44 protein-coding genes and 1 pseudogene (1 of these 45 cut by a window edge) are annotated in these 57,671 nt (G+C 37.6%); 28 read left to right on the forward strand and 17 right to left on the reverse strand.

Annotated features, from left to right (window positions below; all coding sequences use genetic code 11):
* The 7 genes and pseudogenes from F6K18_RS18460 to F6K18_RS18490 form a co-directional block, all read left to right on the forward strand.
* A pseudogene (locus tag F6K18_RS18460) lies at positions 1–213 on the forward strand (pheophorbide a oxygenase); the annotation flags it as partial.
* Positions 214–327: 114 nt separating this feature from the next.
* Positions 328–1,659 carry a Rieske 2Fe-2S domain-containing protein gene (locus tag F6K18_RS18465; protein ID WP_287522737.1) on the forward strand — a complete coding sequence of 444 codons (1,332 nt, stop codon included), beginning with the start codon at positions 328–330 and terminating at the stop codon, positions 1,657–1,659.
* Between the two features lie 600 nt (positions 1,660–2,259).
* Complete coding sequence (locus F6K18_RS18470; protein ID WP_287522738.1) at positions 2,260–4,047, forward strand: carotenoid oxygenase family protein; 1,788 nt, start codon at positions 2,260–2,262, stop codon at positions 4,045–4,047.
* Entirely contained in the window at positions 4,022–4,189 is a 168-nt protein-coding gene (locus tag F6K18_RS18475; RefSeq protein ID WP_287522740.1) for a hypothetical protein, read from the forward strand. The genes F6K18_RS18470 and F6K18_RS18475 overlap by 26 nt, the downstream gene beginning before the upstream one ends.
* Positions 4,190–4,788: 599 nt before the next feature.
* Positions 4,789–5,061 carry a DUF2282 domain-containing protein gene (locus tag F6K18_RS18480; protein WP_287522742.1) on the forward strand — a complete coding sequence of 91 codons (273 nt, stop codon included), beginning with the start codon at positions 4,789–4,791 and terminating at the stop codon, positions 5,059–5,061.
* 799 nt (positions 5,062–5,860) lie between these two features.
* The gene (locus F6K18_RS18485) at positions 5,861–6,787 is read left to right on the forward strand and encodes a DUF692 domain-containing protein (RefSeq protein WP_287522744.1); all 927 of its coding nucleotides are present in this window, start codon (positions 5,861–5,863) and stop codon (positions 6,785–6,787) included.
* A 373-nt stretch (positions 6,788–7,160) separates the two neighbouring features.
* Positions 7,161–7,964, forward strand: coding sequence for a DNA-binding domain-containing protein (locus tag F6K18_RS18490; RefSeq protein ID WP_287522745.1), 804 nt, complete (start codon positions 7,161–7,163; stop codon positions 7,962–7,964).
* A gap of 593 nt (positions 7,965–8,557) precedes the next feature.
* Here F6K18_RS18490 and F6K18_RS18495 read toward each other — a convergent pair.
* A complete protein-coding gene (locus F6K18_RS18495; protein ID WP_124143049.1) occupies positions 8,558–9,412 on the reverse strand; it encodes a M48 family metallopeptidase in 855 nt (284 codons plus the stop codon).
* 998 nt (positions 9,413–10,410) lie between these two features.
* On the opposite strand from F6K18_RS18495, the gene F6K18_RS18500 reads away from it, so the two are divergent.
* The gene (locus tag F6K18_RS18500; protein WP_124143048.1) at positions 10,411–10,938 is read left to right on the forward strand and encodes a DUF4330 domain-containing protein; all 528 of its coding nucleotides are present in this window, start codon (positions 10,411–10,413) and stop codon (positions 10,936–10,938) included.
* A 713-nt stretch (positions 10,939–11,651) separates the two neighbouring features.
* Here the strand turns inward: F6K18_RS18500 and F6K18_RS18505 are convergent.
* Positions 11,652–11,774 (reverse strand): hypothetical protein, encoded by a 123-nt coding sequence (locus tag F6K18_RS18505; protein ID WP_275670358.1) that lies wholly within the window; start codon positions 11,772–11,774, stop codon positions 11,652–11,654.
* A 149-nt stretch (positions 11,775–11,923) separates the two neighbouring features.
* Between F6K18_RS18505 and F6K18_RS18510 the strand changes: the two genes are divergently transcribed.
* The gene (locus tag F6K18_RS18510; protein WP_287522746.1) at positions 11,924–13,795 is read left to right on the forward strand and encodes an AAA-like domain-containing protein; all 1,872 of its coding nucleotides are present in this window, start codon (positions 11,924–11,926) and stop codon (positions 13,793–13,795) included.
* Between the two features lie 284 nt (positions 13,796–14,079).
* On the opposite strand, the gene F6K18_RS18515 is transcribed toward F6K18_RS18510, so the two are convergent.
* Together F6K18_RS18515 and F6K18_RS18520 are read right to left on the reverse strand one after the other, a co-directional pair.
* The gene (locus tag F6K18_RS18515; protein ID WP_287308941.1) at positions 14,080–14,235 is read right to left on the reverse strand and encodes a hypothetical protein; all 156 of its coding nucleotides are present in this window, start codon (positions 14,233–14,235) and stop codon (positions 14,080–14,082) included.
* A 205-nt stretch (positions 14,236–14,440) separates the two neighbouring features.
* Complete coding sequence (locus tag F6K18_RS18520) at positions 14,441–15,040, reverse strand: DUF2059 domain-containing protein (RefSeq protein ID WP_287522747.1); 600 nt, start codon at positions 15,038–15,040, stop codon at positions 14,441–14,443.
* A 430-nt stretch (positions 15,041–15,470) separates the two neighbouring features.
* Between F6K18_RS18520 and F6K18_RS18525 the strand changes: the two genes are divergently transcribed.
* The 4 genes from F6K18_RS18525 to F6K18_RS18540 all read left to right on the forward strand — a co-directional run bounded on the left by F6K18_RS18525 (position 15,471) and on the right by F6K18_RS18540 (position 20,625).
* Positions 15,471–15,647: a hypothetical protein gene (locus F6K18_RS18525; RefSeq protein WP_287522748.1), complete on the forward strand. Its 177-nt coding sequence runs from the start codon at positions 15,471–15,473 to the stop codon at positions 15,645–15,647.
* Positions 15,648–16,118: 471 nt separating this feature from the next.
* Complete coding sequence (locus F6K18_RS18530; RefSeq protein WP_287522750.1) at positions 16,119–19,985, forward strand: AAA-like domain-containing protein; 3,867 nt, start codon at positions 16,119–16,121, stop codon at positions 19,983–19,985.
* A 52-nt stretch (positions 19,986–20,037) separates the two neighbouring features.
* Positions 20,038–20,190, forward strand: coding sequence for a hypothetical protein (locus F6K18_RS18535; protein WP_287522752.1), 153 nt, complete (start codon positions 20,038–20,040; stop codon positions 20,188–20,190).
* Between the two features lie 186 nt (positions 20,191–20,376).
* Positions 20,377–20,625, forward strand: a complete 249-nt coding sequence (locus F6K18_RS18540) for a hypothetical protein (RefSeq protein ID WP_287522753.1) — start codon at positions 20,377–20,379, stop codon at positions 20,623–20,625.
* A 228-nt stretch (positions 20,626–20,853) separates the two neighbouring features.
* On the opposite strand, the gene F6K18_RS18545 is transcribed toward F6K18_RS18540, so the two are convergent.
* The 6 genes from F6K18_RS18545 to F6K18_RS18570 form a co-directional block, all read right to left on the reverse strand.
* Positions 20,854–21,189, reverse strand: a complete 336-nt coding sequence (locus F6K18_RS18545) for a XisI protein (protein WP_124143062.1) — start codon at positions 21,187–21,189, stop codon at positions 20,854–20,856.
* A 160-nt stretch (positions 21,190–21,349) separates the two neighbouring features.
* On the reverse strand, positions 21,350–21,766 hold the full coding sequence (locus tag F6K18_RS18550) for a XisH family protein (protein WP_287522756.1): 417 nt from the start codon (positions 21,764–21,766) through the stop codon (positions 21,350–21,352).
* Positions 21,767–22,501: 735 nt separating this feature from the next.
* On the reverse strand, positions 22,502–22,660 hold the full coding sequence (locus F6K18_RS18555; protein ID WP_287522757.1) for a hypothetical protein: 159 nt from the start codon (positions 22,658–22,660) through the stop codon (positions 22,502–22,504).
* Positions 22,660–23,460, reverse strand: coding sequence for a class I SAM-dependent methyltransferase (locus F6K18_RS18560; protein ID WP_287522758.1), 801 nt, complete (start codon positions 23,458–23,460; stop codon positions 22,660–22,662). The genes F6K18_RS18555 and F6K18_RS18560 overlap by 1 nt, the downstream gene beginning before the upstream one ends.
* A gap of 433 nt (positions 23,461–23,893) precedes the next feature.
* Positions 23,894–25,012, reverse strand: a complete 1,119-nt coding sequence (locus F6K18_RS18565; protein ID WP_287522759.1) for a transposase — start codon at positions 25,010–25,012, stop codon at positions 23,894–23,896.
* A 422-nt stretch (positions 25,013–25,434) separates the two neighbouring features.
* Positions 25,435–27,975: a glycogen/starch/alpha-glucan phosphorylase gene (locus F6K18_RS18570; RefSeq protein WP_287522760.1), complete on the reverse strand. Its 2,541-nt coding sequence runs from the start codon at positions 27,973–27,975 to the stop codon at positions 25,435–25,437.
* Positions 27,976–28,724: 749 nt separating this feature from the next.
* Here F6K18_RS18570 and F6K18_RS18575 point away from each other — a divergent pair.
* The 3 genes from F6K18_RS18575 to F6K18_RS18585 all read left to right on the forward strand — a co-directional run bounded on the left by F6K18_RS18575 (position 28,725) and on the right by F6K18_RS18585 (position 33,025).
* On the forward strand, positions 28,725–30,083 hold the full coding sequence (locus tag F6K18_RS18575) for a cytochrome P450 (RefSeq protein WP_287522761.1): 1,359 nt from the start codon (positions 28,725–28,727) through the stop codon (positions 30,081–30,083).
* Positions 30,084–31,364: 1,281 nt separating this feature from the next.
* Positions 31,365–32,342, forward strand: a complete 978-nt coding sequence (locus F6K18_RS18580) for a metallophosphoesterase (protein ID WP_287522762.1) — start codon at positions 31,365–31,367, stop codon at positions 32,340–32,342.
* A 14-nt stretch (positions 32,343–32,356) separates the two neighbouring features.
* Positions 32,357–33,025 (forward strand): 5'-nucleotidase C-terminal domain-containing protein, encoded by a 669-nt coding sequence (locus tag F6K18_RS18585; protein ID WP_287522764.1) that lies wholly within the window; start codon positions 32,357–32,359, stop codon positions 33,023–33,025.
* 622 nt (positions 33,026–33,647) lie between these two features.
* Here F6K18_RS18585 and F6K18_RS18590 read toward each other — a convergent pair.
* A complete protein-coding gene (locus F6K18_RS18590) occupies positions 33,648–34,109 on the reverse strand; it encodes a universal stress protein (RefSeq protein WP_287522765.1) in 462 nt (153 codons plus the stop codon).
* Positions 34,110–34,408: 299 nt separating this feature from the next.
* Positions 34,409–34,669: a hypothetical protein gene (locus F6K18_RS18595; RefSeq protein WP_287522766.1), complete on the reverse strand. Its 261-nt coding sequence runs from the start codon at positions 34,667–34,669 to the stop codon at positions 34,409–34,411.
* A gap of 700 nt (positions 34,670–35,369) precedes the next feature.
* On the opposite strand from F6K18_RS18595, the gene F6K18_RS18600 reads away from it, so the two are divergent.
* The gene (locus tag F6K18_RS18600; protein WP_353735109.1) at positions 35,370–35,582 is read left to right on the forward strand and encodes an ATP-binding protein; all 213 of its coding nucleotides are present in this window, start codon (positions 35,370–35,372) and stop codon (positions 35,580–35,582) included.
* 186 nt (positions 35,583–35,768) lie between these two features.
* Here F6K18_RS18600 and F6K18_RS18605 read toward each other — a convergent pair whose 3' ends face one another.
* Both F6K18_RS18605 and petH read right to left on the reverse strand, forming a co-directional pair.
* A complete protein-coding gene (locus F6K18_RS18605; protein ID WP_287522767.1) occupies positions 35,769–36,287 on the reverse strand; it encodes a hypothetical protein in 519 nt (172 codons plus the stop codon).
* Between the two features lie 257 nt (positions 36,288–36,544).
* Entirely contained in the window at positions 36,545–37,735 is a 1,191-nt protein-coding gene (petH, locus tag F6K18_RS18610; RefSeq protein WP_287522769.1) for a ferredoxin--NADP reductase, read from the reverse strand.
* 1,509 nt (positions 37,736–39,244) lie between these two features.
* Here petH and F6K18_RS18615 point away from each other — a divergent pair.
* Positions 39,245–40,261: a phosphoribulokinase gene (locus F6K18_RS18615; protein ID WP_124147399.1), complete on the forward strand. Its 1,017-nt coding sequence runs from the start codon at positions 39,245–39,247 to the stop codon at positions 40,259–40,261.
* A 1,049-nt stretch (positions 40,262–41,310) separates the two neighbouring features.
* On the opposite strand, the gene F6K18_RS18620 is transcribed toward F6K18_RS18615, so the two are convergent.
* Positions 41,311–42,813, reverse strand: coding sequence for a CIA30 family protein (locus F6K18_RS18620; RefSeq protein WP_287522771.1), 1,503 nt, complete (start codon positions 42,811–42,813; stop codon positions 41,311–41,313).
* A 903-nt stretch (positions 42,814–43,716) separates the two neighbouring features.
* Here F6K18_RS18620 and F6K18_RS18625 point away from each other — a divergent pair.
* The 6 genes from F6K18_RS18625 to F6K18_RS18650 all read left to right on the forward strand — a co-directional run bounded on the left by F6K18_RS18625 (position 43,717) and on the right by F6K18_RS18650 (position 50,774).
* Complete coding sequence (locus F6K18_RS18625) at positions 43,717–44,568, forward strand: cyclopropane-fatty-acyl-phospholipid synthase family protein (RefSeq protein ID WP_287522773.1); 852 nt, start codon at positions 43,717–43,719, stop codon at positions 44,566–44,568.
* 258 nt (positions 44,569–44,826) lie between these two features.
* Positions 44,827–45,639 carry a class I SAM-dependent methyltransferase gene (locus tag F6K18_RS18630; protein WP_287522774.1) on the forward strand — a complete coding sequence of 271 codons (813 nt, stop codon included), beginning with the start codon at positions 44,827–44,829 and terminating at the stop codon, positions 45,637–45,639.
* 432 nt (positions 45,640–46,071) lie between these two features.
* Positions 46,072–47,412: an aminotransferase class III-fold pyridoxal phosphate-dependent enzyme gene (locus F6K18_RS18635; RefSeq protein WP_287522775.1), complete on the forward strand. Its 1,341-nt coding sequence runs from the start codon at positions 46,072–46,074 to the stop codon at positions 47,410–47,412.
* Positions 47,413–47,814: 402 nt separating this feature from the next.
* The gene (locus tag F6K18_RS18640) at positions 47,815–48,672 is read left to right on the forward strand and encodes an NAD(P)-dependent oxidoreductase (RefSeq protein WP_287522776.1); all 858 of its coding nucleotides are present in this window, start codon (positions 47,815–47,817) and stop codon (positions 48,670–48,672) included.
* A 116-nt stretch (positions 48,673–48,788) separates the two neighbouring features.
* Entirely contained in the window at positions 48,789–49,433 is a 645-nt protein-coding gene (locus tag F6K18_RS18645) for a class I SAM-dependent methyltransferase (RefSeq protein ID WP_287522777.1), read from the forward strand.
* 174 nt (positions 49,434–49,607) lie between these two features.
* The gene (locus tag F6K18_RS18650; RefSeq protein ID WP_287522778.1) at positions 49,608–50,774 is read left to right on the forward strand and encodes a TauD/TfdA family dioxygenase; all 1,167 of its coding nucleotides are present in this window, start codon (positions 49,608–49,610) and stop codon (positions 50,772–50,774) included.
* Here F6K18_RS18650 and F6K18_RS18655 read toward each other — a convergent pair.
* Together F6K18_RS18655 and F6K18_RS18660 are read right to left on the reverse strand one after the other, a co-directional pair.
* Positions 50,758–51,402, reverse strand: a complete 645-nt coding sequence (locus F6K18_RS18655) for an L-threonylcarbamoyladenylate synthase (protein ID WP_287522779.1) — start codon at positions 51,400–51,402, stop codon at positions 50,758–50,760. The two genes, F6K18_RS18650 and F6K18_RS18655, sit on opposite strands and share 17 nt — an antisense overlap.
* A gap of 1,081 nt (positions 51,403–52,483) precedes the next feature.
* Positions 52,484–54,973, reverse strand: coding sequence for an ATP-binding protein (locus F6K18_RS18660; protein WP_287522780.1), 2,490 nt, complete (start codon positions 54,971–54,973; stop codon positions 52,484–52,486).
* Between the two features lie 278 nt (positions 54,974–55,251).
* On the opposite strand from F6K18_RS18660, the gene F6K18_RS18665 reads away from it, so the two are divergent.
* The 4 genes from F6K18_RS18665 to F6K18_RS18680 all read left to right on the forward strand — a co-directional run.
* A complete protein-coding gene (locus F6K18_RS18665; protein WP_275670457.1) occupies positions 55,252–55,383 on the forward strand; it encodes a hypothetical protein in 132 nt (43 codons plus the stop codon).
* A gap of 102 nt (positions 55,384–55,485) precedes the next feature.
* The gene (locus F6K18_RS18670) at positions 55,486–55,881 is read left to right on the forward strand and encodes a hypothetical protein (protein WP_287522781.1); all 396 of its coding nucleotides are present in this window, start codon (positions 55,486–55,488) and stop codon (positions 55,879–55,881) included.
* A gap of 392 nt (positions 55,882–56,273) precedes the next feature.
* Positions 56,274–57,038 carry a class I SAM-dependent methyltransferase gene (locus F6K18_RS18675; RefSeq protein ID WP_287522783.1) on the forward strand — a complete coding sequence of 255 codons (765 nt, stop codon included), beginning with the start codon at positions 56,274–56,276 and terminating at the stop codon, positions 57,036–57,038.
* A gap of 45 nt (positions 57,039–57,083) precedes the next feature.
* A protein-coding gene (locus F6K18_RS18680; RefSeq protein ID WP_287522784.1) for a cysteine synthase family protein crosses the window boundary here: on the forward strand, positions 57,084–57,671 show its 5' portion. It continues 417 nt past the right edge of the window; 588 of the gene's 1,005 nt are visible here — the first part of the coding sequence; the start codon lies at positions 57,084–57,086; the stop codon falls past the right edge of the window.

Here is a 57,671-nt window from a genome sequence, read left to right on the forward strand (position 1 = left end):
GCATTGAAAAATCTACAAAGATTACAAATTTTCCTGATAACTTATTTCATAATTATTGTGTCTGGAGTTGCTATTTTTCCAGATAATTTGCGTATCAAAGTCGGTTTACCTTTAGTAATTACAGCACTTTTGGGAATGGGAATTTATGGTTGGTTGAAATTGTGGTTAATTCCTCAATTTTACTTTGTTGATTATATCCATGCTAAAAAATGAATTGTTGTCAAAAGTATGTAAAAATCTAGATAGAGAAACAAAACTCAATAAAATTCGATGACTACATCGAATTTTTCCAAAACTGTAATTTTTTGAACTATGATAATAAATAAAATGCAAACCGAATTTAACTTTTTTCAGCACTGGTATCCTCTTTCTCCCATTGAAGACCTCGATCCAGAAATACCTGTTCCCGTAACTCTGTTGGGAATACGTTTAGTTATCTGGAAGCCAAGATATTCTGAGAATTACCAGGTATTTTTAGATGTTTGTCCTCACCGTCTAGCACCCTTAAGTGAGGGTCGTGTTGATGATAAAACTGGTAATTTAATGTGTAGTTATCATGGTTGGCAATTTGATGCTCAAGGTATCTGTACTAATATTCCCCAAGCTGAAAATCCTGGAATTATAGCAAAAAATCAACAAAATTTCTGTGTTACTTCATTACCAGTACGCCAGGAAAACGATTTACTCTGGGTTTGGCCTGATGCGAAAACAGCAGAGATAGCTGAAATTACACCCCTACCATTATCACCACAAATAGATGCTCAGAAAGGTTTTGTGTGGTATTCTTATGTCCGCGATCTAGAATATGATTGGGAAATTCTCATAGAAAATGTCATAGATCCAAGTCATGTTCCTTTTGCTCATCACGGAGTACAAGGTGATAGAAACAGAGCAATAGCAAAAGTTATGGAGATTTTACAATCAACAATCAATTTAATTGAAATTTTTATCCCTGGAAGTTTACCTGTAAAAATTACTTTTGAACCACCTTCTCGTTTGGAATATGAAATTAGTTTAGGTAATACTGAAAAGAAACTAGGACTTGTGATTTATGCTTTACCAGTATCTCCTGGTAAATCTAGAGTTATTGCTCAGTTTTCTAGGAACTTTGCTAAAACAATTCATCGACTAACACCACGTTGGTGGGAACACATAAAAATTCGCAACTTGGTTTTTGATGGAGATATGATTTTACTCAATCAGCAGGAATATTTACTGCAACAAAAACAATCAAGTCAAAGTTGGAAAACAGCTTATAAATTACCTACAAATGCAGATCGTTCAGTCATTGAGTTTAGAAATTGGTTTGATAAATATTGTGGTGGTAAATTACCTTGGAGCGAAGTGGGAATTAGTGAGAAAAATAACTCTCTAATAAATAATAATCATGCCTCACTATTGGATCGTTATCAACAACATACTCAGCATTGCAGTAGTTGTCGTCAGGCATTGAAAAATCTACAAAGATTACAAATTTTCCTGATAACTTATTTCATAATTATTGTGTCTGGAGTTGCTATTTTTCCAGATAATTTGCGTATCAAAGTCGGTTTACCTTTAGTAATTACAGCACTTTTGGGAATGGGAATTTATGGTTGGTTGAAATTGTGGTTAATTCCTCAATTTTACTTTGTTGATTATATCCATGCTAAAAAATGAATTGCTTTCAAAAGTATGGAACAATCTGTGGTAACAAGATACAAATACTAACAGGACTTACGCAGGTGAACCCCCCAAACCCAGTTTCTCGTAGACATCTATTGCTCAAAACAACGATTTATCCTAGAAACCGGGTTTCTTTGCGTAATATTAAATCCGGATAATTAATATACCTAAGTCATTGCGACTGGAACGGAGTGGAAGGTTTGCGCAGCATTCCGTAAGGAAAGCAATCTCCGCGCACTCCTGAGATTGCTTCCTGTCGTCGCAATGACGAATGTTCAACCGGATTTTATATAAGTCCTAACTAAATTATATCATGTCCGCACTTTATCGTTTGTGTAAACCAAAGGGTGAATATCTACAGGAAATTTAAGTTTTTTCGGGGTTAATACCCTTAAATAAAGCCTTCATCTCAAATTTATGAATTGCAGAATTGCAGAATTCTAAATTCTTACCCTTTTACAATACCGATGCTACCGGACATGATATTAGATAGTCACTAAATAAGTCCTATCAATCTCTTGCAAAATTACTCATTTTGTGATACAATATGTCCTGAATTAAAATGGTTTCAAATAACTTCCAGAGAGGAAATCTATGAATTCTGTCGCTCTTCCCAACAAGACCCCCTATCAAAACACTAAATCCCTCGATCTCGATCTCAATACTATTGAGGGAACTGTACCTGGGGATATGATGGGACACGCATTTTGGATAGTACCTACACCACAAGGAGGAGATACCCCATGGTTTAATGGCCGTGGACAATTGTATCGCTTAGATTTTAACAGCGATCGCGTCCATATTAAAAGTGCTCCCTTTGAAACTCCTTCTGTGATCTGCGATCGCAAAATTCAAGAAAAATCTCAATGGCAGTTATGGAGAAGGCTATTTCGCTTTCGTAATCGTGGTGGTTTAGCGCGTATGAACCTGTTGCTGGGGGTGCAAAACCAATGCAATACTGCCTTGCAAGCTTTTCGAGACCCAGAGGATGGTTCTTGGCGGATGATGGCTACAATTGATTCCGGTCGTCCGTTTGAGTTTGACATGACGACCTTATCCCCCGTAACCCCGGTAGGATCAAATAGTGAATGGAAAGCAATGGAAATTGATGGCATCCCTGGAGTTGGAGATATCAAGTTTCCCTGGATCTTTCCCATGCACATGAGTGGCGCTCATACTGCCTACGATGAGCATACTGGAGATATTTTCTTAATTAATCCTATTTTTGAAATTCCCCCAGCCGCTGGTTTAATTGAACCTGATACCTATTTGCACGTTTGGGATGGTGCAGGAAAATTTACAACTACTCGAATTATCGATGATAACACGGGGAAACCAGTGGTGATCAAACAGTCTACCCACCAAATTGCCGTGACACGCAATTATGTCGTCATCATCGACACAGCATTTTTAATCGAATATATGCGAATGGTTTTCTCAGGAGTGCGGACGGAACCGCAGTCTGCCTATAACCAGATTTGGTTTGTACCGCGATCGCAATTGGATGGAGGAGCAGCAGTTGCCAAACACGTCGAGATTCCGCGCGAGTGCGTTCACTTCTTTGCCAACTATGAGGATAAGGAAGATTGGGTCACTTTGCATTTAGTTCATGCTTCTGGCCATGATGTCAGCGAGTCGCTTCAGCGATGGGATGTGCGGTGGCCTACTCGACTAGAATTTGTTCCTCCAGAGTTTTATGGCTCCCCTCCCGGCGTTTATGACCAGCAAGGATTTGGTAAATACGTCGTCAACGCTCAAACAGGGGAAATCAAAAGCAGTGAATATCAGTTCTTTGAGGATTTCTGGGGAGTTGCGCTTCCCACCTACAGTGGAATTCAAGGAACGAGTCCAGGGCAATTTGAAAATATTTGGGTTAATTTCTACGGTTATATGAGCGAAATGGTTCCCAGAAGGTTAGTGGAACTGTACGCTAATCATCCATTCCGAAATGTTCCGGTAGAGGATCTACCTTCCTGGAAAGAAGCTGGTATCCTACGGTGGTCTCCTACTGATATGGAAGTAAAAGATTTCTGGGTTGTGCCTCGCGGTACGAGTTTCACGACTCCGATTTATGTTCCTAAGCAGGGTCAGAGCAATGAGTTAGAAGGGTATGTGGTGGCAATGCTGACTGTATCTAGCGGACAGTCAGAATTCTGGATTTGGCAAGCAGGAAATCTAGCAGCAGGTCCGATAGCAAAACTGGGACACCCAGATGTTCAGTGTGGCTTCCCACTACACTCAGCTTGGGTACCAGAAATAGCTCCCCGAAGTTCTACTTATAAAGTGGATCTGCGTTCAGATACTGATATTAACAAGCATAAGCATTTACCTGGTTGGATTCGGGATATTTTTGAAAATGATATCTATCCAGTGTTCGATTAATAATATTTTTGACCAATTTGATAAATGTTTGCTACAAATAGCTAGGATATTTCGTAAGGAATCAACCCACCCCGAACCCAATCCACCCCCGTCCCTCCTGGGAGGGGAGTCAGGAGTCAGGAGTAAGAATGAATGGCTTTAATAACAGTTTTTAGATCGGAATTTATCTTTTTAGCCCAAGAGACATCTCCTATAAAGTATTTTAATTGCCTCTATTATTCGTAACATTCTTTTTTCAAATTGGTATTATGCCCAAATTTTACTTTGTTGATTATATCCATGCTACGAAGTAGAAGCTAGGATAATCGCAAATTATTTAATAGAAATATCTAGAAAAGAGGGAATAGGGAACAGGGATAAATAATTGACAATTTATAGATAATAATTGCTTTGATTTTTAATTTTTGGAGATGTCTATGAGTTCAACTAATATCATCAATTTAATTAACCTAAAAGCCAGGAATGAAAATTTTATTTTATTGAATAGAAAGTAGAGGATAAATAAGAATAAATTATCTAATAATTTATGATAAATTAAGAAAACTTTATCTGATGAGAAATAGGAGTTAAGTAAGTTCTGAACTGGTGTAGGAATGACCCGATATTAGTGCAAAAAAATACTCACTAAACCCTTACCACTTTCTCAGGTGAATCTCAGATTTTTCATAGACTATCTTAATATCGATACTAAATACTTTATAAGTGTAAGGTTGAACTAAATTAATTGGAGAAAATAATATTATGAAAAACATCAACAAAAAATTAGTTGTAGCTAGTGCGATAACTGGTGTCTTAGCTGTTGGTCTTACCACTTTTGGTAATAGTCAGGAAGCTCTTGCAGGCAAAGAAGGTATGGAAAAATGTGCTGGTATTGTTAAAGCTGGCATGAATGATTGTAATGCTAATGGCCATAGCTGTTCAGGTCAGTCAACAGTAAGTGGAGATCCTAACGAGTGGATTTATGTTGCTGAGGGTACTTGCGAGAAAATTGTTGGTGCAACTCTTAAGGAATAGACTTGCTACATATTAACTAAAAAGTTAGGCGTTGCACAGTGGCGAATGATTTGAGATTTTTGATTGAATTTGATTTTGGATTTGATAATTGCTAGAACGATTAATATTAGGTTTTTTTCGTCAAAGTCTAAACCTATTTTTGGCAGTATCATTCCATAATGTGCAACCCCAAAAGTTAAATTATTATTACAAAAATTATTTGTGGTATTTTTTAATAAAGTTATGATTTGAGGTTAATAGAATTGAGAAGAGAAAAATATTTTATATGAAGTATCTCTTTCTTTATTTCTATATTTCATCAAATCAGCTTATAATTAAAAGATGCCATATTTTTTTATGGGTATATCTCAATTTTGAATAAAGCCAAAAATTTATTGCTTTTAGGGAATAGGGAATAGGAAATACTATTTCTCAAAAACTTTTCTACATTTTGTTGAGCAGGGGAGTAGGGGAGTAGGGAAGTGGGGGAGAAAAAAACATAATAATAATGAATATTAAGTTAGCTAAAATTAGTAAAAATAGTGATTCGACTTCTGCTAATTAGTTGATAAATGAAGTATTGCGCAAGTATAGCACTAATGTATGGGAATTGGTATAATAGGTAATAGGAAAAAAGTGTTTTTACAAATATGAGATGCACTCAATTGGGGTTTGTATATGTGGAACGACAACCTTTCATCCTAATCCAATTTTCCAGTTATTCGGTCTTTCCTTCTTCCTTCTTTTTAATTGGAGTTTGTAGATGTGGGGCGACAACTTTTCAGTCAAATCCTTCTTACTTCTTAAATAAAAACAGTTTATGACAATTATGACAACTAAAATAGAGTCTCAAAAACTAGAATTTGATGTTAATCCAAAGTGGCAAAGTAAGGGAGATTTACCCTACATTCAGTCATCATCAATTCAAGGTTCAGGAATTGCTTTACGTTCCCTCCACTATCAATATATTCTGACTCAAAAACCGAAAGTAAATTGGTTTGAAGTTTTATCAGATAACTATTTATGTGCTGGTGGTTTACCACTATTTTATTTAGAAAAAATTCGTCAAAATTATCCTGTCACTTTACATGGAGTAGGAATGTCTTTGGGTTCAACAGACCCATTAAATTTAGATTATTTAACTCGCCTAAAAAATTTAGCAGCAAAAGTTGAACCAGATTTTATTTCTGACCATTTATCTTGGATATCTGTTAGTGGTCACTATCTTAACGATTTAATTCCGCTGGTTTATACAGAAAAGGTGATGGATTTTGTGGCATCGCGTATCCTGCAAGTACAAGAATTTTTAGGTAGGCAAATTTTGATTGAAAATCCTTCTCCATATTTAACTTTTACAGATTCAACTATGTCGGAATGGGAGTTTATTGAGGGATTAGTAAAAAAAGCTGACTGTTACTTACTTCTGGATATAAATAATCTTTATGTTAATGCTATAAATAATGGAATTGACCCTCTAAAATATCTGGATGGTATTCCAGCAAAAAGGGTTAAACAAATTCATTTAGCAGGTTATGAAGAAAAGGAAAATTATCTATTAGATACTCACGGTTATCCCGTACATCCTCCAGTTTGGGAGTTGTATGAAGAAGCTTTAGTAAGGTTTGGCAGTGTACCTACTTTAATCGAATGGGATACAGATATTCCGAGTTTTGAAGTGTTAATGGCAGAAGCAAATAAGGCTGAAAAATTATTACAAAAGGTCAGTTCATTAATGAATAATGGATAATTGATAATTACCTCTCCCTTTTAGGGAGAGGATTGACCCTTAAGGAAAAAATTGATTTTTTTTCCCTTTCAAGGGGAGGCTTTTAACCTGAATTATTTAATTATTTAATTAGAGCTTGCTGATTAAATATAAAAGCATTTACATCTAAAAACTTTAGCTTTTTTTTTGTCTAAAAAAGTGCAAATTTTTCAGCTATTCATGCTCAAAAATTTAGTATTTTAGGCTCATAGTTGGGCAGAAAAATCATTCTTACAATTCTTGCTCCTACCTCCTCGCTCATTCCCATTTCTCCTGTCTCCTGTCTCCTGTCTCCTGTCTCCTACCCCTACTAAAAGACTTTTGAGCGCAAACCCTAATTATTAATTATTTGGTAATGGAACATACTACTCTACAAAATTTATTTCTCCAAGCTGTATGGAAAAAAGACAGTATTAGTATAGAAGAATTAAGCAAACATATTAAGGCACCAAATAATTTAACACCTGCTGAAGCTTTGGCAATTTACAGAGGTAATATTGTTGGGAATTTGAGTAATACATTAATGTCAATTTATCCTGTTTTATGTCAGTTAGTGGGAGAAAAGTTTTTTGAAGCAACTGCATTAAAGTTTATTAATCAGTTTCCTTGTTTATCACCTGATTTAGGAGATTATGGAGAACAGTTTGCAGATTTTCTGGCAGATTTTGAACCAGTAAAACATTTACCATATCTGCCAGATATAGCACGTTTAGAATGGCATTGGCATCGAGTTTTTTGTGGTGAAGATACAAAGGGTTTAGATTTTCAAGCTTTGGGTGAAGTTCCTCAAGAAAAATGGGGAGAGTTGATTTTGTATTTACCGAAAAATAGTGTTTTATTAGAGTCTATTTATCCTATTCATAGGATTTGGCAGGTCAATCAACCCGATCATCAAGGGGATAAAATGGTAAGTTTAGATGAAGGTGGGGTGAAAATATTTTTGTGGCGACAGGGTTATGATATGCGAATTGATTTACCAAACAATGAAGAATGGGAATTACTAAAGATTTTTCAAGAGAATTATCCATTTGAAATTGTTTGCGAAAAAGTCGCTGATATTGAACCTCAAGTTGATGTGGGTTCATTACTTCCATTGTTTGTACAGCGAGGTTGGATTGATAATTTTTGTGTTAAGAAGGAAGAAGGGTTCAACAATTAATTATTAATAATTAATAATTAATAATTAGGGCTTGCTGATTAAATCTCAAAGCATTAACAGGTAAAGGTTGTAGATTTTTTAGGGTTCAAAAAAGTGCCAGCTTTTCAGTTAAAAACGCTCAAAAAGCTAGTATTTTGAGCTGACTATGGTAGAAAAATCAAGGGACAATTCTTACTCCTACCTCCTCTAGATTTCCATTTCTCCTGACTCCTGACTCCTACCTTCTACCCATAAGACTTTTTCAGCAAACCCTAATTATCTCTCCTTTTTGCAAAAATACTTTATAGAACCCCTGAGTGGCATCTCTAAAAATTTAGGCGGTCGCTCCTATTACTTAACTTAAGCATATATCTTTTCGGAGAAAGACATTTCCAATCATCAAAAATCAAATCAATTATTGTAGAGCGTGTCATCAATTCTTCCCCCCTACTCCCTACTCCCTACTCCCTATTTTCTGGAGAGAGCTAAAAGATACGGTTAGGGGTTCTATATTTGCAAACATACTTTTTTCCCATATATTCCCTATTCCCTATTGCCTGTTGCCTGTTGCCTAAAAGTGAAGTTTCAGAACCCAACTTTTCAGTGAATTTTAACTACGGAATTAATTGACTTACAATAACCTGATAACGTCTATCATCCAACCCATCACCATTGTAAGCAAATTCCGGATCAATCATTTGTTTCATTTGCTCGATCCTCGCTGATGTTGCGGGATGAGTGCTAAGAAAAGATGGTGGAGAACCTTTTTTTAGCAATTTTTCCATAAATGTAATTGCACCATACTGAGCATATCCCGCTCTACCTAATGTTTCAATACCTATTGCATCCGCTTCAAATTCTGCCTCCCTACTTTTAGGCCGACGTAATGCTAATTCTACCCCAACTTGGACAGCAACACTATCATCTACACCTGCTGCAGTAGCTAAACCCTGGGCCAATAATGTCTGACGTAACTGTTTTACTGCATGACGACTAGCAATATGGGCAATTTCGTGAGAAACAACACTAGCTAATTCTGCTTCGTTCTCTGCAGCTTTCATTAAACCAGTATTGATATAAACAAAACCTCCCATAGTGGCAAAAGCATTTATACTGTCATCCTCCACTACTTGAAAAGTATAGGGAATGTCTGGACGGGGACTTGCAGCAGCCAATCTTTGGCCAATTCTATTAATATATTCGTTAGCTGCGCGATCGCGATAAATTTTAAGATTTCTCTGTTTTAATAATTGTTGATTAATTTGTTTACCAAGTTCAACTTCTTGGCGGTCAGACAGGTTAGAAATTTGAATCATCTGAATACTCTGGAAAATTAATTCTCCCCAGGGAATAGCTTGACTGGGAGATGCTGTACCTGCACATAAACTAGCAGCGACCATTACAGATATTAATGGGTATGATACTTGACGAAAGGAAGAACGAGTAATTAGAGATAGTTTTTTCAACATGAGCTTTTAGATTAAAAGGTACTAGCTACGCGGAAGTTAAAAGTCAAAAGTTAAAAGTCAAAAGTTAAAAGTCAATCATTTTTGATTTGTCCTAACCTTTCCTTCGACTGCTATTTGTCCTAATTTTTCCTTCAACTGCTATTACAAATAAATTAGTGAATGATATTTGGTTGTTGTTGTCATTCACTACAAAAGTTATTGATAGCTTTTCCGCAAAGCTAAAATTTGATTTTACTACCGAAGATAAGGGAGTTTAGCTAATAAAAAACCTCCTTATCTTCATCCATTTAACTGTAAGCATTCAGCAGTCAGCTAGCCTCTTATCCGAGGAAATGTGGACTTCAGCTAGGCTCCTATGGTCGGAACTGCGTTATCAGCTTTAAAGGATAAAATTGCTTTTTTATCAAAGCTTAATAGTATGAATCTTTAGTTGAGAATGTAGTAGAAAAACGAATGTTTGCTTCATTCATTAAAAAGCTGTTTGCGCAGCATTCCGCAGGAAATGCTTACATTGAACTTATTTTGAAAATAAAATTTTCGTCGAAAAAAATATATAAGTATTACCTAAAATTTACAATTTACCACGTTATTAAAGTCAATTTAATTACAGATATACAAATCTTTATTTATCGTTACGCTGGCAAATTTTAATGATATTTATTGTGTTAAATGTACAATTACAAAACTCTATTATTGGTGCTTGGCTAAACATGATATTAAGTGGTAATATCTTTAAGAAGAGATTTTCTAAATGAAAATTATGTGTATTAGAAATCTGGTAAAAATCCAAAATCAAATCAATTCTCACACATAAATTATCAGTTATTTCCCCTCCTGGGAGGGGGAGGGGCGAGGGGTGGGTTCCCTAATGCCTACAGCAAAGCTGCCTACTCCCTATGCGTGGAGGAGATGTCTATTACCTAACCATCCTGGTTATCGACAAAAGAATGGCAATAAATGATACCCAATATCACTTGTAATTATTAGTTGATGAAATTATGAAAATTCTGGATTCTCAAGGACGATTATTTGGTAAAGTCAGTGTCTTAGATGTGGGCGCTGTGTTAATAATTTTAATGGTATTACTGGGAATATTTATCGTTCCTGGTACTAATAAAACTTCTGTTGCTCAAGTGGGTAATATTATTACTAAACCAATGGAAGTAGATGCTATTGCTTTAGGTTTAAAAGGACGGAACCCTGAAAAATTATTAAGGGAAGGAGAGAAAACTCAATTAATTATTAGAAATCAACCTTATGGAAAAGTTGACCTAAAATCTGTGGAATTTATGACTCGAAAAGTGGCAGTTCCTCAGCCTGATGGCTCAGTCAAAGCTTTGCCAGATCCTAGAGATAAAGAACTTTTTAGTCGGAATCTTTTATTAACTTTGGAAGGTAAAGGTAGAGTGACTGATGATGGTCCTGTATTAGGAAATATTAAGGTAAAAATTGGTATGACAATTGAGTTGGAGGGTGCGGATTATAATTTTAATGCTAGTGTGATTGATGTGCGAGTAAGAGAGTAATTTTCTGATTTTATAGAAGTCTAATAGGGTGTGTTTTGTTCCACAAAATATCTGGCCTGTGCAAAATACACCTTGAAGAAGGAAGAAGGAAGAAGGAAGAAGGAAGAAGGAAGAAAAAATGGATGGGGATAGTCTTCGACACGCCACTCCGTGTCTTATAACCCCAAGCAATTGTTAACACCCTGTAGAGGGTGGGGTATTAAACCAAAAATAAAAAGATAATTTTACAGCGCAATTCATTTTAGGGTGGTGGTGCATAGTAATGGTAAAAGAAGTGTGGGGAGATGGGGGATGGGGAGTGTGAGAAAAATTAAAAAATATATATCCTCACCATTACCATGCAGGACTACCCATTTTAGTAACTACAAAATTCTTTTGAGTTAGGGAGTAGCGGTGCGACCCCGCGTCGGTGACAGACGCATCTGGTAGCGCACCAAGAGAGGGAGTAGGAAAATACTTTGGCCACTGTAGTCTATCTATTTGAAAATCACTACAATTAAAGTCTCGATGGAATGAACAAGCAAGCTAAAAAATAGAATACAGATATTAAGGGGTAATAATAGACAGAAAAGGCATCTAAATTTTCTGGAAAAATGACCAAAACTATGAGTATAAAAGAAGAAAGCGATCGCTTGATTAACAAATTTCTAGGATACCTAAAAAATTTAGAGTAACATTTATCTATAGTAGTCGTTATTACTACTCTTAATTTATCATTTTCTTTGTGGGTTTAATACCCCACCGTCAACGGTCGTGTTCAAAATTACTTGGGGGAGCGAATCTCCATGTAATTTTCCTCCTGTCTCCTGTCTCCTGTCTCCTGTCTCCTTCTTCAAGGAATAGCTATTTGGTTAGCACTTCCCAGGAGAAATAATCAAATATCAATAATCCACCTGATCTCCGAGATAACTAAATGCCTTCCTCCTTCTTACTTCTTCCTTCTTCTTTCTGAAAATAATTAAAGTTTTGATCAAAGTATTTACTTATGTCTAAAAATAATTCTCTTATCGGAAAAATTCTACATCAACGTTATCAAATTATTGAAAAATTAGGCACAGGTGGTGGATTTGGTGAAACTTATATTGCAGAAGATTTAGATATGCCGGAAATTCCCAAACCAAAATGTGTTGTTAAGAGGCTAAAACCGACACAAAAAAGTTTAGAAGTTCAGAGGTTATTTGAGCAAGAAGGTAGGATTTTAAAAAAATTAGGTTGCCATGCTCAAATCCCAACTTTATATGCTTATTTTGAAGATGAAGGAGAATTTTTCCTAGTTCAAGAACTGATAGTTGGTCACGATTTAACTAGAGAAATGAATTCCTATTGGAGTGAATTTAAAATCATCAAATTTTTAACGGATATTCTGGAATTACTGAGTTTTGTTCATCAAAATAATGTAATTCATCGGGATATAAAACCGGCAAATATTATGAGGCGAGAAACTGGTGGGAAATTAGTATTAATTGATTTTGGAGCAGTTAAAGAAGTTAGTACGATAGTAGTTGGTAAGTATGGGGAATTTACTAGCACTATTACCATTGGAACTCGTGGTTATATGCCTGTAGAACAAATACAAGGTAGACCCCAATTTGCTAGCGATATTTATGCTGTTGGAGTAACTGCAATTCAAGCTTTAACAGGAAAACCTCCCCAACTATTTCCCCTAAATAGCTATGGAGAAATAAACTGTAAAAAACTCTTTTACTTTTCCGATGTCAGTGATGAGTTAGTTAATTTTTTAATGAAAATGGTGAATATTCACTTGGATCTACGCTATCTAGACGCTGAAGTTGCTTTGGCAGAATTATCGAATATTACATCAAATTTAATAAGAGTGAAAAAACACGATATAGAACTACCTTATGGTCAAGTTCCTTTAAATTCTCCTTTTTATATTGAGCGATCGCCTATCGAATCAGAATGTTTTCAAGCTATTGTTAAACCCAACGCATTAATTAGAATTAAAGCGCCTCGACAAATGGGAAAAAGTTCTTTATTATCCCGAATTTTAGCTCATTCTAGTCAGCAAGGTCATCGAATAGTTGATCTAAATTTTCAAACTATAGATACGGAATTTATCGAAAACTTAGACAAATTTTTGCAGTGGTTTTGTGCAAGTATTAGCGAAAAATTGGGTTTAGAAGAACAGTTAGAAAAATATTGGAAAAAAGTCTTAGGAGTGAAAAAAAGGTGTACAAAATATTTTGATAAATATTTGCTCGCTGAAATTAAAGCTCCCATAGTTTTAGGATTAGATGAAGTTGACAAAATTTTCCAAAATCCCGGTCTAGCAACAGATTTTTTTGCCTTATTAAGAGCTTGGCACGAACAAGGTAAAAATAATCCTGATTGGCAAAGATTACGATTAATAATTGTTCACTCCAAGGAAGTTTATATTCCTCTGAATATTAATCAGTCTCCCTTCAATGTGGGATTAGGAATTGAGTTGCCAGAATTTAATTTAGAACAGGTAAAATATTTAGTAGAAATACATGGTTTAAAATGGTCTTTAAATTGGTCTGAAAAACTAATGGAAATGTTAGGAGGCCATCCTTATTTAGTACGTCTAGCACTTTATCAAATTGCTAGTGAAAAAATTACTTTAGAACGACTTTTAGAACTGGCAGCAACTGATGAAGGACCTTATTATAATCACTTACATCCACATTTGTTGAACTTGCAAAAAGATGAAACTTTACAGAAGGCAATGACAAAAGTTGTTAATGCAAAAACTCCTGTGGAAATTGGTACAATTGAGGCTTTTAAATTGCGGAGTATGGGATTAGTTAAATTTCGGGGAAATGCTGTGATGCCTTTGTGTAGTTTATATAAAGAATATTTTCGAGTTCATTTTTGAAGAAGGAAGAAGGAAGAGGGTTATACCGTTTCACGGAAATTAAAATTATAAGTTATAAATCAAAAGTCAGAAGAATTAGGAAGTAAAAACTCAATGATGGGACTTTAGTTTATCATTTTCTTTGTGGATTTAATACCCCACCGTCAACGGGGGTGTTCAAAATTACTTGGGGGAGCGTAGACGCGGAGCGGCCCTTCGTTGACTATCCATAAGTAATTTTCCTCCTGTCTCCTGTCTCCTGTCTCCTGTCTCCTTCTTCAATATACCATTTTGAAAAAAGAATGTTACGAATAGTAAGAGGGATAAAAATAATTTTCAGGAGACATCCCTTTGACAAAAAAGATGATTTCCAACCTAAAAAGTGGTATTGAAGCAATTCCCATACGACTCCTGACTCCTGACTCCTGACTCCTAAAAAATCCCCTAGTTATTTGTAGCAAACATTTATCAAAATGGTATTATACCAATTCCTAAAAGTAACACTATACTTGGGTAATACTTCAGTTATTAATTAATCACAACAGATAGAATCACTTTTTTGCTAAAAATAGCCCAGTTAATATGAATTATTCTTACTTTTTACTTCTCCCCCACCCCTCTACTCCCCTACTCAACAAAATGTAGAAAAGTTTTTGAGAAATGGTATTAGTTGATACGTTGTAATTCCTCAGCGATAATCTCTTGCATAACACTCTTAATTTTTGGGTTGAGTACCTGAGCTGTTCTTTGCATAGATTCTTGAAACAATTGTGGCAGAAGTTCAATAGTTTTTCTTCCGGTTGGAGTTTGATAAAATTCAATTAATGTCTGCAAATCTTCTTCTGTAAAATATTTATCATAGATAGGATAGTAAACTTCTTCAACAATTTGTTGATAGCTAATACGTTCGAGAAACATCTGATTAGATTTCCGGATAATACTGGTTGTTTCTTGGTTGAGCTTATTTGTAATTTGTTGCCTTTCTTCGGGAGAAAGTTGTTGATTTTCAACTAATTCAGAAGTTAAAATAGAACTGAATTGTTGTTCCATTTGAGACAACATAGCTCGAATTACTTCTTGAAATGTTTTTTCGCCTCCTATAAGTTCCAAATATCGATCGATCAGTTGTTGTTTTCTTGTAGAAGTTTTCTGGGATACTCTCAGATTAGATTCAGAATAATTAGGAAAAATTTGAGGGTTAGAAACTTCAGAATTTAGGAAAAACAATGATGAAGTTAAACTAATTAGGAATATTTGTTTTAACATGAGTCAAATTAAGTTAATTTAAGTTGATTAGAGGTAGACGTATAATCAAAAATGAAGCCTTAACTCCAATATTTTCTTTTTCTTGATTCTAATACCAAATTCACGCAAAGGCAGTTACATCTTAATTTGTGATTTATTCTTAAAAGAAAAAAATATAAATTCCATAAATTCTAAAATTTCCACCTTTTTTCCTCTTTAATATTTATGTTTTTCTTTCTCTGTTCCGAGGTCCGGTGTTCCCAGTTAAGTGTGTCCTCACCCTTTGCAATATTTTATGAAATTGGTATAATAATTATAACATAATGATTTTTTTGCAAGGTTTAATTATCAATATTTTAGGAAGCAGAAAAGAATCAAAATAAAAAGAATAAAAATAGGTGTATCTGATTGATGAATATCATACTCTAATAAATTGAGGCGGAGCTAACCTTTGAGTAGCTTGAGTAGAGCGATCGCCAAACTCAACAAGCTAACTAGGGCTTGCGTATGGAAAGTCTTTTTGCTCTTTGTAGGAGACAGGAGACAGGAGAAATGGGTCGGGAGCGAGGAGGTAGAAGTAAGAATTGTCCCTAGATTTTTCTGCCCAACTATGCGCCTAAAATACTAACTTTTTGAGCGTTAATGACTGAAATAGGCGCACTTTTTTCGACCCCAAAAAGGCACTTTTCTTTATATGTCAATGCTTTTAGATTTAATCAGCAAGCCCTAACTTATACCAATTTCATACAATATTGCTATGATGCTTTAGTCTATTGGTGGAAATCTAAAGATTAATACTTTAATACCAAATTCACGCAAAGGCAGTTACATCTTAATTTGTGATTTCTTCTTAAAAGAAAAAATTATAAATTCCATAAATTCTAAAATTTCCACCTTTTTTCCTCTTTAATATTTATGTTTTTCTTTCTCTGTTCCCAGCTCCGGTGTTCCCAGTTAAGTGTGTCCTCACCCTTTGCAATATTTTATGAAATTGGTATAACTAGCTGTCAACTAAAAGCTTTGAGCTATCAGGTTAGGGTGGGAATTTCTATCCACTTCTTGCTTCTTGCTTCTTCCCTTTTCCTTCTTCAAATTAACTATGAATAATTACGAATACTACATCGGTGGAAGTCTGCCAATTCATGCCAAAACTTATGTCAAAAGACAAGCAGATGAAGACTTATATCAAGGTTTAAAAAATGGAGAATTTTGCTATGTATTAAACTCCCGGCAAATGGGAAAATCTAGCTTGCGAGTCAAAACAATGCAACGCTTAAAACAAGAAAACGTTGCCTGTGTCAGCATTGATATGACAGAAATTGGCATTTATGATATTACCCCTTCAGAATGGTACGCCAGTATTATTGATACTATTTTAACTGCCTTAAATTTAGACGATGATTTTGATATTGAAGAATTTTGGGAAGGCAATAACAAACTTTCCAATATCAAACGGTTTAGTAAATTTATTAGTCAAAACTTATTGCCTTCTATTTGCCAACAAATTGTAATTTTTATCGATGAAATAGACAGTACAATCAGCCTACCTTTTAACATTGATGACTTTTTCGCACTTGTCCGAGATTGTTACAATAAACGAGCAGATAATTCTGATTATCAAAAGTTAACTTTTGCCATGATTGGAGTCGCAACTCCCGCAGATTTAATTAAAGATAAAAAACGTACTCCTTTTAATATTGGTAGAGCCATAAAATTAACAGGTTTTCAGTTAGCTGAAGTCGAACCATTAGCACAAGGTTTAATTAACAAAACTACCAATATTCATAAATTGATGGAGGTAATTTTAGATTGGACCGGAGGCCAACCATTTTTGACCCAGAAAGTTTGTAAATTAATTCAGGATAGTCCAGAAATTGTACCAGATGACCAAGAGGCAGAATGGGTCGCCAATTTGCTCAGACAGAGAATAATAGACAATTGGCAAGTACATGATGACCCAGAACATTTAAAGACAATACGCGATCGCCTGTTGGTGAATGAAAAACGGGCGAGTCGGTTATTAGGTCTGTATCAGCAGATTTTAATCACCCACACTTTAGAACTGAGAACTCAGAACTCAGAACTCAGAAGCGATACTCCCCACACTTTAGAACTGAGAACTCAGAACTCAGAACTCAGAAGCGATACTCCCCACACTTTAGAACTGAGAACTCAGAACTCAGAACTCAGAAGCGATACTCCCCACACTTTAGAACTGAGAACTGAGAACTCAGAACTCAGAAGCGATACTCCCCACACTTTAGAACTGAGAACTGAGAACTCAGAACTCAGAAGCGATACTCCCCACACTTTAGAACTGAGAACTCAGAACTCAGAACTCAGAAGTGATACTCCCCACACTTTAGAACTGAGAACTCAGAACTCAGAACTCAGAAGTGATACTCCCCACACTTTAGAACTGAGAACTCAGAACTCAGAACTCAGAAGTGATACTCCCCACACTCCCAATATTCCCCTCCTGGGAGGGGTTAGGGAATCCCACATCCAGGCAAATGACAACCCCAACCAAATGGAACTCCGTCTTACAGGTATAGTAGTAAAACAGGAACAGCGGTTGCAGGTTGCTAACCGTATTTATCAAGAAGTGTTTAATCTCCAGTGGGTAGAAAAAGAGTTGGAAAAGTTGCGTCCCTACTCAGAAGCATTTACTGCTTGGGAAGAGTCAGGATGTAAAGATGAGTCGCGACTGTTACGGGGTCAAGCATTGACTGATGCTTTAGCGTGGTCTGTGGATAAAAGTCTGAGCGATCGCGACTATCAATTTTTAGCTGCTGCTCAGGAGGTGGAGAAACAGGCGATCGAGTTGGAGAAGTTGGAAGCACAGGTAAAGTTGGATGCTCAGTTAAAGGCAAATCAGATATTAGAAGAAGCGAAGCAGATAGCAGACCTGAAGTTGGCAGAAGCGGAAGCAGTGGGTAAAAGTATTACTTCTAAATTATTGTCTAACTCTGGTAAACATTTTGAAGGGTTGTTGCAAGCATTGAGAGTGGCTAAACAACTACCACTCGCTAGGGAGATATTCCAACCCCAGGATGAGAGCAAAATGCAGATAATAGATGCTCTGAGTCAAGCTATATATATAGATGATGGAAAGTACCGAGAACTTAACCGCCTTCAGGGACATGAGGATGAGGTCAATGGTTTAGCATTTAGTCCGGATGGAGAGACTATTGCCACTGCAAGTGCTGACTATACGGTGAAATTGTGGAACCAACAGGGGAAATTATTGCAGACTCTCATCGGCCATAAGGATGCGGTCTTTGGTGTAGCATTTAGTCCGGGTGGAGAGACTATAGCAACTGCTAGTGCTGACAAAACAGCGAAATTGTGGAACCAACAGGGGAAATTATTGCAGACTCTCATCGGCCATAAGGATGCGGTCTTTGGTTTAGCATTTAGTCCGGATGGAGAGACGATCGCAACTGCTAGTTGGGATAAAACAGTGAAATTGTGGAACCGTCAGGGGAAATTATTGCAAACTCTCATCGGCCATGAGGATGCGGTCTTTGGTTTAGCATTTAGTCCGGGTGGAGAGAAGATCGCAACTGCTAGTTGGGATAAAACAGTGAAATTGTGGAACCAACAGGGGAAATTATTGCAGACTCTCATCGGCCATGAGAATTCGGTCTTTGGTTTAGAATTTAGTCCGGATGGAGAGACTATTGCCACTGCAAGTGCTGACTATACGGTGAAATTGTGGAACCGTCAGGGGAAATTATTGCAGACTCTCACCGGCCATGAGGATGCGGTCTTTGGTTTAGCATTTAGTCCCGATGGAGAGACTATTGCCACTGCAAGTGCTGACTATACGGTGAAATTGTGGAACCGTCAGGGGAAATTATTGCAGACTCTCACCGGCCATGAGGATGCGGTCTTTGGTTTAGCATTTAGTCCCGATGGAGAGACTATTGCCACTGCAAGTGCTAGCTATACGGTGAAATTGTGGAACCGTCAGGGGAAATTATTGCAGACTCTCACCGGCCATGAGGATGCGGTCTTTGGTTTAGCATTTAGTCCCGGTGGAGAGACGATCGCAACTGCTAGTTGGGATAAAACAGTGAAATTGTGGAACCGTCAGGGGAAATTATTGCAAACTCTCATCGGCCATGAGGATGCGGTCTTTGGTTTAGCATTTAGTCCCGGTGGAGAGACGATCGCAACTGCTAGTTGGGATAAAACAGTGAAATTGTGGAACCAACAGGGGAAATTATTGCAGACTCTCATCGGCCATGAGAGTTTGGTTAATAGTGTAGCATTTAGTCCGGATGGAGAGACTATAGCAACTGCTAGTTCTGACAAAACAGTGAAATTGTGGAACCAACAGGGGAAATTATTGCAGACTCTCATCGGCCATGAGAGTTTGTTTAATAGTGTAGCATTTAGTCCGGATGGAGAGACTATAGCAACTGCTAGTTCTGACAAAACAGTGAAATTGTGGAACCAACAGGGGAAATTATTGCAGACTCTCATCGGCCATGAGAGTTTGGTTAATAGTGTAGCATTTAGTCCGGATGGAGAGACTATAGCAACTGCTAGTTCTGACAAAACAGTGAAATTGTGGAACCAACAGGGGAAATTATTGCAGACTCTCATCGGCCATGAGAATTGGGTCTTTGGTGTAACATTTAGTCCGGATGGAGAGACGATCGCAACTGCAAGTCGTGACAAAACAGTGAAGTTGTGGGACCAACAGGGGAAATTATTGCAGACTCTCACCGGCCATGAGAATTGGGTCTGGGGTGTAGCATTTAGTCCGGATGGAGAGACGATCGCAACTGCAAGTCGTGACAAAACAGTAAAATTGTGGAACGTTTGGAAATTCGATCGCCTCCATGAATGGGGTTGCAACTGGATGCGCGACTACCTCGAAAATAATCCTAATGTTAGTGAAAGCGATCGCCATTTGTGTGACGGTGTTATATCATGTCCGGTTGAACAGTTATAAATAAATAACGGCGGAGTCCTCAGGAGTCATATCATGTCCGGTAGCATCGGTCTTGTATAGCAAAGGTAAGGAAGAAGGAAGAAGGAAGAAGGAAGAAGAAAGAGGGAAGAGGGAAGAGGGAAGAAGGCTACCCTCGCAAGAAAAAACCATCATTTCCTGTAGATATTCACCCTTGGGTTTACACAAACGATATAAACGGACATGATATCAGGAGTCAACCCACCCCTCGCCCCTCCCAGGAGGGGAAGTCAGGAGAAAAGAGGGAAGGAAGAAGAACAACGGGAGAAGAAGGAGAAAGTTTTTTTATAACTAATTATCCGGACATGATATTATAAATATAGCGCTGTGCGCATGGAACAGGCAACACTTAACTGGGAACAGGGGGAATAAATTGCCGTTTGCGCAAGCATTCCGTAGGAATCATATAAGACTTCTAGCTCTTTTGCCCCTACTACAATTTGTAAATATACCAGCGCTCATTGCTATAAATAACGGCGGAGTCCTCAGGAGTCAACCCACCCCTCGCCCCTCCCCCTCCCAGGAGGGGAAGTCACCTCCTCAGGAGGGAAGAAAGAAGAAGGAAGAAGAAGAACTGGAGTTGAAGGAGAAAGTTTTTGATCACGCTCTTATCCGGACATGATATAGCGCTGTGCGCAGGGAACAGGGAACACTTAACTGGGAACAGGGGGAATAAATTGCCGTTTGCGCAAGCATTCCGTAGGAATCATATAAGACTTCTAGCTCTTTTGCCCCTACTACAATTTGTAAATATACCAGCGCTCATTGCTATATTACCAAAATATCCTCCGAACGTTGACAATTATACAGTAGGTTCAGTTTTGCATAGAAACTGTCTTTTTTTTCCTTTTCAAGACACAGCAAAACCTGTATATTTTCGTTTATAGGGTGCGTGAAAAGCTAGAACAATATCTGACGATGGTACTCCTAAATCTACTAATTCACTAGCAATACCAATTTCTGTACCATCATGTTGTATCCAAATTTTTTCATTTTTAATATCTATTTGTAATACACAACCCCGTACTCGTCTATTGCCGTGCCAACCTACATTTATTAATTGGTAATGGTCGCGTTCTTCATCAAAAATAACTTGTACTTCTATCTCTCCATAAGATGGTTTATATTGACTATAGTCGGTAATAATCTTTTTAATATTTTCTCGATATTTAGCTAATTTTTCCATTGCACAATAACCTCTTTTTTAGCATCATAGACAATTAATTTAATTTCATTTTCTTCAACTACTATAGCAATCCTAAATAAGTTGTGACAAATCAAAGAGTAGATCAAAAAACTGAAACTCCCATCTGTTCCCTGTTCCCAGTTAACTGTTCCCTATTTAGCTAACTTTTCCATTGCACAATCACCTCTTTTTTAGCATCATAGACAATTAATTTAATTTCATTTTCTTCAACTACTACTTGGGTAAAAATAAGAGTAAAAAAACTTTCATAAGCATCTTCAGACACAGCTAAATAGAGAGTTCTGCCTGGTTGATTTCTCCTTAATACTGTTCGATAGTTAATAAATTGCCCCAAGGCGTTATGAAATTCGGAAATTAGGGACTGTCGAAGAAAACTTTTGATTTCAACTGCGATTTGTTTTCCCTCTTTTTCAGCACCAATAAGTTTTTCAGCACCCAGATCGACATACATATCAACACCACCAAATTCTAGATAAAGGGGGTCATCAGTAATTGTCCAATTTTCTTTGATTAAAGCGTTTTTAACAGCATCATGGAAGATATCTTTAGCAGGCATAATACCAAATTGATAAATGTTTGCTACAAATAGCTAGGATATTTCTTAGGAGTCAGGAGTCAGGAGTCAGGAGTCAGAATGAATACTATTTAAAGCGTTTTTTAGGTCGTAAATCATCGTTTTTGTCAAAGAGCATATCCTACATTTGTCTTTTTATTCCTTTTACTATTCGTAACATTATTTTTTAAAATTGGCATAATTTTATATCATGTCCGGTTAAACAGTGATAAATAAATAACTACGGAGTCCTCAGGAGTCAGGAGTCAGGAGTCAGGAGGAAAGAGGTAATAAAGAAGAACAACAGGAGAAGAAGGAGAAAGTTTTTTTATAACTAATTATCCGGACATGATATTACATCAATACTTGACTATAGCAATCCTAAATAGGTCGTGACAAATCAAAAAGTAAATAAAAAAACTGAAACTCTTACTTGTTCCCTGTTCCCAGTTAAGTTTTCCCTAAAAAGCAGTAAGATTTTTGACACAAATAAAATAGGATTGCTATATTATTTTATACTATAATCGAAAGCTTAAAACTCAGACAACACGACATTTTTCCTTCTTTCTTAGATAACTAGGGCTTGCTGATTAATTCTAAAAGTATTTACAGATAAAGGTTTTAGCGTTTTAGCGTTGAAAAAAGTACCAACTTTTTGGTGGAAAAAGCTCATGCATGCTGGTATTTTAGGATGATTATGGCAGAAAAATTGAGAGACAATTCTTGCTCCTACCTCCTCTACATTCCCATTTCTCCAGTATAGCTGTCTCCAGTATAGCTGTCTCCTACAAAGAGCAAAAAGACTTTCCATACGCAGACCCTAACTAAACCCTTTCTTCCTTCTTCCTTCTTCCTTCTTCCTTCTTCCTTCTTCCTTCTTCCTTCTTCCTTCTGCACTATTTAGTTGCAACTACTGCTAAATTCCAAGCAAATCTTTTCATTAAAGGCAATTTTTTTAATACCCCATCTAATCTTTCTAATTTCCGATACATTGGTTCTAATCTTTGATGTTCAATAATAATTTTTTTCCAATAACGTTCTTTATTAGGGTCAACTTTTTCAATCAAATAAAACTTTAAAAAAATCCACAAAGTTGCCAACCAAAATGTATCATAAGCTGTTTCTGAATAGAGAGATTTAATAAAATCAACAAGATTAATATCCAGAGGCATTTCATCCTCAGTTCTAACCTTTGTAGCAATACGCCGATAAACATTAATCACAGGATTATGTTTCAACGGGTCCCAAAAACAAGCTTTACCACCAGGTTTAAGAACACGGTGCATTTCTCTAATTGCTAACTTGGGATTTGGTAAGTGGTGAAATAAATTAGAAGCATAAACAAAATCAAAAGTATTATCGGCAAATTCTAAAGCCATTGCATCCATAACTTTACCCTCAATTTGTACCCCATTTGTTTCAGCCAACTTAACAGCAACATCCACCATTCCAGGAGAATAATCAGTCGCCACACACCGCGCTCCTTTTTTAGCAAAATAAACACTATTTTCCCCTGCACCACAGCCTAAATCTAACAAATATTTATTAGTTAAATCCCCCATTTGTTGGAGGATAAATCTATTTTCTGGAGCAGTACAACTTTCAAAATAATCAACTACTCGAATACCTTCTATATCAATAGTTGATGCCCAGATATCGTGGAATTGTCTTTCTTTAGCTAAAATTTTGTCTTGCATTTTTTTCAGTAATTCAGAATAATATATGGTATAAAAATAGAGAATATTTTAGCATAATAAATGCTTTATAGTTTTGCTGGTTGGGTTAAGGAAAGTTAACGCAGGTTATCAAAATAACATTGGTCTAAAACCCCGCTTTTTAAGAGGTTGTCTGAAAAGTCTCATTTGCTACATCACGCGCCCCCCAAATCCCCCGTTCAACAAAAAGCGCAGCATCCTCTGGCTTCCCCCTTTCCAAGGGGGACGGGAGGGGGATCAATAAAGGGGGACTTTTACCAGTTAATAGATTCTTGTTCCGTTCTACTAAACTTACCCAAACTTACCCATGAATGATTGCATGAGCTTTGGAGCTAGCTTCCTGTTTCCCAGAAGACCACTGACTATTGTCTGCAACTTATCTTCTCCACAGGCTTCAAATCGGTGGGAACTCCACCTACTGACTTACATAGTTTTCTAGGTTGACAGCAGCATTAAAGTCTCTGTCAGCAGTAAAACCACAGGCACTACATTCATACGTCCTCACACTTAATGGCATTTTCTGTTGATGCCCACAGTGAGAACATATTTGAGAACTTGGATAAAATCTATCAGCTATGACTAATTCACTACCTAACCATTCACATTTGTATGTAAGTTGACCCTTGAACTCATAAAACCCACAGTCTGCTATGGCACTTGCTAGTTTATGATGTCTTGGTGCGCTACCAGGTGCGACTGACGTCGTCGCGGGGTCGCACCGCTTTTTGAGCATTCCACTGACATTCAAATCCTCAATTACTATGGTGCTGTGGTTTTTAGCTAACCATGTTGTGAGTTGATGGAGTTTGTCTGCTCTGATATCAGCTACTTTTTTGTGAAGTATGGCAAGTCTTTTTACGGCTTTGGCTCTGTTAACAGAGCCAAATTTCTTTTTGTTGACACGGCGTTGATAACGAGTTAGTCGTTTTTTGGCTTGCTGATAGGCTTTAGGGTGGGCATTGGGTGTGCCATCGCTACAAGTTGCTAAAGTATTTATACCAACATCTACACCGATAACATCTCGTTTTTTGGCAGTATGGGTTGGTTCATTATCATATTTAAAGCTGATGTACCAATTATTTGCCCGTTTAGATATTCTCACATTTTTGACTGGTACGGAAGGTAAGATTTCGTAAGTTTTTACTATTCCTATTCTTGGTAGTTTTATCTTGTTTCCTTGGCAGATTTTAATACTTCCTTCTAGATAAAAACTATCTTTTTTCCCTTTTTTCTTAAACTGCGGAAATCCACGTTGAGGAATCGTCAAAAAGTTTTTAAATGCCCTCTCTAAGTCTCTTAATGCTTGTTGAGGGGCACATTTCGATACCTGATCATACCAGGGATTAATTGATTTAACCTCAGCAACTAAACGTTTATGTAGGGTGATAGCACTAGGGCGTTTCTTTGTTTGTTCGTATTCAGAAATGCAAGTTGCTAATCCCCAATTATAAGCATGACGGGCTACACCAGCGTGTTTAGCAAGTATTGTTTTTTGTTGATTATTAACTTTTAATTTAGTCTTGATTGATTGCATTTCAATTTATTAGCCACCTCTTTGAATAGTTGAATGAAGTTAGACATCAATCTAGTATATCATAGTAAATGTCTATTTATGTTTAATTTTATCCAATTATTTTGATACTGTTGATAGCCCCCAGAATTGGGGGGTTAGGGGGGCAAAATTCAGTATATTTTTGGAGAGTTGCTCAAATCCCCGTTACAAAAATAACTTCTGACCTATGACTTCGTTAACTGTAGGATAAACCCAACAGACACTTAATTAGGACTTACGCAGATACGCTATATATAGTACTCATAACTATTGTCCAATAGTTACTGGACTCTATACACAGTGTCTTTGCGTAAGTCCTGTTAATTTTTGTTGGGTTGCGCTGCCGCTTAACCCAACCTACAGTATTGAGCTGATTGCTGAATGCTAACCGCTGAAGTGCTTCTTTAAGAATCTACCTTCAAACCAGCATTATCTTGAGTATAAGTTTCTTGGTCAATCTTGACTGGTTGTGCTCCCCAAATCTCCTTTGCATACTCCATAATTGTTCGGTCAGAAGAGAATTTACCCATGCGAACAGAATTATAGATAGACATCTTCGTCCATTTCTCCTGGTCTTGGAAAGCTTTACCAACCCGCTCCTGACATTCAATATAGCTTTGATAATCAGCTAGTAGCATATATTGGTCATTGTACAGTAAAGAATCAATCAAAGGCTTAAATAAATTAGGATTACCTTTGCTAAAGTGACCGCTAGCAATTCGGTCAATTACTGCTTTGAGTTCAGCATTAGTATTATAGTATTCCAGAGGTTTATAACCCTGAGCTTTCAGATCGAAAACTTCTTGAGCAGTCATACCAAATAAGAAAAAGTTTTCTGCTCCAACTTCTTCGCGAATTTCGATATTAGCTCCATCAAGAGTACCAATAGTCATAGCTCCATTCATGGCAAACTTCATATTACCAGTTCCGGATGCTTCCTTACCAGCAGTAGAAATTTGCTCGGATAAGTCAGCAGCAGGATAAATAATCTGACCAAGAGAAGCATTAAAGTTTGCCAAGAAGACAACTTTCAGGCGACCGTGCACATCAGGATCGTCATTAACTACATCAGCAACGGCATTAGTCAATTTAATAATCAACTTAGCCATATAGTAACCAGGAGCAGCTTTGCCACCAAAAATAAACGTGCGGGGTGGAATATCAATGTTTGGATTTTGCTTAATGCGGTTATACAGAGTAATGATGTTGAATACATCCAAATGTTGACGTTTGTACTCATGAATACGTTTGACTTGAATATCAAATAGAGAATTAATATCCACCTCAATCCGATTATGCTTGAGAATGCGCTCTGCCAACTTAGCCTTATTCTCTTGCTTTATTGCTCGCCAACGATTCCGAAATTCTGCATCATCAACATATTTTTCTAGTTGCCGTAGTTGGTCGAAATCTCGCAACCAACTATCTCCTCCAAGTTTCTCTGAGAATAGAGCAGAAAGTTTGGGGTTACTCAGTAAAACCCAACGACGGGGAGTCACTCCATTAGTCTTATTGAAGAATTTGTCTGGGAAAAGTTGGTAAAAATCTTTAAGCACACCTTTTTTCAACAATTCTGTGTGCAGTGCTGCTACTCCATTGACAGCATGACTACCAACAGTAGCCAAATTAGCCATTCGCACAGATTTTTCACCCCCCTCCTCAATCAGAGAAACCCGGGCAAGCAATTCCTGGTCTTTAGGAAACCAAGTTTGCACTTGAGTTAAAAAGCGCCGATTAATTTCATAGATAATTTCTAGATGGCGAGGGAGAAGGCGACCAAACAAACTAATTGCCCAACGCTCTAATGCTTCTGGCAGCAAAGTATGGTTAGTGTAGGCAAAAGTATGTTGAGTAATATGCCAAGCTCTCTCCCAGTCCATATCATACTCATCAATTAACAAGCGCATCATCTCCGCGATCGCCACAGCAGGGTGAGTATCATTCAGTTGAATTGCTGCTTTATCGTATAAATTATCTAGATTTTTGTTGTGGGATAAATGCCTACGGATGATATCTTGCAAAGCACAAGAAACGAAGAAATATTGTTGCTTCAGACGGAGTTCCTTACCTTGAGGGGTATTATCATTAGGATAGAGAACTTTGGAGATCGTCTCCGAACTCATTTTATCTGCTACTGCACCGTCATAGTTTCCAGCATTAAACTCTTCAAATTTAAAGTCTACACTAGCTTCTGCTCGCCACAAACGTAGAGGGTTTACAGTATTCACTTTATAGCCAGGAACAGGGGTATCATAGGGGATACCAATTACAGTTTCATCCGGAACCCAAGTTACTCGATAGTGCCCTTTATCATCATGGTATCCTTCTGTATGACCTCCAAACTTGATTTCTACCTTTTCAGCAGGACGAGCTATTTCCCAAGGGTTCCCGAAACGTAACCATTTATCAGGAATTTCTGCTTGCCAACCATCCTGTACAGTTTGGGTGAAAATGCCAAACTCATAGCGAATACCGTGCCCCATAGCTGGAATTTCTAAAGTAGCTAAAGAGTCCAGAAAACAAGCTGCTAATCTACCCAAACCACCATTTCCTAAACCAGGGTCATCTTCTTGTTCCAGTAGTTCATCTAAATCTAACCCTGATTCGGTGATAGCTTGACGAATTTTTTCATAAATTCCCAGGTTAATCAAACTATTACCCAGGTGACGACCCATGAGAAATTCAGCAGAGAGATAATATACAACTTTAACATCTTTCTCGTTATAAGTACGAATTGTAGAAAGAAAGCGTTGAAGTAAGCGATCGCGTATAGTATAAGCCAGAGCACGATAAAAATCATCTTGTTTTGCCATGGACTCATAAGTCCCCTGCAAATAAAACAGGTTATCTGCTAGGGCACGTCTGAGAGTAGTGACACTCATGCCAGTTCGATCGTCTTCTACCTGAATTTGATTTTCAGTAGTAGGGTTGATATATTGATTCATTACTCCTCCATAAATTTAACCGTTATTAATTTTTCTGTAGTAGAAAGACAAATGTAGTAATTAGCTTTACCACACAGGAGCTATAGCGCAAGTCAGAAGTCAAAAGTCAAAAGTCAAAAGTTAGAAGTAATCTATGACTGGGTTTGAGCATTTAGGAATGTCCACACCCTTTGCTTCGACTGCTATATTCTATAAGGAAACTTCTTCATCCAGTTAGACTAGCTAATGGATTTTTAGATTCCTATAACATTTGCCTAGAGTCTGCTTTTATAGTTATTCAAGCTTTACCATATAGATGAAATTTCTACTGTTTCTTAATGACAGAATCAGGAGTCAGTCCTCAGGAGTCAGTCCTCAGGAGTCAGACAGGGGATCTGTCGGATTGGCGACGTACAGAAGCTAGGGAAATAGAAATCTCCAAAAATCAAAAATAAAATCAATTCTTATCTATAAATTATAAAATTTTACTCTCTGTTCCCTCTTTTCTGGAAATGTCTAATAGGATAGGGGGAAGAAGGTTAGGACATTGATAAAGCTTCAAACTTAGTCAGGTATGACTTTTAACTTTTGAATAGGGGGAAGAAGGTTAGGACATTTATAAAGCTTCAAACTCAGTCAGGTATGACTTTTAACTTTTGAATTTTGACTTTTGAATTTTGACTTGCGTGAAGCGCTATAAACCCTCCCATCTCACAGACATAATGAATCAAAATAGATGAAGTAACTCTGAGATAATCAACAAAGCAAAAATGGTATTACCTGATGGCCCAGCATTGTCCCCTTTACAACGAAGACTCCGGACTTGGAAATTGATTTTTCGTCCCTTACAAACCATAGAGGAGCGATATTCTCAATACGGAGATATCTTCAGGACTAACACTAATTCCGAGATTCCTTTTATCTATTTCTGTAACCCTAAAGCTATTCAACAAATTTTTACTGCTGACCCTGGTACCTTTAGCTCAGGTGGTGGTAATGGTGCTTTACAATACCTTGTGGGCAGAAATTCTCTACTTCTCCAAAAAGGCGATCGCCATAAACGTCAAAGAAAACTATTAATGCCACCTTTTCATGGCGATCGAATGCGTACTTATGGAGATTTAATATACAATATTACCTCTGACGTTATAGATCGGTGGCAAATAGATAAACCTTTCCCCATCCGTAGGTCAACTCAAGAAATATCCCTAAAAGTTATCCTTGGCACGGTATTTGGTTTAGACCGAGGGGAACGTTACGAACAACTGAGAATACTTTTGTCTGATGTCCTCGACTCCATTAGCTCCCCCCTCAGCTCCACTTTTCTATTTTTCAGTTTCTTGCGAAAAGACTGGGGTGCTTGGAGTCCCTGGGGTAGATTTTTACGAAAAAGGCAAAAAGTTGATGACCTAATATTCGCAGAAATTGAAACTGCTAGGGAAGAAGCAAATCATCGTGATGATATCCTCAGTTTACTGCTAGAAGCACGTGACGAAGTAGGCGATCGTATTAGTGACGAAGAAATTAAGGATGAACTGCTCACTTTACTGTTTGCAGGTCACGAAACTACCGCTTCGGCATTAGCATGGGCATTATATTGGATTGATAAAATTCCTTTAGTGCGGGAAAAACTATTAGCAGAATTAGCTACTCTCCCCACTAACCCAGATAAAGTTGCCATTACTAAACTTCCCTACCTCAGCGCGGTTTGTCAAGAAACTTTGCGTCTCTATCCCATTGTCACAAATGCTTTTCCTAGAGTTGTCCAGAAACCTGTAGAAATTATGGGTTATCAACTTGAACCAGGAATGGTAGTACTTCCTTCTATTTATCTAACTCATCAAAGAGAGGATATTTATCCAGAACCTAAAAAATTTAAACCGGAACGTTTTTTAGAAAGACAATTTTCACCTTATGAATATTTACCTTTTGGAGGAGGGAGTCGTCGTTGTATCGGTTCAGCTTTCGCTTTATTTGAAATGAAATTAGTTTTGGCAACTATTTTATCAAAGTGCGAACTCAAGTTAGTTTCCCATAAATCTATCCAACCTGTCCGTAGAGGGTTAACTATGGCACCACCAGGAAATATGCCAATGGTCGTTAAACAAACATTTGCCGTTTCTAAATAAATGTATTATATTATACTAAGGGTAAAAAAAGAATGCTTTTGTTGTAAGGTAAAACTTTAATTATAGCAGAATAAAAAAGGAAGAAGAAAGAAGGAAGAAGGAAAAACTTTGCGTTGTCTGAGTTTTAAGCTTTTGATATCTCCTAACCTTTACTTCGACTGCCATATTAAGTAATTAACACAGGCGCAATGACATTTTTGATAATTAGCACGCTAGAGCGCGTATTAATTATTCTAGTGTTTACTACTGCCTCATTCCCTAGAGAAGGTGGTAGGTTTTAGGTGGTAGGTATTATACCAAGAGTGAAAAAAGAATGCTTTTGTGAGGTGAAACTTCAATTATTAAGTAATTACAGCGCTTTTGACTTAAGTAGACCACAAAATTATTTTTGGGTAGGGAGTAGGGAGTAAGGAGTAGGGAGTAGAAAAATGCTTTTGGGTTGCTCGTACTAACTGTAGTGGCGTGTCAAGCTGAAAATGGTGTATTAAATTTTTGAGTATAATTCTTGCTCTGACTAAGGTTTGGAGAATTTTCCTAAAACACTATTTCAAGCTTGACGCGCTAGTAGTCTATTTATCAGGACTTACACAGAACTACCATATCTAATAGGGGCAATTTCTGTTCCGGAATACTTTCGGTCTTCAGATGCAAAGCATAACGTAAACGCGTAATTAGGAGCAAGACAAACGGAAATCGCCCCTACAGATGGTGTATGAATAGTGTATGATTTTATATTTTGCGTAAGTCCTGTCTATATCAAAAGCTCTATAATACAGGCATCATGACATTTTTGATAATTAGCACCCCAGAGCGCGTATTAATTATTCTGATGTTTACTTCTCCCTCACTCCCCTACTCCCCTACTCCCCTACTATCTTAATTATAAGTATTCAACCGGACATGATATTACACAGAACTACCATATCTAAATAAGGGCGATTTCTGTTCCGGAATACTTTCGGTCTTCAGATGCAAAGCATAACGTAAACGCGTAATTAGGAGCAAGAAAAACGGAAATCGCCCCTACAGATGGTGTATGAATAGTGTATGATTTTATATTTTGCGTAAGTCCTGTCTATATCAAAAGCGCTATAATACAAGCATCATGACATTTTTGATAATTAGCACTCCAGAGCGCGTATTAATTATTCTGATGTTTACTTCTCCCGGTCCTCCCCCACTCCCGGTCCTCCCTGACCTATCCGTCTATCCGTGCCATAATCCGTGTGAGCCACTCCTCCACTCTCCTATCTATACTACTATTATTTACAATTTATTCCCTTGATAACATCAACACACCCAACCAAAATCATCACCATTCTGGAAACTAGCGATCTTCATGGCAACCTTATGCCTTATGATTACTATACCAACCAACCCGCAGAATGGGGATTAGCAAAAGTCGCTAGTTTAATCGCACAGGAACGAGCTAAAAATCCTAATTTACTACTTATTGATGGCGGCGATACTATTCAAGGGACACCATTAACTTATTACTATAATCGAATTGACACAGAAGCAGTACATCCAATGGCAGTAACAATGAATGCTCTCAAATTTGATGCTGCTACTTTAGGAAACCATGAGTTTGACTATGGTACTAATGTGCTTTCCCGTTGGATAAGTCAGCTTAATTTTCCCATAGTTTGTGCTAATATCCACAAAAGTGATGACACTCCTGCTTTTAAGCCTTATATCATTAAAAATGTTGATGGTATAAAAATTGGTATTCTTGGTTTAATTACTCCTACAACTTCTAACTGGGTGCCATCTGAAAATATCGCTGGATTAACTTTTGAGAATCTCATAAATACTGCCCAAAAATATATTCCTCAAATGCGAAATGATGGTGCAGATGTAATTACTATTGTTCAACATACTGGTTTTTCTAAAGTACCAAAAGATCAAAGGCTGGCTTCTGCTTGGTTAACCGATATTCAAGAATGGAAAAAAACAGGCTCTATTCCTGGTTCAAATCTCACCCTAGAATTAGCACAACAGGTAAAAGATGTGAATATAATTATGGCGGGACATTCACATCACGATGTTCCTAAAGCTATAGTTAATAATGTTTTAATTGCAGAGCCTTCTTTTTGGGGAAAAGCTTTAAGTAAGTATACTTTAGTACTAGAGATCGGTGTAAAAAGTGGGAAGTTATTGCTAAAGATTCTACTAATTTATATGTTACTGATATTGAACCGGAACAGAAAATTTTACAACTTTATTTACCATATAATCAGCAAACTTTACGTTATATAAATCAACCTATTGGTGTGGCAAAAACTGAATTTTATAGTGGTATAAAAGTACGTTTTCATCAGAGAAAACTGTCAATTTTAATTAATCAAGTACAAATAAAAGCAGCAGAAGCAGCAGGTTATCCTGTAAATATTTCTCTGACTTCTATTTTTAATAATACTGGTAAAATTGCTCCAGGAAAAATTACTAGGAGAGATATTTACAGTATCTATAATTATGATAACTATTTGTTGGTTTTAGAAATTAATGGGGATATTTTGCGTTGTGCTTTAGAAAAAAATGCTGCTTATTTTAAACAAGTTAATATTGATGATTTACCCGGTCTTCCTGAAGAGGTTTTGGCTGAAAATCATCTTGGCTATAATTGGGATTTATATAGTGGGATTGATTACACGATTGATATTACCAAACCTGTAGGAAAACGAGTTACTAAGTTACAGTTAGATGGAAAAAATATCGAACCAAATCAAGTTTTACGAATTGCTATGAATAGTTATCGCGCTAATGGTGGTAGTGACTATTTGATGTTTAAAGAGGTAAAAAAATTTTGGCGATCTGCTACAGAAATTCGCGAATTAATTGCTGAATATGTCAAGAATAAAGGCATAATTGAATCGGATATTATCAGTTCAGAAGGATTAAAATTCTTCCCTGATTTATATCAACAATATTTTGGTAATTAATATCCAGTCCGGTAGTATCAGTATTGTAAAGTCAGGGTAAGGAAGAAGGAAGAAGGTTTAAAGCTGGAAAAAACTTAAATTTCCTGTAGATATTCATGCTTGAGTTTACACAAATGATACCAGAGGACATGATATGATACCGATGCTACGGGATTTGAATAGAATCCGGTTATATAATACCAATTTGATAAATGTTTGCTACAAATAGTTAGGCTATTTCTTAGGAGTCAACCCACCCCTCGCCCCTCCCCCTCCCAGGAGGGTAACTCAGTCGGACTGAGTCACACGGGAATTGCTTCAATACCAGTTTGAACGGTCGTAAATTCTCTTTTTCGTCAAAGGGACATTTCCTGCAAAATCTTTTGATCACACTTATTATTCAAACACATTCTTTTTTCACGCTTGGTATAATACAGAGAATTCCACCAAGCGTGAGGTAGACCCGTCGCGGGCAAGATGCCCGCACTGAGAACGTTTAATTGTTAATATCTGTACTTCTTATACTACCGAATCTGCTGTATCTTTTTATCATCCTATAATTACTTCAATCTAATTACTTCAATCTCCCCTACTCCCCTACTCCCCTACTCCAATGTCCTCATATATCCTATTCAATACTACTTCAATTTTCTAGTGTTTCTGGCGATCGCCAACTAGCAGGAATTACCAAAACTGGACAATGGGCACCATGCAAAATACCCTCACTAACACTACCCGCAAACAATTTCTCAATACCACTGCGTCCATGAGACCCTACTATAATTAAATCGGCAGCTAATTTTTTTGCCTCTGTCAAAATAGTCTCTACTGTAGAACCTTGAGTTAACAAAGCCACCGCATCAAGACCTTTTTGCCGTAGCTCCTCTGCCAAATCTTGAATCTGTTGATGTTCTCTACGAAACTCTTGCGCCCAGCGATCGCGCTTAGGCTGAGGTCCAGTCTTAAAACCAACAAAATCAGGATCTGGTTCAGCAATATGAATTAACCATAATTTGCTGTTAAAAGCTTGGACTAAAGTTTCCGCTTGAGTAATAATAGCAGGAGTTATTTGAGAAAAGTCGAGGGCAACAACTATATTTTTCATTGGTAATTTAGGTTTTTAATTGAATATAGTTTCAGATATTATTGTTTTGATTAAGTTATACTAATTTACTCAAATAATGTTACCAAACTCTGCTTATTTGCCTTCTAAGGAATAGATATTTGTAGCCAAAATTTCTCCAAATACTATTATATCATCTTTAAGTTAAAATTAGTATTCAATGTGAAGAAACAGAAGAGTACAATCAGCATGGGCATAGAATAAATTAATATTTTTTAAGAAATTATAAAAAATATAACTGTAGTATTTTTAAGCTGCTATAATTATATATCAATATATTATCATTTTCTTTGTGGGTTTAATACCCCACCGTCTACACGGTGTTCAAAATTACTTGGGGGAGCGTAGACGCGGAGCGGCCCTTCGTTGACTATCCCCATGTAATTTTCCTCCTGTCTCCAGTATAGCTGTCTCCTGTCTCCTTCTTCAATTAGCAACGATAACAAAATGACACACATGATGGCAATGAATTGTGCTTGCGAATCCTGTTCATGTATTGTTTGTCCGATGGTGGCCCTAACGATAATCCCGATATTACTCATTGCGTTCAAGAAAATGATGAGTGCGATAAGTAGCGAATCACCTATAAGTAACAATACAAGTAGCGTCTGATTATAGAATTCAATCTTCTATATTTTTCTATGCTTACCTAGTATCAAGAACATCCTCATGTTACTAGAGTTGAAAATATCGCTGCGCCATCGGTAAAATTGTAGCAGATGCACAATTCAATAACTTTTTATCCGCTTTCACTTCATAGCTTTCAGGGTCAATCTATATTTTTTTTTGGTAAAGCATCATTTAACTTCATATCCTGATTTGTGGATTTGCTATTACTAGCGCGTCTAGCTTTATTTTGTAGGTAAGCTTTATATCTGAGACCGACGCAAGTATAAACTTTACCCCCAACCCTGTCCCCGGAAGGGGGCAGGAGAAAGTTATCGTTTTAAAAGGGGAGGCTTTATATCAAATCCGGTTGAATACTTATTATATATTTGGGGGAGATGGGGAGATGGGGAGATGGGGAGATGGGGAGATGGGGAGATGGGGAGATTGAAGTGTGGATAGAATTATAAACAGATATTAGACTTGTTGCTTTATAACTTAAAAAATCCCCAAAAACCTTGTTCTGTAAGGATTATAGCTCTTGGATAGCAAAAATGCTTGGAATTATTGCTCTGTCTAGGTTAGAGTGATTTTTTCCCTTTATTTAGCGATAACTCTATTAATTATTCGGTAAAGATTGAGATTGAAGATAATGGTCTGGGGGTGACATCAGAGGAGAGAGAGCGAATTTTTGAACAGGGGTTTACGACTAAAGATGTGGGGAAAGTTACCGGGTTGGGAATGGCGATCGCTCATCAAATTATTACAGACAAACATGGTGGTAAGATTACTTGTAATTCTATACTCACTAAAGGTACAATCTTTACTATTGCGTTACCAATTGTGTGATACCATATCTGGTTATTATAGGAATGTGTATGGTTAAAATACCCTGGCTCTCATTTTCAACTAATTTTTTGATAGTGGTGCATTCTTGTGGCAGATGCAAAACTCAATTACTAATAGTTTAGCTAGTAATTCTATTCATCATTATTACCAACTATACACCACTACCACTTAATTTCTAAATTTAAGTTATCCGACTGGAACTAAATCAACTTCATCTGCACCACCAGTTTCACCTTGACCAGATGTAATTTGTTCTCCATTAACTTCAACAGCTAAATTTGTACCGTCTAAGTTAACATTATAGTCAGTAGCATCAGCAGTATATCCTACACTAGCAACCATTTGCCTACCTGCATCAGTGTATTGGAATCCCATCAATTGATTTTTTTCTTTTTCGTTATCGTAAGACCATATTACCATGTATTGTTGGTCTTGATATTCAAATACTTTAGGTGGACGAGTGGGAACATAACGACCAGGAGCGCCAAAACTAGCATCAAGGAAAGGCTGTACTGACTCAGGTTCCACAGTTGCAAAAGCAATATCATCAGCTTCTAGCTCTACTTCTGCGTCTTCAGTTGTTTCTGGATCGGGTTCTTCTTGATCGCGGTTCTGGAAATAATCTACAGCTTTTTTTACACCATACCCAGTAGCTGCTACACCAGCAACACCAGCGACAATTTTAGCAAGATTACCAAATTTCATTTTGTTCTCCTAATTTTGATTTTGGATTAATTAAATTTGACAGATGTGGCACCAACCCAAATATTGGAAGAATATCTAGGCAATTTTTGTACCCTGTCTCACCACTTGATAGTAGCAGAATTTGTCGATGGCAAACAATTACTAAAGACCTTGTTTTTGGTTTTTTTGTCCATTCAACTAAAAAAGGAGGGGTATCAAATGTACCTCTCCCTGAATTCTATGAAATGCAGCGATTAATAGTTGCCTATTATATCATATTAGTAAGTTTCAACGTGCCAACGATGGTCTTTTTTCAACTGCTTCTGATACTCGCTCCAATCAACATCAAACTTACCAGTCACAGCAGACATTCCCTCATCAATGCCACCTTCCATACCTTTGAGACCGCAGATGTAAGTGTGAGTATTTGGCTTTTGGATGTGGTCCCACAACTCATCAGCGTTTTCTTGAATTCTGTGCTGAATATACATTTTGCCGCCATCTTTATTCTTTTGTTCGCGACTAATAGCATAAGTTACACGGAAATTATCAGGGAACTGACGTTGTAGTTCTTCAAGCTCTTCTTTGTAGAGAATATTGGGAGTGTAAGCACAACCAAAGAATAACCAGGCCAAACCTTTAAACTGATAATCAGGGTTTTGTTCTCTTTCCTTAAACATCCGCCAGATGAAAGCACGGAAAGGAGCAATTCCTGTACCTGTTGCGATCATAATAATAGTTGCGTCTTCATCATCAGGCAACAACATTTCCTTACCTACAGGCCCAGTAATGGCCACATCTGCACCTTCTTCCATACCACATAGGTAAGAAGAACATACACCATAGATTCTTTCACCTGTTTCTGGGTGATTGTATTCTAGACGGCGTACACACAGAGACACTGTTTGATCGTCAAGATTATCGCCGTGACGAGTAGAAGCGATGGAATAAAGCCTTAACTTATGAGGTTTACCCTTATCATCTGTTCCTGGTGGAATAATACCAATACTTTGACCTTCTAGATAGTGCAAGTCGCTACCAGAAAGGTCAAATACTAGGTGACGAACAGTACCTTCACCACCTTCACGCACTAACTCAGTGCTGGAAAGACATTTGCCGATGAATGGATTTTTGGGGCGATAGGTGTTTACCGGAACATCCTTATGTGACTTAGGTTTAGCTTGAGTCATGGGTTTAGTTGTTTTTCCTGTAGTTGTTTGACCGTTAATTTGAGAGTCTTCACTCACAGCTTTAATGCTGATAATTTTGCCTCCCATCCGCGTAATCCTTTGCATTTCTTGGTTCATGCGGTCATAAGGTACAGTGATATAAACAGTTCCACTGCGACGGATGGGGCTATTTGTTTTGTCAGTAATATTACTCTGACGTAAACCTTCGACTTCGTATACAAAAGTACGACTACCGTATTCTGTATTGGTTTTTACTCCCAATGCAGTTTGAGTTTTCATTAGTTGATTTCTCCATTTAGATAAAGTATATTACCAAGAGATGATGAGTCTTTTTATTTAAGTGTTTTTTAAGATACTCTGGTATAATGGCCAGTAGGTTTTAAGTCTATATTTCAGAGGTTTAGTGCTGAAAATCTTGTTTTCCTTATGGCATCTTGTTTATTCACTAATTCATTCTATGATTAGGAAGTAACCTAAAAGTAGAACTACAATAGGATGAGTAAAACTAATATTTTTTTCAGTTGTTTACTCTGATGTAGCTTCTCAAGCTTCAATAAAAAGAGGCAGTATAGTGTTCTGTATTGTTTTTTACACTATGACTAAGTGCTGTTTGAATTGTCATTATTGACCGATCTTTGATTCTGGTACAAATACACTTTTCACCCACAAGAATTTCACTTTTATTACAGCTTGAGTCTCTATATAAGATGCTTTTAAGTATATGGCCAATACAGAAACATCTTTTTTCACTCTTTATTTATCTCTAAGACATTGTTAATTCTTGGCATTAATCAATTCTGACTATTTTACATATAAAATGCAGAGTGGTCTTAATTTCTTTTAAGTTCTGTAGCTAATTATCAAATTAATAGTCAGTAGTCAGTAGTAAATAGCCAGTAGTCAGTAAAACCGAGAGTGCTTTCTATGGAGATTCTCAACCCACCAACCCCATTCGCACTGCGGGTGACGGTGACGGTAAGGATTAAATTCACAAGAGTTGAAGAAGGCAGAAGGGAAAATTGCATGGGGATGTTTTCGACAAACCACTTCGTGTCTGATAACCCCAACCAATTTTAATCACCGTGTAGATGGTGGGGTATTAAATCCATGAGAGATAAAGATAAAAATAAAACAATATCATCAGTCCAATTAATCTGACTTAATTCAGATTTTTTATGAAAATTGGCGAAAATAAATCAACCAAATACAATCACTAGGATTTATAGGTGGAGAGGTAAAAATGCTTACAGAACTGAAAGCCCCTTGATTTATAACGTTTGGCTTCCCAGGAAATGACTTTTGTCTATAGAACTCATTCCAACAGAGTACTGTTGATTAAGCTTTTATTTTCTTTGATCCTTGTAGGGAAGATCCCATTCTGATATGATATTTTACAAAAGTTAGTAATAAAGACTTTAGAGTCAATAGCTTCAAAGTCTGTCCAAAAGTCCAACGACAGTGAGCTGTCTTAGCTTTTTACTGTGTAGCAAAGCAACACTTTCAAGTGAAGTTGTTTTATGTGGACACCAAGTTCATTAGACTTGTCTATTGATTTAGCTTAACCTGCCAGAAAACCTCAAGTCTCTCCTCATTATGAGGATGTGGCCAGGAAAATGGGTCAGTTTATGATTAAATTTTGATAGAGTAAGTCTAAATGGAGCATTACAGGAATCAACACAGCTCAAGAAATGCTCAGGAACTTGTCCTGGACTCACTCAGAAGCTGAGACTCACCCAAAAAAAAGTATGGGATATGTCATTAAACTTTGTTTTGTGTTAGAGGGGAACTATTGTGAAAAAACCAGATAGAGTAGTATTAATTGGAGTTGCCGGAGATTCTGGATGCGGAAAATCTACTTTTTTGCGTCGTGTAACAGATGTATTTGGAGAAGATTTTGTTACAGTTATCTGCCTGGACGACTACCATAGTCTAGATCGTAAGCAACGTAAAGAAACAGGAATTACTGCTCTTGACCCAAGGGCCAATAATTTTGACTTGATGTATGAGCAAATTAAAGCTCTAAAGGAAGGTCAGTCTATTGATAAGCCAATTTATAACCACGAAACTGGCATGATTGACCCACCGGAAAAAGTTCATCCCAATCATATTATAGTGATTGAGGGTCTTCATCCTCTATTTGATGAGCGCGTGCGATCGCTACTTGACTTTAGTGTCTATCTAGATATTAGTGATGAAGTTAAAATTGCTTGGAAAATCAAGCGCGATATGGCAGAAAGAGGCCATCGTTACGAAGATGTACTTGCTTCTATCAATGCTCGTCGTCCAGACTTTGATGCTTATATTGACCCACAAAAAGCTCATGCAGATGTGGTCATTCAAATTTTGTCCACCAAACTTATTCCTGATGATCAGGAACATAAAGTCTTACGAGTACGCTTGATCCAACGTGAAGGTGTAGAAGGCTTTGAACCAGTATATCTGTTTGATGAAGGATCGACTATTAACTGGATTCCTTGTGGACGTAAGCTTACTTGTTCCTATCCTGGAATTAAAATGTTCTATGGCCCAGATGCCTATTTCGGCCATGAAGTTTCTGTCTTAGAAGTAGATGGTAACTTTGATAACCTGGAAGAAATGATTTACGTTGAAGGACACCTCAGCAATACTGCCACTAAATACTATGGTGAGATGACCCACATGATGAGGGAACACCAAGACTATCCAGGTTCCAATAATGGTAGTGGACTGTTCCAAGTTTTAGTCGGTCTGAAAATGCGTGCAACTTATGAGCGTTTGACTGCTAAAGTTTCTCCAGATGAAAAGGTAGCAGCAGTAGTTTCATAAACCTAAAAAAATAACGGGAGGAAGTTAGCCAGGCGGATTTATCCCCTGGTTGAATAACGACACGCGGGTTTCAACCCGGAGTAAAAGCCTGGTATACTAGAAATAGCAAGTAAGAACAAGGTTTGTCGCCCCCAAAGACCGCGCTTTGCGGTGAAATTCCGGCGGACAGGAGACGGGGACTTGATTTCCTACGACGGCTGTTAGCTCCGCATTCGGCACCGAAAAGCAAGCAGGCAGCTAAAGCAGCGAGAAGATTGCTCCAACCAGTGCGAGTCAAACCACTCGTGAAAGCTAACAAAAAAAAGTAAACTCACAGCTAGATTTCGGTCTATGCCGAGGAGTTTAGGAGTCTGTTGACAGGCTTAAGCAAATGTGGATTTATCCCATTTGCGGTAGATTTACTACAGAATCCAGGGTGTTTCAACCCCTGGAGATGTCAAATCCAGAAGAAAATTTTCTATCTGAAAAAAAACGCGAGTGGTTAATTTCACTTCGCGTTTTTTTTGTTTGATAAATATATAGCAGAAGGAAGAAGGAATAAGGCGTTTAGTTATCTAGGCGATTAGTTATAGCAACTGCCATAACTGTTAGGACGCTTGACGCAAGACAAATTCCATAGCATCCTGTAAACACTTCATATCTTTTAGACAGTGACGAATTCTATAGCAACCGCCTGGTTGGTGTTTGACAATTAGTGCGAGCATCTTGCCCGCGTTATGAATCATCATAATTACCCGATGTCCTAACTATAGTGGCGACTGCTATATCTACCAGAGAAGGAAGAAGGAAAAATCTGGCGTTGTCTGAGTTTTAAGCTTTTTGATAGGCTACTGGAGTTTAGCCAGTAATATCAAATCCACCTAATTGCACATAAATCCAATCAGGTAATAATCAGGGTTTTAAGCTATTGATTTTGAGGGCATTTAACCGGATTTGATATGAGATATCTATCTTATTGCTCAAGCCCTACTACGAGAGCTTCTAACTTATAACTATTCAACCGGACATGATATTACCCACGAGGTTTGTGAACAATTGCTAAATACTTTTTAAACTGTCACAGTTAATTTATTTTTATCAGCTTCTAAACTGTTAAATAACTTCTGCCAAATTTCAGAACTAGCCTGCTTTTCTTTATCTCCTTTTGCCTCAAAAGTTGTATTGCAAGCTTGTGGTTCTTCCAAAACTTTAATACAAAGTTCAGCAATATCATCCCGACTAACAATACCTTTAATATTATCACCTTGGTCAAATATTAATGCTTGACCGCCTGGTTGTTCAGTCATTCCACAAGGTCGAATAACAGTGTAATTAATCCCACTAGAACGAACAACTTCTTCTCCTTTTAATTTCCAATTTAATAAACCTTTCAATTGGTCATTAAATTTCACAGCAGGAGGTTGTTCATCTAAGTTTAAACCTGGTCGCCCCGGACGAGTTACACCTGCCGAACTAACCAATACAAATTTAGGTAATTGGTCGCTACCATAAGTTTTAATTGACTCAATTTCTAACTGAAAAAATCCTGGTGTAAATTTAGGATTAAGTTCTCGGTTATATTCAAATTTACTCAACATTAATTGGTAGGAATAAATTTGACTAGGGTTAAAAGGTTGAGCATTTTCTACAACTTTGGCACGAAATACTGGTGTTAAATCTTTAAATGGAATGCGAATAGTCGTCCAGATATTATAAACGGTGTCAAAAGAATAGCTGTAACCAACTCCATCCCATTTTTCTTCACAGCGGAGGAAAAATTTATAGCGTTTGCCGTCTCCTTTGACTCGGAGTTCGATACCAGCAGCTCCCAATAAATTCATTGGGGGGTCGAAGTTGCGGGTACGAACGGATACAAAACCCCCTGAATTGGCAGTTGAGACATTACCGGAGAACATAGCACCAGTATCTGTCAGACGGATGGAACTTTCGCTGACTCCCCCCATAACTATGTCGTCTAATGCTCCCCAGGTTTCTTTGAGGTCTTGGGTGGGGTTGGTGAAGTCAAAGATAATTTTGTTGTTGCTTGGTTGTAGTTGTGGTTTTGCGGCTGCCACGAGATTTTTCATGCCTTCATATTCGACAAGTTGAGGGTCTTCAACAACTTCTGGCATAAAGAATTTGATACCTTGGTAATATTTTTCCCGGTTTGGGTTGTCTCCTTCGACTGGTTGTACTCGCGTTCCTGTACAACAGATGATTTTGCTAACGTTTTTGAATATTTCAGGGGTGAGGGTTTCTGGTTTAGTAATGTCAGCGGTTACTATTTCAACGTTATTGCCGAGAACTTTTTTAGCTTTTTGAGCATCTCGAACGAGCGATCGAACTTGATAACCTCGTTTCTGGAGTCTAGGTACAACTCGTTTACCAACTCCGCCATTAGCACCCACTACTAATACGACTTGTGATGTTTGTGCTAGTTTCGGTGTCTTTTCACCAAATAATTTTTGTAGCCATTTAACACGACCAATAAAGGGAATGACCCCAAAATAGGCTAGGGTCTGAAACAGTCTACTTGGCTTCCATTTGGATGTTTGGTTGTCAGTCACGGCCATATCCTTAAACTCTAAACACTTCTTTAATATATATTAAGATATATTAATAAATTTTGCCGGATGGCCTTATTAGGAATTAATTTTTTGATTTTAGGAGTGATGCCAAATTGATAAATGTTTGCTACAAATAACTAGGATATTTATTAGGAGTAAACCCACCCCTAGCCCCTCCCAGGAGGGGAAGGACTAAGTCATAATGAATGGTTTAAAACCATTTTTTAGGTCTTAAATCATTTTTTTCTCTTGGTGCGCTACCAGGTGCGACTGGCGTCGTCGCGGGGTCGCACCGCTTTGTCAAAAGACATATCCTGTAAAGTATTTTTATCATTTTCTTTGTGGGTTTAATACCCCACCGTCAACGGGGGTGTTCACGCATTACTTGGGGGAGCGTAGACGCGGAGCGGCAGGTCGTTGACTATCCCCATGTAATTTTCCTCCTGTCTCCTGTCTCCTGTCTCCTGTCTCCTGTCTCCTTAATGGTGACAGGTTTGCCCTAGAATCCCAATACCAACTTCAAAATTAACTCCCCCGGTGGTAAGTCTCGCAGTCTCTTGAAGCTGAACAGTAGTATTTGTAGGACTTGTGTAAAAATAACCTGAACAGTTTTTTTTTGATGGAAGCTAGATTTTACAATTCATTTCAGATAAAATTTGTACAACTTATTTTTACATAGCTCCGTAGGTAGGATACTAGATAGGGACTATAACTCAGCCCTTCTGATACACAAAATAGGATTACTATCAACACAAGGAAAAGACATCACCTCACACGAAACTACAGTCAGGGTTTCCCTGGCTGAATAATCCCACGTTGTCTCCGTAAGGGCAACGTCGAGAGGTATATCAATTCTCAATCCAGACTTTCTCTGAATTTCTTGTACATCTAAAAAAATAGGTGCATATTATGACCACAACAGCAAACTCTGAAAAAGCCACAGAACGGGCTAGAGTCCATTACAATAGTGAAAATGCGCGTTATTTGTATGAAATTGCCATTGGCAGCGATACCTTAAATTTAGGGATGTATGAGGACGATCCCGATCGCCCTATTGCAGAGGGTATGGCGAAAACCACTGAATGGATGGCGGAACAAGCACAGAACCTCGAACCAGGTTATCGCGTCCTCGATCTTGGTGCTGGATATGGACCAGCAGCACGACATTTAGCTAAAAAATACGGTTGCCACGTCACCTGTCTCAATATTAGCGAGGAACAAAATCAGGAAAATGAGCGACGTAATCGCGAACAGGGTCTTGACAATTTGATTGAGATTGTATATGGCAATTTTAAAGAAATTCCTTTTGACGATGGCAGTTTCGATATAGTTTGGTCTCAGGATGCCCTGTTTCACACAGATGGGCAAGATAGAGTCCTAGAAGAAGCCTATCGGGTACTCAAACCGGGTGGACAGTTACTGTTCATGGATATTCTCCAAGCAGATGATTGTCCAGATGGAGCGTTAAAGGATTCACTTGGACGGGTTAATATTCTTCACGAGCGTATAGGATCTTTCAATTCTTATAACAGTAAAGCCAAAAGCCTTGGTTTTGAGACCATTAAAGTAATCGACAAATCCTATCAATTGCTGGTTCATTACACTAAATTGAGAGATTCAGTAATTGCTCATTACGACGAACTTAGCAAAAAATGTACCCCAGAATTTTTAGAATCTTCTAAGAATGGCTTATGTCAATGGGTGGAGTCGGCTGAAAAAGGTCTGTTTACCTGGGGTTTATTTCATTTTCGCCGTCCATAAGTAAGTTGTTGTTACTCAATCGGTAATTATTAAGATGGGCATTGCCTACTCTAATAGGGTGTCTAGCCTTAAAGGTTAAAAAACCTAACCCCCAACTCCCTTCCCTTGTAGGGAAGGGGGGAGTATTTCTCCCCTCTCCGGCAAGGAGAGGGGTCGGGGGAGAGGTTGACAAACCGTCTACATGGGTGCTCAAACTTACCCACAATTTTAGCCTAGACACGCTATTACTCCCTGCCATGTATTTTTCAAGTAAACAATATGAAAGCTCAAGAAGTTCTCAAAACTCATAGCGACCTTAAATACCAGTACAATAATGATATAGCCAATGTCTTTGAAGAGTACCTCAAGACTGACTATCGCAGAGCTGCAAAGGATCTGTTTGTGGCTGCTGTTGGTGATGTAGCGGGTCAACGGGTGCTAGAGCTATCCTGCGGAACTGGACCGATCGCGCGAGGACTTAAGCAAGCTTATCCTTCTGCAAGTATTGTTGGTAGCGATATCAGCAGTGGAATGCTTGCTAAAGCAAAGGAAATCGAAGCTGCTGAACCTTTGGGAATTCAATATCTTGTGGGGGATGTAATGACCCAGGGTGCTGTGGGCGGTGGTAACTACGATGTTGTGGTTGCCCACTGCTTGTTTTGTTATGCCAAGGACAAGACAGAACTCCGAAATATGGCGCAAACTTGTTATGATAACCTCCGTTCTGGGGGACGTCTGGTTTTAGCAGTTAATAATGATGTGTGGACTCGAACCAGCATCATGCAACCTTACAGAGCGGGCGTTTCCATATTTCAGGCTCCCATCAGCGGACATGATCCTGTGGACACCCAGGAAGGTGAGCAATGCAAGGTCAATGTGAAGCTACCAGATGGACAAACAGAGACATCTTGGCATTATCACTGGGAAGAGCAAACCTGCCTACAGATGCTGGAAAGTGTCGGGTTTTTTCAAGCCAAGCTAGAACCTTTCTCGCTGGAAATTGTGCCACCTTCTCAGAGGTTTGATCCTGGATACACATCCTTTGTTGATTTTCCCTTCTCGACTATTCTTCGTGCCAGGAAACCAGAGTAGTAATCAAGTACAGGATAGTTGCCTAAGCTCTGAAAAAATATGACTTAAGCAGTTTAGTTGGTTTCGTTCTCCTAACTGACAAATTTCTACTTGTAGGTTGGGTTGAACAACGTGAAACCCAACACTGTTACAGCACTTTGCGACTCTATGAAGTACACCCCGAAGCGGGCAAGATGCCCGCACTACAAGATTTTTATCATTTACCTTGTACATCATTTGACTGAAATATGCTGTAAGTTGATTAACATCAATGCCGAAAAAATTCAGGCTATATAAAGGATTGAGTTTTAGAATTATGTCAATTAAAGGTGGAAGAGCTTAACTGTTTTGTTGGGTTACGCTACCGCTAACCCAACCTACGAAAAGTAGATTTTGTTAGTCAACTAATGATTCAATCCTGACGTTCAATAAGTTGTTGTATCTTTTCAAGTAATGAACATGAACGCTGAAGAAATTGTCAAAACCCATCGCGATCGCGTCTTTTTTTCCTGGGTCCCTCAGAAAAACATCCAAAATCCGATTGTCATGGATCGTGCTGAGGGTGTTTACTTCTGGGATAAAGACGGCAAGCGCTACCTGGATTTTTCCAGTCAGTACGTCAATATGAATATTGGTCATAGCCACCCCAAGGTAATCGCAGCTATAAAAGATCAAGCTGATCGACTCGCGTTCGCACATCCAGGTACTGCTACGGAAATTCGTGCTGCAACAGCGGCAAAATTAGCAGAAATTACACCAGGGGATCTAAGCAAAACTTTCTTTACTTTGAGTGGTGCTGAAGCAGTTGAAAATGCCATCAAAATAGCACGACTGTACACGGGTAGGCATAAAATTGTCACTCGATACCGTAGCTATCATGGCGCGACCTTGGGGGCAGCAATTGCCGGAGGAGACCCCAGACGCTTGCCTCACGAACCGACTATTAGTGGAATTGTTCGGGTTCACGATCCTTATGCCTACCGTTGCCCATTTGGCTATGCACCAGAAGGAAATCCCCAAGTATACATCGATCATGTAATTCAAACGATTGAGTTTGAGGGGCCAGAAAATGTGGCAGCAATTTTGATGGAAACTATTACTGGTTTCAATGGTTGTATTATTCCTCCTGATGGCTACTGGCAAGCACTACGGGAATATGCAGATCGTCACGGCATCTTACTCATTTGCGACGAAGTTATAGCAGGTTTTGGTCGCACGGGGAAAATGTTTGCAATCGAGCATTATGGCGTGGTTCCCGATATTATGGCAATGGCAAAGGGACTAACCTGTGGGTATATTCCCATGGGTGCAGTCATAGTACGACAGCATATTGCCGATCATTTTGAAACCAACCCCTTTGGTTGTGGACTAACATTCAGCGGTAATCCTATGGGTTGTGCTACAGCTTTAGCAACCATGAAGGTTTATGAAGAAGAAAACCTGGTGGAAAACAGCCGAATTATGGGGATACGGATGGCAGAAAAGTTACAGGAAATGAAGGCAAAACATCCATCAGTGGGGGATGTCCGTAGCTTAGGACTGTATGGCGTGATTGAGTGCGTCAAGAACCGAGAAACACGAGAACCGATGGCTCCCTGGAATGCCAAACCCCACGAAATGGTGGTGATGGGTAAAGTTGCTGCCCGTTTGCGGGAGCTTGGTTTACACGGTCTTTTGCGCTGGAATTGGGTGTTTATGTCACCGCCACTTTGTATTAATGAGGAGCAGTTGGAAGAAGGTTTTGCCATCATTGATGATGCGTTGAAAATTGCTGATGAAGCCTACGAAGGTTAATTATATCATGTTCGGTAGAACAGTGATAATTATGCTCGTAGTTGGGCTTTAGCCCTAATATAAATATTGCAAGGGCTAAAGCAAAACTACACAAACAAAAACTTTGTTAGGAATGTAAATTAAATAAGACCGGAAATTTGTGGTTTGTGCCTGTGAAACCTCTTGAGCGTAATTAATTTTCTCGGGCTTTATTTTGTTCTCATTCCTTATAAGTAATTATCCGTTAGCATAGTTCCCCCGGAGGGGGCACATGATATTAGTGGTTAATTATACCATATATTATCAGAACTTATGCATAAGGTAGGAAAAACTAGGGCTTGAGATTGCTTCCCTGTCGGTCGCAATGACAAAATACGTTATATTGCGTAAGTCCTAATTATTTGAAACTAGGAGAAAACCCCCATGCAAATTGGATTTATTGGTCTGGGTAATATGGGCAGTGGTATGGTTGCCAATTTGCTCAAGAAAGGATTTGAAGTTTCGGTATATGACATCGAACGGTCAAAAGCAGAAACCTTAATAGCAGCGGGAGCAAGTTGGCGTAATTCTATCCCAGAGGTAGCAGGTGATGCAGATGTCATTATGACAAGCCTTCCAGGACCAAAACAGTTAGAAGCAGTTATGTTGGGAGATGCTGGAGTTATTTCCCATGCCAGTTCCGGAACAATTTGGCTTGATACTGGAACCAATTCAATCGAAATTATGACAAAGATTTCAGGGCTTGCTGAGGAACAGAAAATTGATTCAATTGCTGCTCCTGTTTCTGGGGGAGCAAAAGGTGCTGAAACTGGCACATTATCTATGTTTGTAGGTGGAACTCAAGAGACTTTCGACAAAATTAAAGGGATATTGGAAGCAATTGGTTCTCAGATTTATTATGTCGGGCCACTTTCCCATGCTATCCTTTCCAAATTGCTGATTAATTATCTTTGCTTCATCAATACTAAAGCTCTGGGCGAAGTGCTGTCCCTGGGAACAGAAGCAGGAATCGATCCCAAACAACTCACGAATATGATTCAAGCGGGTTCGGGGAGTAGCTGGGTGGCGGAAAAATTGCTTCCTTCTATCTTAGAAGGTAATCCTGGTCCAGCATTTACATTGAACTTAGCTCACAAGGATGCCTGTTTGGTTAATGAACTCAACCAAAGTTTTAAAACTTCTCTAGAATTTTCAGAGCGTTTATGTGAGGTTTTACAACAAGCTTGTGAGACCTATGGTGGGGATAAAAGTTTTACTCAAATGATGGATCTGAAGTCTTAGGGGGGTAGTCATCAGTCTCAGTAGCTAGACGACATAGTTACATTGAGGAAAAAATGAACAAATCAGATTAAGCTTTAATTTTATAAATCGTTATAAAATCAAGAGGAGGATAGACTATGACTAACTGGGGTAATACATTTAAAAATAAAACTATAGATGCCAAAAATCTGCTAGATCACTATAATCAATATGCCCAAGAGTTTGATGAACACGTCAAAAATGAATTGTGTGGCACTGGAGAAAACACTCCTGTTGTAGTGACAGCAAAACTCTTTGCAGAAACTGTTCCTGATCAAGAGTCTATGAAAATATTAGACGTAGGAGCAGGAACAGGAGAGCAGGGAGAGCAACTAGCTGAACATGGTTACAAAAATGTAGAACTTACTGCATTCGATCCATCTGAAGGGATGTTAAATGTAGCCAAAAAACGCAATATTTATTCAGATTTTATTCAAGGTTCTTTACCAGATTCTGGGATTGTTTCTGATTTTTTTGATGCTATTATTTGTGTCGGGACTTTTACCCCAGGACACGCTCCTGCCGAATCTCTCCGTGAGCTTGTAAGGATTACGAAAAAGGGAGGCTATATTGTTTATAGTGTTCGCAAACACTTTTATGAAGATCAAGAGAGTCGCTTTCAAATAGTAGAAGAAGAACTGACAAAAGCTAAACATTGGACAATGATAGCTAAAATAGAGGACGAATATCTACCTGCTCAAAATATCAAAGGTTATTATTTTAGTTTTCAAGTGTTAGACTAAATTGAATCAGGGTTCCCCTCAACCGTAGGGTGTGTTAGCGGAACAAAGTGGAGCGTAACGCACCGATTTTTTTTTTAAGGATGGGGTGCGTTCCCCCGTCGTTTTTTTGAGAATAGGGGTGCGTTACGCTATCACTAACAGCACCCTACTAGCTTAAATCACTAAATTTTTGCTATGAAAATTCAATCTGAACAATATCAAATTAGTAAAGTCCAACAAGACCAAAGAAAACTGTTCGTATATTGGGACGACGGTCATCGCAGTACATTCCACTATATTTGGCTGCGGGATAACTGTTATTGTTCTGTGTGTGGGGACCCCAGACATGGTGAAAAGCGTTTTCGGATAATCGATGTTCCCTTAGATATAAAACCCCTATCAGTTAGTTGCGATAGCGGTAATACATTGGAAATTGTATGGGAACCAGATAGTCACAAAAGCATCTATAATGCTCAATGGTTGCGACAACACTGCTACTCTGCTACCGAGAGAGAGCATCGTCAGCATCGACCTATTCTTTGGGATAGCAATATTGTTACTAACCTGCCGCAGATTGATTATGAAGAAGTCCAAAGTGCGGATAAAAGTCGGTTACAACTGCTAGAACATTTGAGAGATTATGGGATTTGTTTTTTGCGAAACGTGCCTCCTCAGAAGGGAGAACTCGAATCTTTTGCCCAGTCATTCGGACCTCTTTTGGAAACCAATTATGGACGTGTGTTTGAGATTGTTGTTGATCCAGAGGAAAGTCAGAAAAGTGTTGCCAACTCTCAAATTGACCTCATACCTCACACAGATGATGCCTATCAATATGCACCTCCAGGAATTATTTTTTTCCACTGTTTAATGGCCAACAATGATAGCAGCGGTCAGTCTACTTTTGTGGATGGTTTCAAAATAGCAGAGGTGCTACGTCAGGAGGATGGAGATGCGTTCGATCTATTGTGTCGTTACGAGGTTTCCTACCAAAAATATTATAGCGATCGTATTGATATGCGGTTCAGTAGTCCAGTTTTTTCCCTAGATAGTGGTGGTAATTTGCAGGAAGTTAGGATTAGCAATTTATTTCCTGCTCCCTTGGACTTACCAGAGGAGGCGATCGAGCCATTTTATATTGCATACAGAAAGCTAATGCAGCTCTATACCGATCCAAGATACTGCCTGAAACAAGGTCTACAACCAGGAGAACTGGTGATGTTTAACAACCATCGTGTCCTGCACGGACGCACTGCCATTGGGATACAAAACCAGCGCCGCCATTTGCGCTACTGTTCGGTAGACCGGGATTATTTCGAGAGCTGGCGACGACTTCTGGATCGGAATCTTAACTTTCAGGAATAGGTTGCAGATCGGGAATAGCTTGGCGTAGTTTTGAAAAAGACCAGGCACCTTCCCGCAATAACCGAGCGGGTGACTCTGTAAAATCAACCAGGGTAGAAGGTTGTTGTTCGGGGTTCGGCCCTCCATCCAGAACCAGTGGAACTCGCTCTCCCAATTGCGCAGCGACTTCTGGAGCTGTTTTCTGAGTCTCCATTCCTGAAATATTGGCACTGGTTACAGCAAGAGGATGACCAACCTGACGCACTAATTCCAAACAAAGCGGATGGTTGGGAATTCTTACTGCTACTGTGTCTTTACCTGATGTTACAAATGATGGGACAATTTCAGTCTTGGGGAAGATGCCAGACATTGCACCCGGCCAAATTTTACGAAGTGACTCGATGGTACTTTCAGGAATTTCTTTAGTCACTTGTTGCAGTTGTTCAAAATCAGCTACATAAATGATCAGAGGTTTATCTGGCGATCGCGATTTGACTTCAAAAATCTTTTTAATACCTGATTCGGAGGCGATGCTAGCTCCTATACCATAAATTGTATCCGTTGGAAATACAACTACATCCTTTTGCTTCAGTAAATCGACTGCTTTAGCAATCGCCATTTCACTATCTGTTGGTAGAATTTGGGTCATAATTTCTTGTTTCTTCCTTGCAACTTAAAATTTATCATATTCAGGACTTATAGCGCTGCGTGCAGGCAACAGCTCATCTGGCAACAGCTCATCTGGGGGAATAAAAATCTGATCACATAAGACTTTTAGCTATAGCAATCCTATTTTATTTGTGTATAACAATCTTACCGCTTTTAGGGAACAGGGAACACCGGAGCTGGGAACAGGTAGGAGTTTCAGTTTTTTTATCTACTTTTTGATTTGTCACAACTCATTTAGGATTGCTATATTAGATATCTCCTCCAAAAGAGGGAGTAGGCAGCTTTGCTGTAGGCAGTAGGGAACCCACCCCTCGCCCCTCCCCCTCCTGGGAGGGGAAAGAATTGATGATTTTTGTGTGAGAATTGATTTTATTTTTGATTTTTGGAGATGTCTATTGGACAATTCCTGCAATTTGTAAATATGCCAGCGCACATTGCTATATATCATGTGTGGTTGAATAGTGATAAATAATAAGGGAGGAGTCAAGAGTCAGGAGTCAGGAGGGAAAAAGAGGGAAGAAGAGGAAAAAGTTTTTTCATCACTAATTATCCGGACATGATATAATATCATGTGCCCCTTCCAGGGGAGATACGAATTGCGGATAATTACTTATAATAAATTTTTTGTTTGTAGTAGGGCTTTAGCCTTTAGACATCTCCAATAATAAAACATCAAATCAATTATCGCACTATATAAATCAATTATTTCCCCCTACTCCCTACTCCCTACTCCCTACTCCCTACTCCCTCTTTTCTGAAGATGTCTTTTGCAATACTTATATGAGGGATAGAGCAAAACTACGAGCCTGATTATAACTTTTCTACTGAACATAATATTACGCAATAGGAAATTCTCCAATAAATTTTTTCTGGTCAATTTTATAGGGTCTTAAATTTCCTATAGCAATCAGGAATCAGATGTGAGAATTGAGGTGTTCCTTTAAAGCATAGAATATAGCAGTTTTCTTATTCTTATGTATTCGTTTCTTCCCTATTCCCTATTCCCTATTCCCTATTCCCTATTCCCTAGAACAAAAATCTCCAATATCTCACAACTAAAATCATATTGCTATAGTATTATTTTGAATAGGAATCTCGATTATAAATTCAGTTCCTTTTCCTTCCTGGGAATTACAAAATATCCGACCGCCATGTTTATCTACTATAATTTGATAACTAATTGCCAAACCAATACCAGTACCTTTACCAACAGGTTTTGTCGTAAAGAAAGGGTCAAATATTTTGTTAAGCACCCCATCTTTTATACCTATACCATTATCAGAAATAGTAATAGTTATCAGATTTTTCCCTACAACTTTTGTTTGAATTTTAATTGTGGGAATTTGTTGTTCATTTGATTCAGAAAATTGGCCTTTTGCTATTGCTTCTTCCAGAGCATCAATTCCATTTACCAAAATATTCATAAATACTTGGTTTAACTGACTCACATAACAATATATTTGAGGTAAATTACCATATTCCTTAATTAAATTAATCTTTTTTCCAACTTTAGGATCGAGTCGATTATTCAATATTAGTAAAGTGCTTTCTATTCCCTCATGAATATTAACTGGCTTCATCTCTGCTTGATCAAGCCGTGAAAAGTTACGCAAAGACTTGACAATTTCATAAATACGTTCTGTCCCTACCTCCATAGATTTTAATAGTTGAGGTAAGTCTTCGAGAATAAATTCTAAATCTATTTTTTCACTTTCTTGTTTAATTTCTGGCGATGGATTGCAATGTTTTTGATAGAGTTTAATCAAATACATTAGTTCATTAGCATAATTATCTGCATATTTGATATTGGCATAAATAAAATTAATTGGGTTATTAATTTCATGGGCAATACCTGCAACTAATTGTCCTAAACTCGACATTTTTTCACTTTGAATTAATTGCGTTTGAGTCAATTGTAATCTTTTTAAAGTTTGTTTTAATTGAGCAGCTTTTTCTCTCTCTCCTGCTTCTGATTTTTGCAACGCAGAATTTAATTTTGCTAGTTCATCTGCTTGTTTCAGTACAATTTTAATAATCGCATTTCTCAGTTCTAAAGCAACATTAATTTCACATTCTTTCCACGGTCGAGATGTGAGTTTAACTACTCCTTTCCACAACTCAAATGATTTTCTTGGGCAAAATTTAATATTACCATTAGATTCTGCTTCTGTAATAGGTGCAGGATCGCCTGCCCAATTAACTGTTCTAATAACTTCTGGTCGGAACCACAAAATATAAATTCTCTGAGCTGAAGATATTGAGAGTGCCAATAACCCACTAGCTATATCTTTATATTTCTCGAACTCTTGATAAACTTTGGGCAATGAATCTGTATAAAATAGTTCTTGATTGAACTTTTTTTCCAACCAGCTAATTAATTTTTCAACAGTTATTAATGGTGGAGTTTTTCCCACTGACTGTAAATTGTTTCCAGAAACTATGATTGCTCCTTCAGCACTGACTAAATTTAGTAGTTTATTTTGAGATTCAACTAAGGCATCAATAAAATTTTCTGATGTGAAAATCTCTTCAAGAATTTGACTTTTGACCGACTTTAACTCTAGTTGATAATCATAATCTTCATGATTTTCTTTATAAGCAAGTTCTAGAGACATTGTTTGCCCTAAAAATTCACACGCTGCCCGTAATTCATAAGGCACATATTTCGGTGAAATATGATGGCAAGCAATTAAACCCCATAACTTTTTGTTTTTCATTAAAGATATACACATTGTAGCAGTAATACCCATCTTTTTTAGATACTGTCTATGGCAGGAAGAAACACTCCTTAAAACAGATAAAGTTAAATCAATGGGTTGATGAGTAATCTGATTATTTACAGGTATAATTTTTACTGGTTGATAATTAACATCTCTTATTACCCTCAGCCAATTTCTAGTATAAAGTTCTCTAGCTTGGGGTGGAATATCTAAACTTGGGTAATTTAATCCTAAAAGTGACTCTAAAGTTTCTATTTTATCTTCAGCAATTACAGCTCCATTGTATTGAGAATCAAATTTATATACCATTACTCTATCAAAGCTTGTAATTTTTCTAATTTCTTCAACTATTATTTGACATAAATTTTTTAAATCAGAAGCGTCTTGCATTTTTGATGCTGCTTCTCTCACAGAATGATAAAAGTTTAAAAATGAAATACTCTCTTCAGATATAGCTGGCTCTAGCTCCAGGATTAAAAATTTTTCAGAACGATGAATTATACCATCAAAGACTAAAGATTTATCTTTTGTTTTAACTGATAATTTAACAGGGTTAATGGTTTTAAGCTCCGGATGATTTTCTAAGCTTTTTCTGAGGCTATTGATTTGCTTTTTGTCAAGAAAGCAACTCAGATTTTGATTCAGCAATGTTTTCGCTGGTATGTCAAATAATTCAAAAGTATTATTACTTACCTGTAAAATTGTCAATTCCGGTTCTTTTAAGACAAATAATACACCGTGAGGTTGAATGTGACCTGAAAGATGAATTTGTTCTTGATATTTATTGATTAAATCTACTGTTTTGTTTTGAATAACTTGCTTAACGTTCATGTATATAAAATGGTAATTATTGTGATAATACTAATAATAACACCCCTGATATTAAGTATTTTTTTTGCTCATCTATACTTTGATATTTAATGTTAAATTAAGTACATTTATCCAAACTATTTTTGATAATTGATATACTTTTCTATCATAGCTTTAAACATTAATTAATTTTCTTTCTACTTAAAATTTGTTTACAAAACTTAATATAACTAGATAAAAGCAAATAACATCTTAGGTATAATTACTAAAATTATGTTACTAAATAAACTAGGAGGTACATGGAAACTACTGATTGGCAAACTATAATTCCTACTGGAATAGCAATTACTGTTTTTCTTGGAGCATTTCTAATGATGTTCACTAATTTGTGGACTGATTCAATTAAAAAACAGGAAAAAAGTGATAAATAAACAGTTATTGATTAAACTTTCATCCTAGAAAAGTCAAATTCTGAATAAGATTGAATTTATCTGGGAAAATTAGGAAAATAAAAGAGAAAAGAAACTACAAAAATGTTAAATCTAGATAGCATAATCGAATTTTCACACATATACTGTGTAGCAATTTGTGGTGTTCTAGTACCAATGAATGTACTAGCAAGTTTACAACCAATAATTTTTACAGCCCTCCGTCGCCCCAAACAGGAAATCAACTTAATAGCATTAGTAGCTAGTTTTTACGCTTTAATGATTATCTTTCATGTTGGAAGCTGGTTTATTGTAGGAGTAGTGAGAATCCAAACATTCATTCTTTTGTGGTTTGCTAGCTGCTGTTTAATTACTAATACTTGGGCAATTATTCATGGCTCTAGCATGAGAGAATTTATTCAATTTTCACAACAATTCCTAGTTAGACTTACTAAAAGTTTAACACTTCAAAATCAAGAGATTAGTCCTGAAATTAAATAGGATTTTTTGAAGCAGTCAACATTCAACAGTGAAAATGAATGAGGGGGTATTCATCATGGATAGCTAGGGTTAATTTTAGAGAAAAAATATTTTTCCAATAGAGATGATGGCCTCGTCTCGGTAGTAATTCAACTAAGTCTAAGTACCCAGGAAAAATTAATTACTTCAGAACTTACCCAGGAACTCTAATTGTAGAGGACATTGCAACACATATTAGACTAAAACTAGAACTTAACAGGGAATTTTGCGTAAATATTGTACCTAATTTATTCCCTGTTTTTTTTGACAACATAGGATTTTTAGCTGTAGAATATGGGTAATTAATTTGGCATCACTACCGATAGGGTGGGGTCTAACAACTGAATTCTAATTATTAATTAAACATCACAATCTTGAAAAGAGGTAATCCCTTGGAAAAAACAATAGATAAGTTTTACGCTGATACTTACCATAAATTTTTTTCGCACTTTAAAACTTACGACGAACGATTAATTAGGGTATTGCAATCTCTCATTGATTTTATGCCTCAGTCTATCTTGGATCTAGCTTGTGGTGCAGGATTGTCTACTTTAGCCTTGAAAGCCAACTTTGGCAACTCAGAAATTGTAGGCGTGGATATTGATTCAAATATGATTACCTTGGCCAGAGAAAAAATGCCAAATTCTCAAGTTCAGTTCCATTGTTGTGAAATATCAGATATATTAGCTAGAACCCCTAATGGAACAGTGGATTTGATATTTGTCAAATCAGCCTATCATTACTTTGAACACAAAATTCCGCTTTCGTATTTGCAGCCTTTGCTCAAAAAGAATGGGGTTATTGTAGTTGCCGAGAGAACAGTTCGATCTGCCAGTTCTTACCCATTACCAAAGATCGCATCAAGCTATTGGGCCAGTATTTTTGCAGAACCTCGCCCCAGCGATCGACTTGACACGGCAAACTTATTGGGAATGCCTCTTTCAGTGAGTTGTTATGGTGAACAAGTAACTATACCTACCGATATCTATCTTGATGCCGTCAAAAAGAATCAGCTTGTTGGTCTGTGGATGTTGAAACCTGAGACGATCTTTGCGTGGATAGAGAATCGTCTTTCTCAAGAAACTGATGGGTTTCATGTTTTTGAAGAATTCTGGCTTTATGTCTACCATAATATCTGAGAAGTAAAGCCATAAATTAACTATTTTACTGATGAGATCAAAGTGATGAAAGCTCCAAGATTTACTGACCTGATTGGAAATACCCCTTTAATTGATTTGACTAGATTAGTCAGTGAAAACTCAGCAGAACTCTATGCAAAATGCGAGTTTATCAACCCAGGTTTCAGCCTCAAGGATCGAATGGCAAATTATATTCTTGATGTTGCAGAAGCACAAGGTAAATTGAAGCGAGGGGATGTTATTGTCTGCTCTTCTAGTGGTAATACAGGTTGCAGTTTTGCCATGCTAGGTAAGATTAGAGGCTATCATGTTGTTATTGTTACATCAAACAAATGCAGTATAGAAAAACAAAATCATATAAAAGCTCTTAATGCAGATTTGATTATAGTTACTCAAGATACCTATATGAGTTATGGGGAAAACTACGCCAAAGAAAATGGATACTTTGACGTTAATCAATACAACAATATCTATAATCCAGAGGCATATTATCAAACTTTAGGACCAGAAATCTGGAAACAAACAAATGGAGAAATTACTCACTTTGTGATGACTGGTTCTACCTTTGGGTGTATATCAGGTACAGGAAGCTTTCTCAAGGAGTGTAATCCAAAAGTTAAAGTTATATTGGCA

Source organism: Okeania sp. SIO2C2, from assembly GCF_010692625.1.
GTDB classification, from domain to species: domain Bacteria; phylum Cyanobacteriota; class Cyanobacteriia; order Cyanobacteriales; family Microcoleaceae; genus Okeania; species Okeania hirsuta.

Coding starts and splice junctions, on each gene's coding strand:
- F6K18_RS18465 (WP_287522737.1), top strand. CDS start 328: ATGCAAACCGAATTTAACTTTTTTCAGCACTGGTATCCTCTTTCTCCC.
- F6K18_RS18470 (WP_287522738.1), top strand. CDS start 2,260: ATGAATTCTGTCGCTCTTCCCAACAAGACCCCCTATCAAAACACTAAA.
- F6K18_RS18475 (WP_287522740.1), top strand. CDS start 4,022: ATGATATCTATCCAGTGTTCGATTAATAATATTTTTGACCAATTTGAT.
- F6K18_RS18480 (WP_287522742.1), top strand. CDS start 4,789: ATGAAAAACATCAACAAAAAATTAGTTGTAGCTAGTGCGATAACTGGT.
- F6K18_RS18485 (WP_287522744.1), top strand. CDS start 5,861: ATGACAATTATGACAACTAAAATAGAGTCTCAAAAACTAGAATTTGAT.
- F6K18_RS18490 (WP_287522745.1), top strand. CDS start 7,161: ATGGAACATACTACTCTACAAAATTTATTTCTCCAAGCTGTATGGAAA.
- F6K18_RS18495 (WP_124143049.1), bottom strand. CDS start 9,412: ATGTTGAAAAAACTATCTCTAATTACTCGTTCTTCCTTTCGTCAAGTA.
- F6K18_RS18500 (WP_124143048.1), top strand. CDS start 10,411: ATGAAAATTCTGGATTCTCAAGGACGATTATTTGGTAAAGTCAGTGTC.
- F6K18_RS18510 (WP_287522746.1), top strand. CDS start 11,924: ATGTCTAAAAATAATTCTCTTATCGGAAAAATTCTACATCAACGTTAT.
- F6K18_RS18520 (WP_287522747.1), bottom strand. CDS start 15,040: ATGTTAAAACAAATATTCCTAATTAGTTTAACTTCATCATTGTTTTTC.
- F6K18_RS18530 (WP_287522750.1), top strand. CDS start 16,119: ATGAATAATTACGAATACTACATCGGTGGAAGTCTGCCAATTCATGCC.
- F6K18_RS18545 (WP_124143062.1), bottom strand. CDS start 21,189: ATGGAAAAATTAGCTAAATATCGAGAAAATATTAAAAAGATTATTACC.
- F6K18_RS18550 (WP_287522756.1), bottom strand. CDS start 21,766: ATGCCTGCTAAAGATATCTTCCATGATGCTGTTAAAAACGCTTTAATC.
- F6K18_RS18560 (WP_287522758.1), bottom strand. CDS start 23,460: ATGCAAGACAAAATTTTAGCTAAAGAAAGACAATTCCACGATATCTGG.
- F6K18_RS18565 (WP_287522759.1), bottom strand. CDS start 25,012: ATGCAATCAATCAAGACTAAATTAAAAGTTAATAATCAACAAAAAACA.
- F6K18_RS18570 (WP_287522760.1), bottom strand. CDS start 27,975: ATGAATCAATATATCAACCCTACTACTGAAAATCAAATTCAGGTAGAA.
- F6K18_RS18575 (WP_287522761.1), top strand. CDS start 28,725: ATGGTATTACCTGATGGCCCAGCATTGTCCCCTTTACAACGAAGACTC.
- F6K18_RS18590 (WP_287522765.1), bottom strand. CDS start 34,109: ATGAAAAATATAGTTGTTGCCCTCGACTTTTCTCAAATAACTCCTGCT.
- F6K18_RS18595 (WP_287522766.1), bottom strand. CDS start 34,669: ATGAGTAATATCGGGATTATCGTTAGGGCCACCATCGGACAAACAATA.
- F6K18_RS18605 (WP_287522767.1), bottom strand. CDS start 36,287: ATGAAATTTGGTAATCTTGCTAAAATTGTCGCTGGTGTTGCTGGTGTA.
- petH (WP_287522769.1), bottom strand. CDS start 37,735: ATGAAAACTCAAACTGCATTGGGAGTAAAAACCAATACAGAATACGGT.
- F6K18_RS18620 (WP_287522771.1), bottom strand. CDS start 42,813: ATGGCCGTGACTGACAACCAAACATCCAAATGGAAGCCAAGTAGACTG.
- F6K18_RS18625 (WP_287522773.1), top strand. CDS start 43,717: ATGACCACAACAGCAAACTCTGAAAAAGCCACAGAACGGGCTAGAGTC.
- F6K18_RS18630 (WP_287522774.1), top strand. CDS start 44,827: ATGAAAGCTCAAGAAGTTCTCAAAACTCATAGCGACCTTAAATACCAG.
- F6K18_RS18635 (WP_287522775.1), top strand. CDS start 46,072: ATGAACATGAACGCTGAAGAAATTGTCAAAACCCATCGCGATCGCGTC.
- F6K18_RS18640 (WP_287522776.1), top strand. CDS start 47,815: ATGCAAATTGGATTTATTGGTCTGGGTAATATGGGCAGTGGTATGGTT.
- F6K18_RS18645 (WP_287522777.1), top strand. CDS start 48,789: ATGACTAACTGGGGTAATACATTTAAAAATAAAACTATAGATGCCAAA.
- F6K18_RS18650 (WP_287522778.1), top strand. CDS start 49,608: ATGAAAATTCAATCTGAACAATATCAAATTAGTAAAGTCCAACAAGAC.
- F6K18_RS18655 (WP_287522779.1), bottom strand. CDS start 51,402: ATGACCCAAATTCTACCAACAGATAGTGAAATGGCGATTGCTAAAGCA.
- F6K18_RS18660 (WP_287522780.1), bottom strand. CDS start 54,973: ATGAACGTTAAGCAAGTTATTCAAAACAAAACAGTAGATTTAATCAAT.
- F6K18_RS18665 (WP_275670457.1), top strand. CDS start 55,252: ATGGAAACTACTGATTGGCAAACTATAATTCCTACTGGAATAGCAATT.
- F6K18_RS18670 (WP_287522781.1), top strand. CDS start 55,486: ATGTTAAATCTAGATAGCATAATCGAATTTTCACACATATACTGTGTA.